Below are 57,136 nucleotides of genomic sequence, written 5' to 3'. Positions count from 1 at the left end.
ACTAAGTGACCAGATTGTCTTATCCAAGGTCACCTTGTCGTCCCATTTGATTTTTCCTGACTTAATGGCGTCGAGTACCAATTCGATACTCAGCATCTTAGTCATCGATGCAATCGGCAACACGCTATCGGCATTCTTGGCGTACAAAACTTTCCCGGTTGTGGGTTCAATAGCAACCGCTGCCTTGGCATCAACCACATTCGTATCGCTACTTTCCGCAGCAGCAACCGAGACCGCCGGAGCAGCACCACCAATCATTAACACCGCGACCATCGCGGCAATCAACCCACGCAACAACTTCTTCATTTTGACTTTCCTGCTTCCTCATTAGAATGTTTTGGTTTATCGGTCAATGAAGCACCGACTTTTAGTGGTAAATGAATCACAAAACTCGTCAACTCCGGACTGGAATCGGCATAAATATAACCGCCATGCAACGCAATAATGCTTTGGGCAATCGCAAGTCCCAATCCGGTTCCGCCGGTTTCCTGCGAACGACTTTCTTCAACTCGATAGAACCGGTCGAACAGCTGATTCAACGAGTCGTTAGGAATCTGGGCGCCATCATTGGAAACTTTCACAACCACTTCACTGCCAACGCGCTGTGCGTCCAGAAAAATGTGCCGTCCGCCTTGACCATACTTCAACGCATTGACAATCAGGTTGTTGAATACCCGGCCCAGTTTTTCGGTGTCGGCCTCCATCATTAACGGGTTCGGCTCACCGCTGACGAGAATCCGCATATGTTTCTTATGCGCCTCGAGCTCAAAACTGGCGGCGAGCTGTTCCAGCATGGCAATCATGTTGAAGCGAACCGGATTAAGCTTGGTGGTGGTGGATTTGACTTTCGTATATTCAAATAAGTCTTCAACCAGCACCTTCATTTGTTTGGCCTTCAAATAAGCGGTGTGCGTATATTTAAGCAACTCTTCGTCACTGCGGTACTGATGGTCTTCAATCAATCCCAGATAGCCGATAATGGACGTTAACGGCGTCCGAATATCGTGGCTAACGTTGGTGATCAGTTCATCCTTGCTTTGCTCGATACGCCGCTCTTCCGCCATCGAATTGACCGTCGAATCAACCAGTGCATTGATGCTGCTGACGACCTTTTGCAACTCGGTGTTCACTTCAAACTTAATCCGATGATCAAGATGCCCGTCTGCAATATAATGCAACTCGGCGATGACGTGGCGCATCTGCATTTGCCGATACCGCCGTGCCAACCGCCAATACACCACAATCACGTCAGCAATCGCCATCATGGTAAGAAACAGATTCGACCAGCTCCAGAGGTGAAAACCGCCGCGGCCAAAAGTCAAATTCGTTTTCACGCCCCAAATGGCATTTTCCAATCCAGGATTATGCGCGATCATCTGATTAATCAGCACCAGCAACGCGAAGTTCAGCATCAGTAGCAAAATCACCGTCACAATGCCTTCAATCCACAGCTCGGATTTTTCCTTTGCGGTGAGTTTGACTTTTTCACTCATGAATTAGGCCTCGACCTTGTAACCAACGCCCCAGACGGTTTCAATGACCTTCTCACCATCGGTTGCCTCTTCAATTTTATCGCGGAGGTGCGACACGTGGACCATGACGGTTTTCGCCGAAACAATGGATTCCTGTTGCCAAACCCGCTCAAAAATTTCGTCAGCCGAAAAAACTCGGTTGGGGTGGCTTGCAAGTAAATACAAAATACCGAATTCCAACGCGGTCAGCTGAATTTGTTTGCCGGTCAAAGTCGTCACTTCATGGCTGTCCTTTTTGATGGTTAACGGGCCAACCTCAAGCACATCCGGTTCCGGATTGGTGACTTCGTTTTGACTCCGACGCAACAGACTCTTGACGCGCGCCATCACTTCTAGCGGGTTAAACGGTTTGGTTACGTAATCGTCAGCGCCGGTGATCAGACCCTGAATCTTGTCCATATCCGCCGTTTTGGCTGACACAATGATGATCGGAATCTGCGAGTCTTTGCGGACTTCTTTCACCACGTCCATGCCCGACATATTCGGCATCATAATATCCAAAATCATCAAAGCAATATCCGGATTGGTCACGAGTTTGGTAATCGCTTCTTTTCCCGAGTATGCTTGAATCGGTTCATAGCCTTCGTTTTTAACGTAAATGCTTAGTAATTCAACGATTTCTTTATCATCGTCAACAATTAATATCTTCATGTTTTTAACTCCATTTATAGAACGATCGGTAAGGACTGTCACATCAATGTCCATTGTACCAAAATTGAAGCGGGAATTCTTTACGAAAAACCTAAGAAAATGCGGGTTGCAGCGTTATCCATTCTAAAAAGGAGGCGACATTTTTTGGAAAATTTAACCAATGTTGTGGCCGCCAGTCTGCCTCAAGACATGCGAATCGCCGGTATCAATATCGCGCATACCAGCGGCAGTACCTATTGGCTTTTGTACCAACAGTCAGACTGGTTAACGTTGCGGCTTGCCACGCACGTCCATTGGTTAAATGGCGTGCAGCAACTACAGGTTATTTGGCCTGATATGCCCGATGCTACTGGACTCAAACCAGTTTTGACCCGAGCATTGTTGAGTCCGGCAGCGCACCAAGCTGCATTTGAATTCAGGTCAATTGATATCGCCATTGCTAATATGCTGTTGTGGGCGGCAAACCGCAAACTGGTATTCATGCTGCGTCTGACACCGGCAATGGCCAGTGCCCACAAGCACCGCCAATTCGATTTGCATCAGGATCTTGAACCGTTGCCGCTTTTCCTGGGCGATCGGAATAACAGCAACGATTTGTTGTTACCGGTCGCTGATCAGCGGCTGAAGCAACACTTGATTCGGTTTTATAGTCGAAACCTGCTATTTACGCAATTTTCCGGTCACCACCTGATTAAGCTGTTACCAACCGCGCAATGGTTGCAGACGATGTTGGCGATCATGCCGCCGACACGTGCCTGGCCATTAGCAATGGCAACAACTTTTGGAACGCAGGTGCTTGAGGTCTTCCACCAGGCGCGATTGCAGCATCTTTAAACGGTAAATACAAAAGGAGCTTACAGACACCCCCTATATTGAGGACTTCTGTAAGCTCTTTTATATGGAAACTTAAATTATTGAACAGAATAGTTCGGTGCTTCACGCGTGATCTGAACGTCATGCGGATGGCTTTCGCGTAGGCCGGCTCCGGTAATCTGAATGAACTGGGCGTTGTCTTGCAGCTCTTTCAAGTTCGGTGCGCCGACATAGCCCATGCCGGATTCAATGCCACCAAGCATCTGGAAGATCACATCGCCGAGGCTACCTTTGTAAGCAACCCGGCCTTCAATGCCTTCAGGAACCAGCTTGTTGGCTTCGTTCACGCCACTTTGGAAGTAGCGATCGCTTGAACCGTGTGCCTGCGCCATCGCGCCCAATGAACCCATGCCGCGATAAGTCTTGAAGCGCCGGCCTTGATAAATTTCAAACTGGCCTGGTGCTTCGTCGGTTCCGGCCAAAAGTGAACCTAACATGACCGCGTTCCCGCCAGCCGCCAAAGCCTTCACGATATCGCCAGAGTACTTGATCCCACCATCGGCAATGATCGTTTTGCCACGTTTACGTGCCACACTAGCAGCATCATAAACCGCCGTCAGTTGAGGAACCCCGACACCGGCAACAATCCGGGTGGTACAAATCGATCCAGGACCGATCCCGACTTTAACAACATCAACGCCGGCATCATACAGCGCTTCCGTGGCTTCCGCCGTCGCAACATTACCGGCAATCAAGGTTGCCAGTGGAAAATGCTCGCGAATTTCCTTGATCTTGCGAATAACCCCGGCACTGTGACCATGGGCGGTATCAATGACAATTGCGTCAGCACCGGCATCTAACAAAGCCTGCGCCCGATCAAACGTATCGGAGGTCACACCGACAGCAGCAGCGACCAACAAGCGGCCATGTGCATCCTTAGCCGCATGCGGGAATTCAACCACCTTTTCAATATCTTTAATGGTAATCAATCCGCTGAGCCGGCCATTCTTATCAATCAATGGCAGTTTTTCAATCTTGCGAGCCTGCAAGATCGCTTCTGCATCCTTGATCGAAGTGCCTGCCGGAGCCGTCACTAAACCTTCTTTAGTCATGACAGTGTCAATCAGCACACTCTTGTCATCGACATACCGTAAATCACGGTTGGTAATAATACCGGTCAGCTTGCGGTCGGTTGTGTTGTTCACAATCGGCACACCACTGATGCGATATTTCTTCATCAATGCTTCTGCATCGCTAACCGGTTTATCGGCTGTAAGATAGAAGGGATCCACAATGACGCCATTTTCACTGCGTTTAACTTTGAGCACTTCGTCAGCCTGCGCGGCAATGCTCATATTCTTATGAATAACACCCAGACCGCCTTGGCGTGCCATGGCAATTGCCATCGCACTTTCGGTCACCGTATCCATCCCCGCCGAGATGATTGGGATATTCAACTTCAAGTTGTCCGCAAGTTGTACAGACAGATCGACATCGTGAGGCAAAACATGACTTTCTGCAGGTATCAACAACACATCATCAAATGTAAAACCACGCCGGGCAAACTTTGTATCCCAATGACTCATAGCGTAAATCCCTCTTTCAATTTTTAGTTGTTGACTAATGTACTACCGGAATGTGAACACGTCAAACGTGTCTGGTAATTTTTTTGAAAAGACCGGTATCATAGGCCTAAAAATGAAAGAAAGTCTCATAATTGTTCAGTCTAGTCCGAACAAAAAATTAGCGACGCTTGATATGAGAATTTAATGTTCGTATTTTAGTCATTGGGTTTGTGCCGTCATAGCTATCGTTCGGATTAATAGCTGCTGTCATTTTTAAACGGGAACCGATTAACGCTTCAGCGGCCGCTCTTAGCCTTGGCGACGCCACAACCAAGCGCCTAACGCCGAAAGCAGGGTTGCAAGCCCGGCCAAAAGTCCTGATTGACCAAGTGCTTCACCGGTTTTTGGCAATCCGTGAGTTGATCCACTTTCCGCGGACGAAGCCGCCTGCGACGTTTGTGCTGCTACCGACTCAACCGAGGCTTTTTGGGAAGCACTCGCTGATGAGGATGCACGCAGCGATGGCTGGCTCGACTGGGCGGACTGGTCGGTACTTGGCTTTTGTGATGGTGCTTGCGATGGCTTTTGCGACGCTTGCGAACTTGCCTGAGACGCCTGCGAACTTGAGGAAGCAACCGCAGGCATTTTCACTGAAACGACCGCTGCCTTATCGTCCGCCTTTTCGCCACCGATTAAGTTCCAGTTATAGCCCACCGTCACGTGCTTGTCCGGTAATTCAAAATGATAGAACACATTGCGCTTGAATTGCGGATCATCCGTTGAAAAAGTGACGCGGCCTTGAGCATCCGTTGTTTTGACAATTGCCGACTTAGCGCCATCAACGAGGTTAGGAATAGCGGCCACTTTCACGTTTGCCAATGGCTGCTTGGTCTGCTGGTCAACGAGTTGGAACGCCCGCTCGCCTTTTTGATAAGTATACTTGTCCATTTCAATTTTGGTTGTCTGCCCCGGTGTGTAAACAAAGCTGTCTGGCACGGCCTTCCAGCCTTGGTTACCGGAAGCTACAACCTGGAGTCGGTATGTGTGTCCTGTCTGTAGTCCGTCAGCGGCACCGATCTTTAACCCGCTGACGGATGCTGATGGTTCATCTTCATCAGTTGACGCTAACGTTTTGGTTGCGACCACCTGGCCGTTATCGGCCGCAACAATCTGCACCGTGATCGCCTGGTGATAATTCGCCGCAATCCCATTAAGTAATGCGAAAACCAGCGTTTGATCCTTAGCCGCAACTTGCTTGACAGCAGATGCCTGCTCAACTGCCTGACTAGCGGAACCGTTAGCAGTCGTTGCCGCCTGAGTCGGTTGGGCATTCACCAAGCCAAAGCCTGCCAATGCCACCGCCGCCAGAATAAATCCGCGTCCGTACTGCTGTTGATGCCCCTTATTCATCCAAAAAACCTCCCAAATTTTCTAAAGCGTAATCATTACGATTAAGCTCACATGAAGTTTACCGGATGAAAAACAGGGCGTCAACTTATTTTTTTTGAGCGCGAGCCAGCCCGGTTAGAAACCGGAGCATAAGTGGCCTCAAGTTAAAATGGCTGGTCTTTGGCCATTTTGGCTTGAGGTCCTTATGTGCAGGTTTCTGGGCTGGCGAGCGCGTTATGGTTGAACGCGAGCCAGCGCATTTGCACAAAAAAGCCACCCCACTATCGAGGTGACCATCATCAACAAAGCAACTTATTTTAATATTTTAAACCTCAACCCACTACCGCCGGAAAAAGCTCTTGAGATGATACCGCCGTTGCAAAAGCCAGTGGGAACCATACGCGACAACGGCGATGATTACGTCCACATACCACGGCATTGCCCGGGTGAATGGTGTGTCAAGCATCATGAGGGCGCCGCCGATAAAGGTGACCGCAAGAACCAACACAATCCCGCCACCAAGCACTAACCAGGCACTGCGGCGATTCTTCTTGTCCCGTTCCATCCAGTCGGCGTAATACACAAAGAAAAGACCGGCCATGAGGCTTAGCATGACAAGATAAGCAAAGCTATTGCTGGCGTTGTTCTGTGATTTCGGATTGATGTAAGTCATCACGGCGAAGACAGCCGCAAGAATGGCCATGAAAAACAGACCTTGATCGGCGACCAATAACCACAGTGGCTTTTTAGGTTCCGGTTTCGGGGTATGCAGAATTTCATTAGCCTTCACCGTGACCGGCCCATAAAGTTGCGTGGCCGGTTTGCCTTGTCGTTGGGCGGTAATCATTTCCGGCAGCATCGTTTTGAGCAGGGCTTCCTCATCTGCCTCACTCATACCGCCGTCTTTTAATTCACGCCGCAGCTTGAAGACATACTCGTTGTTCTTATTGGTCAGTCTTGCAATCATTTCCGGAACGGTTGTAGCTGGCCGCTCCTGCTTAACATGAGCATTCTTGCTTGCCACCGTTGCTGCCGACTGCTGCGTATCAGCCGCTGACGATGCCGCAGTCTGCTGTTGATCAACTGCAGCGCTGTCTGCTGTTTGACTCGTGTCCGTTTCTTGCTTCTTTGCCATGTGTAACTCCTATCTTAAAGTTATCGTCGTCGCGTGCGCGCTTTTGGCTTGCACGTCAAACATTGAACCGGAATTCAATGATATCCCCATCTTGCACTTGATATTCCTTACCTTCAGAGCGGTAACGTCCGGCTTCTTTGACTGCCTGCACGGAGCCATACTTATCCAGATCCGTAAAGGACATCGTCTCGGCCCGAATAAAGCCGCGCTCAAAGTCTGAATGAATGATACCAGCAACCTGAGGCGCCTTCATGCCCCGTTTAAACGTCCACGCGCGGGTTTCCTTGCCGCCCGCCGTAAAGAAGGTTGCTAAGCCCAACAAATGGTAGCTAGCCTTGATGAGTTTATCCAAACCGGATTCATCGACACCTTCTGCTGCCAGAAAGTCGGCTTTCTCGTCATCATCCAATTCGGCAATTTCCTCTTCGGTTTTGGCCGAAATAGCAATCACCTCGGCGCCTTCTTTGGCTGCTTCGGCTTTGATTTGTTTGACATAATCGACGGAATCCGGATCGGCCATGGCTTCTTCCGCAATATTGGCAACATAAAGCACCGGTTTACTCGTTAATAAGAACAAGCCCTTGACGATCTTCTGTTCATCTTTATCAAAGTCAATGCTGCGCACCATCCCGCCGTCTTCAAGAACCGGTTTGATCTTTTGCAGTACTTTAAACTCTGCCTGGGCTTCCTTGTCTTTGGTTTGGGTACGGGCAACCTTTTCAACTTTGGCATAGCGTTTATTGACCGAATCCAAATCGGCGATCGCCAGTTCCATGTTAATCGTAGCCATGTCTTCCAGCGGATCGACTTTGCCGGTCACACTGGTAATGTTGTCGTCATCGAATGCCCGAACAACGTGCACGATCGCATCTACCTGGCGAATGTTTTCCAGAAACTTGTTGCCAAGCCCCTCGCCTTTGGAAGCGCCTTTCACAATTCCGGCAATATCCGTGAACTCAAAAGTCGTATGAATGATTTTTTTAGCCGGAATTAATTCATCAATCCGCGCCAACCGTTTATCCGGCACCTCGACCATCCCCACATTGGGATCGATGGTCGCAAACGGATAATTGGCCATCTCGGCGCCTGCTTTTGTGATTGCGTTAAAAAGCGTGGACTTACCGACATTGGGTAGTCCGACAATACCTGCTGTTAAAGCCATTTGCTTATTTCACACTTTCTATGATTAATCTGTCTGTTCTGCTTGACCTAAAACTTTCTTGAGCCGCTTCTCAAAATCACGGCGCGACATCATAACAATATGGCCGCAACCGGTGCAACGAATTTTAATGTCGGCGCCTAGGCGAATGACTTCCCATTTATTCGTTCCACATGCATGCGGCTTCTTCATTTGAACCAGATCATGTAATTGGTACATTCGTCTACCTCCAGCGTGTTGGCTGGCTAATCGATATTGACGTCAAGCATCGCTAAGATCCGATTGAGATCTTGCTCGGATGTAAAATCAATTTCGATCTTGCCTTTGCCTTTACTGCCTTCATTAATATTGACTTTCGTGCCGAAGCGTTCGCCCAACTGATTTTCGGTTGCTCGAACATACGGTGATTTAGGCTTTTCCTTCGATGTCGAGCGACTTGTCCCGGCGTTCATCTGATTGATTAGCCGTTCAAGTTGGCGAACCGTTAAATTCTCACTAATGGTCTTCTTGGCAACACTGACCATCTTGGTCTTATCTTTGAGACTCAACAAAGTTCGCGCCTGCCCCATTGATAGCTGATTGGCACTGAGCATTTGCTTGACTTGCTGCGGCAATGTTAACAAGCGCAAATAGTTGGCAATATATGGCCGACTTTTGCCTAGCCGTGCGGAAACTTCCGCTTGCGTTAGGTTTAAGCGTTTGATCAACGTCTCATAAGCCTGCGCTTCGTCCAACGGAGTCAAATCCTCGCGCTGCAGGTTTTCCAGCACTGCGATTTCCATCATTTCCGGATCGTTGAAATCGCGGACAATCGCCGGAATGGTTTCCTTACCAGCCAGCTTAGACGCACGAAAACGCCGCTCACCGGTGATGATTTCATAACCGGAAACACTTTTGCGCACAATAATCGGCTGGAAAACGCCGGTTTGCTTGATGGAATCCGCCAGTTCTTTTAAGCCTTCTTGATCAAAGGTTTTTCGCGGTTGATACGGGTTCGGCCGGATATCGACCAGTGGCAGTTCCTCAACGGTATTGTTAGCACTCAGATCAGGACTTTCAAAATCTTTGAAAATGGCGTCAATGCCGCGGCCTAATCCCTTACTATTCTTATTCGCCATGAGCAGCCAGCACCTCCTTGGCTAAAGCCTCGTAAACTTCGGATCCGCGCGATTTTGGATCAAAATCCACGATTGGCAAACCGTAACTCGGCGCCTCAGCCAATCGGGTAATCCGCGGAATCACGGTTGCATATACTTTATCGCCAAAATACTTGCGCACTTCATCGATCACCTGCGCGCCAAGGTTCGTGCGGGCATCATACATGGTCAGCAGAACCCCTTCAATCGCCAGATTCGGATTGAAATGTTTTTGAACAAGCCGAACCGTGTTAAGCAACTGGCTCAGGCCTTCCAATGCATAATACTCACTTTGAACCGGAATCAGAATCGAATCACTCGCCGTAAACGCATTAATTGAAAGCTGCCCCAATGAAGGCGGGCAATCAATCAAAATGTAGTCGTACTGATCCTCGATCGGATGAAGCCCCAGTTTCAAGCGCATTTCCCGGGCCATCTGACTGGTTAACTCGATTTCAGCACCGGCCAACTGGATGGTCGCAGGAACAATGGCTAAATTTTTATGTTTGGTTGGCAAAATGGCTTCGGTAATCGGATCTTCGTTAACCAAAACATCGTAAATATCCTTTTCAACTTGGGCTTTTTGAACGCCCACCCCACTTGTGGCATTGCCTTGGGCATCAACGTCGACAATGAGGACTTTCTTCCCAAGGTTTGCCAGACAGGCCCCCAAATTAATGGTCGTTGTGGTCTTGCCAACCCCGCCTTTTTGATTGGCGACAGCGATGATATGTGTCATGAGCTCCCCCTATCTCTTCTCTTTTGGAATCTCGATAATCATGCGGTAAGCGTCATCGGTATCTTCTTCTTTGGCCGTGACGGTCATTCCGGTATCGCGAATCATTTTGACTGAACGTTTCAGTGTATTCCAGGCAACGCGGGTATCGTGGCTAACCGCTGACCGGCGTACTTTTGGCTTCGGCTTTTTTTCCGGCTTCTTAGGTCTTAGCCATTCATTAACCAAAGCCGATGTTTCCTTCACCGTCAATTTGTCGGCCACGATTTGGTGCAATGCCTGTGCCTGTTGATCATCACCAAGCTTCAGCAATTCCCGCCCATGCCGCTCGCTGATGAGGCCCTTCATAATGGCTTCTTGCACCGGTGCATCCAATTTCAGCAACCGGATCTTATTGGCGACAAACGCCTGACTCTTTCCCAGCTGCTGTGCCAACGCGCCTTGGGTTAACTGATTGAGCTTCATTAAAGCCACATACGCCTGGCCTTCTTCAATCGCACTCAAGCCTTCACGCTGCAGGTTTTCAACCAGTGCCATGGACGCACTTTCATCATCGTCCATCTTCTGGACAATCGCCGGGGCTTTTTCCCATCCCAACAACTGCATTGCGCGATAACGCCGCTCGCCGGCAATGATTTCATATTGGTCAGGCGCATATTCACGCACGATAATCGGCTGCAACAAGCCGTGTTCTTTAATCGTGGCCGCCAGTTCCTGAATCGAATCAGCGGAAAAAACCTTCCGCGGCTGAAATTGATTCGGCGTAATGGCGTTTAGCGGCAACTGTTGCACAACGGTCTCGTCGTTTGGCTTTTTATGGCCAAAAAATGATAATGCCACGCGTTATGCACCTCCCAATGGTTGTTTATTTGGCACTCCCGGCTTACGAGGGTATTTATTTGGTGTTGCCTTCACTTTTTCGATCACCAGCAAATGCCGAGTGTCCCCGGTTTCCGGTAAGGTTAGCGCCGCATCCTGAACTAACTTGCCGCCCAGCAAACCGATTGCCGGCTTGGCGGCGATGAGTTCCTCTGCGGTTGCGGCAGCCTTCATGGCCACAAATCGCCCTTGTGGCTTCACCAGTGGCAGGCACAGTTCAGCTAAAACATTGAGCGCCGCAACTGCCCGCGCCGTCACCAGGTCAAACTGGCCGCGATGCGATGATTTTTTAGCACCAAAAGTCTCGGCGCGATCATGGAATAACTGAACATCTGTCAGCTCCAGGCGCGTCGTTAACCGTTCTAAGAAGCCAATCCGTTTTTGCAAGGAGTCGACAATCGTGATTTTTAACTGCGGGAACGCAATTTTAAGCGGAATTGACGGAAATCCCGCACCGGCACCGACATCACAAAGCGATAACGGCTGGCTCTGTAATTCAGGCAGCACCAAGCCTAAGGTCAATGAGTCATAGAAGTGCTTGAGGTAGACGTCCCCTTCAGCTGTGATGCCCGTCAGATTCATTTTCTCATTCTCGCTGATCAGATATTGGTAATAAGCCGCGAACTGATCCTGCTGGCGGTCATCCAAGACGATGCCGTGATCAGCCAGAGCGTGGACAAAAGCTGTTGGATCCATGTCTGCCTCCGTTTTTTTAATTGATTTTGTGGAACAAACAAGGTTTCACGTACTCGTCAAGTGTAACGTAAAAGTGCCGTGTGCTCAACCGTATTCTTGGCGTAAAAACGGGTCAAAAATCTCGTTGAGTCGCCTTGTGCTTAGCCATGAAGTACGCACGGTCGCCGCAATTTTCAAGCGCTTCATTTTACCACAAATCAACTTGTCGATATGGTGTACTAGTTCACAAGCATAACTAATTCTACAATCAGGTTTTCGTGCTAATCTAAGACCATCCAAAAAGAGGGGCTTTGCGTCATCAGTCTGTCTTTTTGGTTTAGTCGTTTCACTTTTTTCGGTAAGTTCGTCAACACAAGGGGGAGAAAATTGTCCGCTCTAAGTCTGCCTGAATAGGGCGATGCTACGCGAGATTTTCTAAGTGTACGAATGGATTGGAGCCGCGCGTGATCGGTACAAAAAGGGGCACCGAAAAATGCGCTCACCATAACGCGTTCACCGGCGCAGGAGTCTGCGTACAAGGACCTTGGTCGGTCGCAATGGGCAAAACCCGACCATCGCGACCAAGGCCGCTTATACTCCGACTCCTAACCGCGCCAGTTCACGCTCATCCGAAAAGCGCGAAGGGGGTAGTCAGTATGTTTAAGCATTTTTCTAAGTTGGATTCGTGGGCCCTCGTTTTGTTCCTATTGATTGTCATTGGTGGCCCTATCCTCATTCTGTTCAGTATCAGTCATTCTTTTTTACCGTTTATTCATCACTTCGGCTTCGTGATTTTCTTGATTGTGATTAGTAGCAGCACCTGGGTTCTTTTGCTGACGATGTATTATGTGTTTATGATGCTATTTGGCTGGGGCAAGGCACGGCGGGATTATCCATTGGTAGCGCCTAAGAGCCGATTTCTGATTCTCATTCCGGCACACAATGAAGCGGCCGTTATCACGGCCACTTTGGAGCACCTTCATCAACTCGACTATCCGAAAGCGGCGTATCACATTGTGGTTGTCAGCGATCAGTCCACTGACCAAACAACGGCGCTTGCTGCGGCTCAAGGCGTTCAGGTGGTCGACACGTCGCGCCAGCGCTATCAGCGGGTCGGCGTCGGCAAACCGGCTGGCCTCCAATACGCACGCGATGAACTGACCGATTCGGGCACCCTGCAACAATACGACTTGGTAATGGTGCTGGATGCCGACAACTTCACCGATCCTAACCTTTTACGGGAATTGGACAGCCAATATCAGGCAAAGCACTTTACTGCCATTCAAGCCTATCTTGATAGCAAAAATGACAATACGCTGCTGACATTGGGTTACGCGATGAGTTACTGGACCATGAATCGCTTCTTTCAGCTCAGTAAATATCGGCTGGGTTTGGACAACAGCATCGGTGGAACCGGCTTTGTTGTTGAGCGTCAGTGGCTGGAAGCCAACCATGGTTTTCAATCGCACAGCTTAACCGAAGATCTTGAAATGGAAATTCGCATTGTAGAAAGCGGCGGCACGGTGGGCTGGAACCATTTTGCCCGCATTTATGATGAAAAGCCGGATCATTTGCGCGCCAGTATGACCCAACGTTTCCGTTGGAGCCGCGGGCATTGGTATACTGCCTTTCACAATTTGGTGCCGTTATTGCATCACTTTTTGAAAACCGGCGACTTGCGTGACTTGGATCAACTTAGCTATCTCTTTTCCATGCGCCAAAACTTTCAATATCTGCTCGCGTCTTTTTTTGGAATCGCGTGGGTCATCAGTCTTTTGATGCCAAGTCTTGGTCTGCATCCAATCTGGCTCATTGATGTCGATCACAGTTATTTCGTACCGATAACGATGATCAACTGGCTGATTTTGCTAGAGGGATTCATCCCCATGATTGCCGGATTCTTATATGACGCTAATTGGGAAGGCTCGAAGTGGCTGATCACGCCAAAAGCCGTCCTCGCCTTTTTCTGGTTCTCGCTCACTTATTTAATTGTTCAAATCGGCGGCTTGCTCACTTTTCCTAATCAAAAAGCCTGGGCGCATACCCAGCATGTCTTGACCGTCACGCATCACCTTTGATATGGCTGGTTTGGTAGCGGTAATGCTAGACTTTTTATCATGCATTTAAAGACCTCCAACTGCCTCAAGGTACTTGATGGCCTTGACGTTGCTAAAATTCCGATTGATGATGTAAAGGATCAGGTCACCTAACATGATCTTTATTATCAATTAGCATCATGGTCGGGAATCGTAAAAAGGTCTTAGTTTCGAACATTCTCACGATTAGCGCGTTACGATTCAGCTTGTTGCATATCGTAATGCGCATCACTTGAAAGGATCAAACAAAGGTTGTCGCATTTATGTGCCCAACCTGCTAAAAAGGCGAAAATTTAAAAAGGGAAGATTCGAGGAAACTTTAATTCTATGAATCATTGAGAATAAGCATTCCCATTCTGGCCAACGTCAATTTAGGACGTTGGCCTTTTTCATATTCTATGCGTTCTCTTTCACTTTTGACACGGCGATGATGACGTGTCAGAAGATCATTTCAATAAGCGCTTTTTGCGACCATTTGCTATCGTAGTCGGTAAAAGAATTTTTTGTGATCAGAATCCCATCATTTTTGATTTCATAGCTACAGTGCCAATCATCGTCTTTTTGGTGGCAATGTTTTGCCCATACATTTCCAGTCAATACCCGCAGCATTGGTGTTTGTTGATACTTTTGTTCCTTATTTGCAAGCAGTGACTGACATTGCTCCACCTATTTAACGGCCCTCAAAGTTTTTATTAATCCGATTTATACTTTTAATTTTAAACATCATTTTGCTTATAACTAGTCGTTAATAATACATGTAAAAAACGTTCGTTATCATTATTACAAGTTTTTATTGACACAATGATTAATTTACGATATCTTTATCGATATAGAAACCGCTTTCTATATTGTCACTAGTCGAGCTCATTTTGAAGGAGGAACGTTAATGTCCAATGCTATACGTCTGACAACCTTAGCAATCGTTTCAGCTCTAGTTACTACGCCACTAATTGAATCAGTGGTACCTGTCCAAGCAGCTGAAGTAGTTGAATCAACCACTGTTCAAAACACGCCAGAAGCTGGAAAGACAATCGTTGCAAGAACAGAAATCCAGCGTGATTTCTTGGCTATGCAGGATGAGATTACAAATCAGCTGGATGTTTTAAACGGAAAGTATGTATATGATTTCAACACTATTGAGAAAATTGTAGAGAAATTCGACTTTGCAACGTTAAACAAAGAAACTGGCTCTAATTTCTCTGCAAAAAACTTCTTGACTGTTGCTATTAACGACATCAATTCAACACGACTCCCAAGACGCACAAAACGCGGCAGATATTACAATTACAATGGAACTGCTGAAGGTTGGAACTACCGTAGAAGTTTCTACGATACATGGAAAAGTAAGGCAGTGGCACAACAACTTAACAATGCTGCAAGAGATTTTGGCTACTTTGGGCCTGGCATTGGAGGCGCACTTGCTCTTGCTGCTGGGCCTGTCGGTGCAGCTATGGGCGCTGCTTTTGCAGGAAGTTCCGCTTTCACTTCATGGTATGCTGGGGGGCTGGCCAGTTCAATTACCTACAACAATACTGGCGCTGGCGTTGTTGTTGACATAAATAAATACACACAAGCATACTCTGTTTTTGATCAGAAAAAATTCTAAGAACAAGTTCATTTTTAAGGGGGATGCGTATCCTTGCTTAATAAAAAAGCTGTGAAAAAATACATGTATTTTTCAATATTAGGCATAGGAATCTGGCTTATAAAATCCGAACCATATGATATGACTAAAATCGCATTAGCAATAAATATGGGATATATCCTCTTCTTTGCTGGAAGCCTATTATCAGTACCCTCTTTTTTTCTAATCAGTTCTTTTCTGCTCATTTATGGGAATTCCAGCTTTGAAAATCACTTTAACAGACGCATAGTCCAAAACTCTATCCGCCTTTTTGAAGTAACAATAATTATTGTTGCGTGCTTAGTCTTTGTTATTCTTGGCTCATTGAACAACTCGGTATGGTTAATTCCACTGGCTTTTCTTTGTATTAATGTCATTTTAGTTGGAACTAGCAAACAGCAAAAATAACATTTTACAAAGGAAAGTCTTTTTAAACCGCTTCTCGAAATGAAGTGGTTTTTTGCGTCTGATATATCTGATAGTAGTTACCAAACAGGTAATCGCAACATGCGACCACAATCCTTTACGCTATATTGGTTGCGGTTTATATTTCAAAATTATTTTATCAAGCCAAAATGTTCGGTTCTCATGCGCACCTGAATCTACTCACTTTGCGACAAAGAAAACGTGCACCAAGCATGATTAAAACATACCAGAATAACCCTGTCTTTTCCGTTTCTTCCCCATAGGCGATATAATAATAGTGGAAGTCAGTTTTCACTCAATGAACCTATACAAGGAGGGTGGTTGCGTGAGTATCGGGATTATTGGATCAGGTAATGTAGGCCGCGCGCTTGGCCAGCTTTTCAGTCATGTTGGTGAAAAGGTGATTTTGTCCCATCGCCATGGTGTGGCTTCGTTGGCGCCGATTATTGCCGAGATGCGGTCAACGGTCGAGGCAGGCACGGTCGCTGAGGCGGCTGGTCAGGATATTGTCGTGTTGGCAGTGCCGTTCAACGCCTTAGACGAGTTGCCGACAAAGGTAAAAGCCGATGCGGTTGTGATTGATGCGACTAACTATTTTCCCAGCCGTGATGGCGAGCGCCCGGCATTGACCGAGCATCACACCACTTCATCGGAGCTGGTAGCACAGCACTTCGGTACCAAGAAAGTGGTGAAAGCATTCAATACCATCGCCATGACGAAGATCCGCAGTCTGGCTAAGCCGAATCAGTCAAGCGACCGGATTGCGATTCCGATTGCCGGGGATGACGCCGCTGCCAAGCAAACCGTAACGAATTTGATTGAAAAAATCGGCTTTGATGTCGTGGATCTTGGTGACTTGGCGGATAGTTATCCGGCACAGGCAGATGGCCCGTTGTTCCTGTTTACGGGTGATGCCGATCAGGTGCGGGCGCAGGCAAACAAATAACGGAAAGCTGCTGTTCAGGCACGCGTCATTTCGGGCTCGGGCGTGAGGCAGCTTTCCGTTTTATTGATACGGCTAAAATTTAAAAGCGATCAAGGCCGAATCGCTCAGCGTCAGTCGCAGTGTTAGTGCGCAGGCTGTCCGATGCGGTCTTTGTGATTTTGCACGATCATTTTGGCAATGGCTTTGGCGATGTTCTGGTTTTTGAGAATGGGACCATGGGAATAGCTGCCGATGGTATTCTTGTAGCGCATGCCTTCAACCCCGTCTTCAGGATTGTTGCCATACCCTTCAATCATCTTTCCAAGAGGCTTAAGCTTTTTCTTGTCATCAAAATAGGTTCGGCCGCTATGGTTTTCAAACGCTTTGACGGTTCCGAATTCAGTTTGGTACTTGGTGTCACCAATCATGCGACTGTCCGGTTTGAACACCGTATGCAGCGGCAAAATGCCGAGGCCTTTGATGACGGTACCTTCGCTGGTTTTATAATAATCACCGAGCAATTGATAGCCGCCACAGATCGCCAGCATGGGTTTGCCGTTTTCGATATACCGGCCTAAAGTTTGGGCGTACCGAAGCAGATCCTTAGCGACCACGGTTTGTTCATAATCCTGACCGCCGCCGAAGAAGATGAAGTCATAGTCGTCGGCATTGAAGTCGTCGCCGAGGCTGATGTTATCGACCTGCACCTGGTAGCCTTGTTGATTCAACAAATAGCGCAAAATTTTGACATCGCCGCTGTCGCCATAGGTATTCATGAGATCTTCGTACAAGTAAGCGATTTTGATTGTATCCGCCATGAATCAAGTGCCTCCGTTTGGTTTGATTGGCAACAGCTTATCACAAAACTGGGACAAAAGAGAAGTGCTTGGATCATCAGACACTTCGGCATCAAAAAGAATGCGGTTAAAGATCGGTCATTGTAAATCCTGATCGGTTCTTTAACCGCATTGCCGTTTAAGCCACAAGGTTAGCCAAAATGCTAGCGCTTGTGAGCCTTAATCCAAGGCTGGGCCTTTTCTTCGATCGCCTTATAAATCGCATCCATATCCGGATAATCACTAATCTCAAATACGAATTCATCAGGCTGATCATGAAAAGTCGGTTTATTGTTTAAAATGATATTCAACTGATCGAACTGATTGTCACCGGTATCTTTGCGGATTTGATACGTGAAAAACGCCGCTTCATAGTTCTGAACGTTATCGGGTTCTTCATATAAGACTTCCATGAACTGATGCTCGGTTCGATAGTTATCTTTTTTTAATTTGTCCCACAAATCCTGATATTGCTGGTGCAAGTCAGTCAACTGTGCATCGGTCAGTTGTTCGTTTTCCTTGATTTCTTTGCCGTCTAATTCCATTTTTTTCGCCTCTGAGTTTAGTTACCACTTCATTATCGAACTGTCGTCAGAGATTGTCAAAATGATTCTTAATCACCGGTAAGATCCCCATGGTACAGGATAAAAAGCAGACAGAAAAAATTTGACACTTTCGCATGAGCACCTATCTTGCATCTTTGATAACTCACTCACCAGCGTGGAAGACGCTTCACCCTCAGTGAGTCTTGCCCTCAACCGTTTCCAAATCACCCTTACCATCGCGTTCAACAATGGCTTGAATCGCAGCTGTAATGCCCTTCACATCGTCATCAAGCGACAACGCTGGCGTTTCTGGCCGCGCCACGACTTGCTCCGGTAAAAATGGAATGTGCATAAAGCCGGCTTTGATGGTCGGGAACTCCTTGTCGCGCATGTATTGAACCTGATAAAAAATGTGGTTGCAAACATAAGTTCCCGCAGTGTTAGACACTGAAGCAGGAACGCCATCTTCACGAATGGCCTTTGCCATCGCCTTAATCGGTAACTGGGTAAAATAAGCAGTCTGGCCATCTTCGTGAATCGTATGGTTCAACGGCTGATAACCAGCGTTGTCTTTAATCCGGCCGTCATCCAGGTTAATGGCCACCCGTTCCGGCGTCAATTCAAAGCGACCGCCAGCCTGGCCAATACTGAGCACATAATCCGGCTTTTCTTTAACAATCGCATCATGCACCACATCCGCAGACACGTTAAACTTAGTCGGAATTTCCAGCTTCACAATCGTTGCGCCGCTGATTTCGTCCGGCAAGCGTTTAACCGCCTCAATCGCCGGATTAATTTTATCATCGCCAAAAGGGTCAAAACCCGTTACAAGAATCTTCATATTAATATCCTTTCTAAAATGCCAAGAAGTACATCAAACCGATTTGAATGACCAATAACAACACGGCAATCGGTGCCTGTTGCTTGATGACGCCCAATGGATCGTCCATTTCCAGCAACGCAACCGGCAGACTATTAAAGTTGGCCGCCATCGGTGTCAGCAAGGTCCCACAATACCCCGACGTCATGCCAATCGCCGCAACAATCGCCGGATTGGCACCTTGAGCAATGACAAATGGAATTCCGATCGCGGCGGTAATCACCGCGAAGGCTGCAAACGCGTTACCCATAATAATCGTGAACAGCGCCATCGCCACACAGTATAAGATGACCCCACCCAGATGGCTACCAGCCGGAAATAGACCGGCAATCAACTTAGCCGTCAGCGAGCCAACCCCGGCTGCAGTGAAAACCGCGCCTAAAGTGGCCAATAATTGCGGTAAAATGCCGGCAGCACCAACTGAGCGAACCATCCGCTGCGTATCATTATAAACCATTTTCCCGGAAGCTTTGGTCATGATGATCGCGACAACTAGGGAAGCTGCTGCGCCAATCCCGATGCCGACCTGACCGCCGAGCTTGGTGAACTGGGCAACGGCGATCGAAACGACTGCCAGCACGACACTCGGGACAAAGACCCAACCGCCGAGCCGCTTAGCTGCCTGGGCTGCATGTGCACCGTCAACCGGTTTGATTTTTCCGATTTGAATCTGCTTGAACAGCGCAAGTACGCCGATCACCACAACCAAAATACCCACAACCATCGCCGGCAATAACGTGCCAAAGGCGAAAATAACCGCCAGAATGAGCCAAAACAGGCCGGTACCGATACGGGCCGGATTATCTTTTGCACGAAAAGATTCAATTCCGGCTAGTGCCATCACGACGCCAATCAAGGCATAAAGCACTAGAAGCAACGTGTTCACCATCAGCGTTTGCCTCCTTTATCGGCCCGTGGGTCAGTCTCAAACTGCCGATCAAACCAGCGATTATAAATAGCCACAACGACTAATGTGATGATCGCAACCGGAATGGATGCCAACACGACCTGCATCGGTTCAACCGGATGCTTGAGGCCCTTCATCGTACTGGCGATCAATAAAACCCCGGCTGTTGCCACAAACAGATTTTGGGCAAAAAAGTTACCGAAATTATCTGTCGCGGCCGACCGCGCTTTGATGAGATCAATTTCCTTATCCGTCAATTTGCGTTTGGATTCAGCCGCCGCGGTGACCATTGGCGTAATCAATGGCCGAACAAACTGCACCTGGCCGGACAATGAAATCCCAAAAACACCGCCTAATTCACGGATCACTAAGTAAAGATTCAAAATACGACTGGGTGTGAGCTTCTTTAGTTTCTGAATGCCAGTCACTGCTACCTCTTTTAAGCCATGGCTTTCAACCAGGCCGATCATCGGCAGCGTCAAGAAGAAAAGCGACACCATGCGATTATCAACGAAACTCTGGCCCAATGTCGTCAATAAGTCCGGGATACTCATGCCGGAGAAGACAGCCGTGACAATAGCCGCCAGCACCACAACCGCTGTCGTATCCCACTTCAAAGCAAAGCCGACAACGATGATAACAATGCCGAGTAATTTCAAATATTCCAAATGCTGTTCCCCCTTATTGATAATGGTGAAAAGTTTAAAGGTTATTGGCAGGAAGGTCAATTAATTAAAGTGTGCAACTATTTATAACGGATACTATTTTATGGAAGACAATCTTCTGACTGTTGCACCGTTGAACGGACGCAATGAGAGTATCTAAAAAGGGATAGCCCCGTTGGCTGGGGTTATCCCTTTTGTATTGAAACGCGCCAGTTCACGCTCTTAGGCCGGTTGCATTTCCTTATCTTTGTCCTTGTCTTTATCCTTTGCCTCATTGCGGGCAATTTCTTCTCTTGTCAGCATATCCTTGACCGTCATTTTAACTTCAGTCACGTTCAAACCGGTCATTTGGCGGACGTTTTTGGCAATCGCCATGGTGACTTTGTTGAAAATTTCCGGTACGTTTTCACCGTAGCGAACCGTGGCGTCAAGTGAGACGGAAACATCCTGATCATCACTCAAATCAACGTTAACGCCTTTGGTCGGATCTTCATCTTTGCTGAACATGTCGGTGATGTTCGCCATCATGCCGCCTTCAAGCGAGTAAACGCCTTCGACTTCATTGCAGGTGATCCCCACGATTTTAGCAATCACCGCGTCGTCGAATTTCAATTCCTTATTGATGCCGCTTTGTTTCTTGTTGTCCATTTTAATCGCTCCTTTTTTTGAGGTCTTTTCGTAACTTAACGTTTTTGCCATTCGCGTTTCGTCAATACATCTTTAACGTGCATATTCAATTCAACTAGCTGCAGACCGGTCATGCGCTCGATTTGCGCGCTGATCTTGTCGCACAGTTGCTTGAAAATGGCCTGGGCATTGCTATCGAATTCCAGGAAAACATCCATATCGATCGCAACCTGCTTTTCACCGACTTCCGCCGAGATCCCCTTGGTTAGGTTTTCACCGCTGGAAAAAGTCTCCGTCAGATTGTCCATCATGGAGCCGTCCATCCCCAGAATGCCATCGACATTCTGGGCACAAATGGCGGCAATTTTCTCGATGACCTTATCTTCAAAAGTCACCCGACTATTGGCTATCAGTGTTTCGTGCTGATTCGCTTTTGGTGCCGGTGCGGTTTTTGGTGATGCTACTGCATCCATCGACTCACCTACTTTCCTTTACTAAATGCATCTTTGCCAGACGTTAGCCAGCTCATGAGGTTGCCCCAGTTAGGGACGAGATAGCGCTCAATGAGCCAGCCTAATCCGCCAAAAATCACGACAAGCATCATGCCCATAAACCCGAAGCGCATCCAGGCAAAGGCAAGAATGACGCCAATCACAGCTCCAATTGTTCCTTGCTGCATGCTGTTATCACCCTTTCGTAGCTGATGAACACTGCTGCCAACGGTGCTCTGGGACGCACCCGGTTTGACTGGCAATCAGCCTTCATCCATCCGCGACATCAAATGACCCGAGCAGTTTTGGCCTTCACTTTCGTTGCTGGAAGCAGTTGCACCCGCACATGCTTGACAGGAATGCCGAGACATTCCTGCAACTTCTGGCGCGCAGTTTCTTCAATCTGCTTGGCTTCCTGTTTCAGCTCCTTGCCGTTTCCGGAAAAGGCTGCGATCCGCATGCGGGCCACTTGCTTCTTCCGAATACTGACGTCCACGTCCACTGATTTGGTAAAATGCCGGGCCACGATCGCTTTTGCCACCGTGTTTTCAATGGCACTTTTATCAAGGGTCAAATCACCATCATCCCCTGCCAAAATCAATGCATTAGCCGTTGACCGCCGGAAAATAGCAACTAGCAGCATGATCAGAAAGACCAACAGCACCAATCCCGTTAAACCGATCATGAGCGGCCGTAACCACACGGCTTGCTGCAGATAGAACCGGGTAAATTCGCGATTGGGCCAAAGCAACAACCCAAAGCCCACACTCTGTAGCAATCCGCAAACGGCAACGAGGCCGAATAGTCCTTTCGTTATCGGTTTCATCTTTTACGGCCTCCTACGCCTTGCGCCGGGTCGATCCCAACAGCAAGGAAACGAGGAAAACAACAATGACTGCGCCGATAATTGCCGGAATCAACGCCATGCCAGCCAGTGACGGCCCCCAGTTACCGAGTAAAGCCGTGCCGAGCCACGCACCGATCAGCCCGCCGATAATATTCCCGAGCCAACCAAGCGGCATGTCCCGACCAACGATGAGCTGCCCAATGCAACCGATCACAGCACCGATAATCAGTGTCCAGATTAAATGCATCATGGTAATCATCCTTTCTTTTTGAGCGCGAGCCGGCGCGGTTAGGAGTCGGAGTGTAAGTGGCCTTGGGCGTGATGGCCCGGGCTTAGGCCATTGCGACCAAGGTCCTTACATGCAGACTCCTGCGCCGGCGAACGCGTTATGACTAACAACTTTCTGACTATCTTAAGCTTAACGAACCGAACTTATCATTCGCAATAAATATGCTAATAATAACAATTAGTATTTAATTGAAGGCACAAGAAAACCCGCCGTTATGCGGTTTACACAACGACGGGTTTATGAATCCGTTAATTAAAAAGATTAACGGATTAATCGAAAAACCATCAACTTATCCAAATGCCATTTACGGATTCGGTTCGCGATTAGCCTTCGATCAAATCGCCGGCATTCGGACCGGCATCCAGCTTGTAAATTCGATCAACATTGATAACAACAGCACTGATGGCTGCTGGCAAGTGACGTTCCTTGGCAAACGCCTGCGCATCTTCAAAGATCTTGTCATCATTATGAAATTCAACGGTGCCTTCAAACCGAAAGCCCTTCAAAGCCTTGTAATCAACTGAGGCAACGGCAGCCTTTTTGGAGTACTGCAAATTGTGCCACGCTTGTTTACCGGTTTCTTCGTTGTAAATCAAGTGATGATCATCCAAAACTCGCATGGTGCCTTTTGGGCCGACTTGCGGATTTCCGTTCTCATCGGCGGTTGCCAAGTAGTTAAGCTGTGCACCGATCATGTCTTTCATATCTTGCGTCAAAGTTGCCATCAACGATCAATCCCCTTTGCTTACTTTTTGTTACCAACGTCAGTGTAACACAAATTGATCGTGCACGTCAGTTCTTGCTTCTTTTTTAACCTTTCAGGTATTCCAACCCGCCAGCGACGGTTGGAAAAGATGGGCGCGATTTTATTCATTTGGCGGAACCTGTATTACACTAAGGGTAAGTAATGAATGGATTTTGTCGTAGGTTCGGTTTGACCTAAGGGAGGCAAATATTAATGCCACAGGTTTATGTTTCAGCAGCTTTGCCTAAATCCGCCAACGCGGCACTGCAAAAAGCCGGAGTGGATTTTGACGCGTACAACGGTAAAGGACTCATTACTGAAGATGAGCTCCAAAGTCATTTAGCTAACACCGAAGTTCTCATTACAGCACTTTCAACGCCAGTCACAGCAGCAACACTAGCGAAGGCGCCCCATTTGAAGCTCATCGCAAACTACGGCGCCGGCTTCAATAACATCGACGTCACCGCCGCCAAAGCGCAGGGTGTACTCGTGACAAACACGCCAAAAGTTTCAACCACATCAACAGCCGAGGTGACACTAGCCTTGATACTGGCAGTTTTGCATCGGGTCACAGAAGGCGATCGGTTAATGCGCGGTCCCGGCTTTTCCGGCTGGGCGCCGACGTTCTTCTTAGGCCATGAACTTGCCGGCAAAACCGTCGGCATCATCGGCATGGGGCAGATCGGGCAAGCCGTTGCCAAGCGCGTGCATGCATTTAATGCCAAAATTCTCTACACGCAACATCATCAACTGACACCTGAAGCCGAACAGGCACTGGGAGCAACGTTTACCGATCGGGCAACTTTATTGCAGCAAAGCGACATCGTCACCCTTCATTTGCCACTGGTGCCGGCCACACACCATTTGCTCGACGCCCACGCGCTGGCGACGATGAAGCCGACTGCCTACCTCATTAACGCAGCACGCGGTCCCTTAATTGATGAATCCGCCCTACTCAAGCAGCTAACCGACCATCGTCTGGCCGGCGCTGCCCTAGATGTTTACGAGGCTGAACCGCATGTCAGCTCAGGACTCAAGGCACTGGACAACGTTGTGCTCACGCCGCATATCGGCAATGCAACCGTTGAGGCACGTGACGCCATGGCCAAAATTGTCACCGACAATACGCTAGCTGTTTTAAACGGTAAACAGCCGCAATACGTTGTAAATGGCTAAGCAGCTACTATAACCCAATCAAAAACGCCAAACTACCTTCTCTGCCGCAATACCGGCTTCAGGTCATTTGGCGTTTTGTTTTGTACAAAAATCATGGTTTCAATAAGCTAGTGTTTCTGCGAATCATGTGGCTGCCAAAAGCTGGCTAAAAGCAGCGCGAGAACAACGCCCAAGGTTAAGCCAAGGCCGCCAACTAAAAAAGGATTCGCAATTTGATGCTGCTGCATGAAAAAATAGATAACGCCAATGAGAACAATGGCAATCGCCACCAATGCAACACGATACCAAGTGTTCTTAGTCATAGGTGAGCCAAGATCGTGTACTTTCCGACATTCTTATAATCACCTTTGGCCTTTGAATCAGGTGTGCCAGCGGCTTCATAGAAAACCGAGTACTTGCCATCTTTATCTTTTGCAACAACCAATCCCTCGTCAACGACGTGTTGGGCCTTGTAAATTTGCGCACTACGCCGGGCAGCAGCAAAGTCATAATCATTGGCAACTGCATCGCCGGGATTGAAGAAAACAATTTCCTCACTCATCAAGATCCCCTCACTTTCTGGTGAGCGTGAACTGGCGCGGTTAGAAGCTGGAGTGTAAGTGGCCTTGGGCGTGATGGCACGGGCTTAGGCCATCGCGACCAAGGTCCTTACACGCAAGCTTCTGCGCCAGTGAGCGCGTTAATGTGAGCGTGAACTGGCGCGTTTAGAAGTCGGAGTGTAAGTGGCCTTAGGCGTGATGGCCCGATCTTGGCCATTGCGCCTAAGGTCCTTACATGCAGACTTCTGCGCCGGCAAACTCTTTGTGACTTCAGTATACCACGCTACCTCAGGTTACTTCTCACTTTGAAGCGCTTCTGCTTGCTTGATCAGACTCTGCGTAAACGCCGCAAACTGAGGCATTTCTTCCTGTTTAACGTTCAACGCAATTTTGACCGGCTCCGCGCCCTGAACCGCTCCGCTCGCTCTCAAAACCGCTTCAAATAACTCCGGAGCTGTATTGTAATCCTTGCCGTAATAAGGATCGCCGGTGCCAAGCACGCCAAAAACCAGCGGCTTCGCAGAAAAGTCCAGCTTGCTCAAATCCTCATAGAAATCCTGTGTCTCTTCCGGAATCACGCCGCCGGTCCAGGTATATGTCGCCAAAACCAACACATCATAGTCTTTAATCTTACTTGGATCCGTCTGAATCATTTCGCCAAGCGTGACATCCCAACCGTAATGTTCAAAAAACTGTTGCTCAACCCGCGCCATTCCTTTGGCATTGCCTGTGATTGATGCGTATAAAATGATCGCCTTCATCGTCCTCACCTCATTAAGTTCAGTATACTGATAACTTCGAGGTTGTAAAAGCTTACATGACTGATGAGATGCGATGTTTGGCTGTGACCACTCAAAAAGTCGCAGTATCACTCACACTGCGACTCCGCAACTCATTCAACTGGCCGTTTCAACGGTGCCTTCACCTTGAAGGATGAAATGAACAGCATCGGCAAGTTCGTTTTCTTTAAAAAACTTGATTTCTTGATGACCCGAAAAATCATCCACTTCGATAATCGGCTCAAATCCGTTGAAGCGCCGCAATTCTTGACGCAACCAGGCATCCCAGACTTGGGTTGCCAAGCCTTGATGCTGGCTTTGGTTTCGCCGAATGATGATATTCTTATTGTCCCAAATCCGCACCCGCAAATCACGGTCACTTTGACTAGCGGCTAGGTCTTGCAAGTAAGCATAGTGTTCCATAAGCTCACCTTACCTTTCAAATCAAGGCAATACTTACAACATCGGGCGACTGGCAGTCTTGTCCAAACGCCGCCAAATCAACTGTTTTACCATCGGGATGTTGGCGGTTCTGACACTTTCTTTTAGTACATCTTCATTATACAAACATTTGTTCGCTCTTGCAATCTTTAAGTTCACCCCCTGACTATTTTTCGAATATCATCCTGCACTCCGTCTTTGTAACCTGACATTTTCGCTAATGAATCATGACAAAGTTACGATTGAATGTCATACGTGCGCACCTTGACAAAAATCGTTATACTGTTAGTAAAGGCTCACGAGGAGGAATCGTTTTGGCTGAAAAAGATCAAATCAGTGCATTTTCACGGGAAATCATCGACTTCCAGCGCAAAAATCATCTAACGGACACGGAGATGGCGCTTAACAGCCATGTATCAGTGGAACATATTCACAACATCAAATCTATGCGTGAGATGCCGGATTCTTCCGTCGTCGCCACGCTGAAGGATTACATGGAACACAAACCGAACGGTAAGTAAGTTTAAGTTGGTCGCATGAAAAGCCCCGTCATCAAATTCAGCATTTGATGACGGGGCTTTTGTATATTCATATAACTCAAAAATTAACTACCAAATGCTGTGGTTCAACCTCATGCAACTCTGTGCTTGTGGGCCGCGGAATATGTTCTGCCAAGATCCGCTCATTTCGTTGACGGGCTGCAACCGCTGATTCCGGATTTGGCCGGGGGATTGCTGCTAGTAAACGTTTTGTGTAAGGATGCACTGGGTTCGTAAAAATCTGCTCAGTTGTTCCAGTTTCGACAATGGTGCCTAAGTACATAACCAAAATGCGATCACTAATTTCCCGAACAACACCCAAGTCGTGCGTAATGAAAAGATAGGTTAGCTTCAGCTTCTCTTGTAACTGCTTTAGTAAGTCTAGCACCTGCGCCTGAATTGAAACATCTAATGCTGATACCGCTTCGTCACAGACAACCAAACTCGGATCAAGCGCCAATGCCCGGGCAATGCCGATCCGTTGCCGCTGACCACCGGAAAATTCGGATGGATACCGATTCGCACTGGCCTCATCAAGGTCAACCGCTTGTAAAAGTTGCAACATCCGATGGTGGCGTGCTTGCGCATTCATTTGGTGATGGATAGCCATCACTTCTTCAATCGCATCCCCAATTTTTTGACGTGGATCCAGTGAGCCAAACGGATCCTGAAAAATCATTTGCATCTTGGCGATTAATGCGGCTTGACGATGATTGAATGGTGGCAATTCCTTGCCTGCATAAACCATCTTGCCAGCAGTCTTCTGCTCCAATCCTAAAATTGTTCTGCCCAACGTCGACTTTCCTGAGCCAGACTCGCCTACTAATCCTAATGTTTCACCGGGGTAAATATGAAAGCTGACGTCATTAACCGCTTTTAGTCCGGCAGCACGTTTTCGAAATAGCTGTTTCTTATCCTGATACACTTTCGTCAGATGTTGAACGGCCAACAATGGCTGTTTGTCGGTTACCTGTGAATGTTGCGCGATGTGGGGAGCGTCAACATCAGGAACCGCGGCAAGCAATTTTTTAGTATAGGCATTTTGCGGATGTTCAAAAATTGTTTGTGCAGTGCCTCGCTCAACAATTCGCCCTTGCTTCATGACAACCACATAATCGGCGATTTGTGCCACCACGCCCATGTCATGGGTAATGAAAAGAACACCCATCTCTTCTTGATCTTTTAATTTATTAATCAGCTCAAGAATTTGCGCCTGAATCGTAACATCTAAGGCAGTTGTCGGCTCATCAGCAATCAACAACTGCGGCTTGCAAGCAATGGCCATGGCAATCATCACTCGTTGTCGTTGTCCGCCGCTTAACTCATGCGGATACATCTGCAATTTTTTGGCAGGCTCAGGCATCTCAACTTGCTTCAACAATGCCAACGCCTGATCAAAAGCAGTTTTACGATCTACTGCTTGGTGGGCTTTAATGACATCCGTCAGCTGTTTGCCAATGCGTAACACCGGATTTAACGCCGTCATTGGTTCTTGAAAAATCATCGATAGTTGATCTCCGCGAAGTCGTCGCATGGCCTTGTCGCCTAGCTTCAGCAGATCCTGCTTTTCAAAACGAATCGAGCCACTGGCAACATGTCCGTTTTGTGGCAGAAGACCCATCACCGAAAACGAGGTAACACTCTTCCCAGAACCGGATTCACCAACGAGGCAAACCGTCTCATGTGGATGAACGGCTAAACTGATGTCGTGTAAAATTTGTTTAGTACCTTGGTCTGTTTCAAAATCAACATTCAGGTTTTGAACTGCTAAGACTGGTTCCACCATGACTGTCACCCTCCAACTGGTTTCTCTAAGATAGACATATTCAGCTTAACGGACTTTAGACTAATTGAAGTAAGCTCCGCCCAAGTACCACATGCCTGTTGGTAAGACAGTCACGCCTTTGAGATCCTTAGCTTGCGCAACTGCAACGGAATTGTGATCCATTACGATCCACGGTAAGTCTTTCATGGCGATCTTATTCGCAGCGCTCAAAGCCTTTTTACGTTCAGAAGTATTTAAAGTCTCTCGTGATTTCTCAACTTCGGCGTCAAATTGTTTGTTGCTGTACTTCATGTAATTAGAACTGCCGATATTCTTTGAATCAAGGTTAGGATAAAACAGTTCGCTTGCATCGCCTGTGCTGTTCGCCCATCCGGAGAAGGTCATCTCAAACTTTCCTGATGCTAGCGTTGTCAGATAGGTTGCCCACTCTTGTTTTTCAATTTTGACTTTGATGCCGGCTTTTGCCAGTTGCTGTTGAACGACTTGCGCCATTTGCACATATGCAGGTTGGTTACCAACTAGAATGGTATAAGTTTTCTTGTTAAAGCCGTTTGCCTTAACCAGTTCCTTCGCCTTTTTCAGGTTATAGGTTGTCGCAACTTTCTTGTCGTTCTTGTTATAGCCAAATAGCTCAGGCCCAATCAGGCTAGGATTATAGGTTCCTAAACCGTTTAACTGGGCGACATATGTTTTGGCGTTAATTGCATAAGCGGCAGCTTGTCGGAACTTCTTATTCTTACCTGGATTAGACTGCATATTAAAGCCAAAATATCGCATTGGCGTTCCGACTTTGTTTGTCAGCTTTACATTTGTCAGTGACTTGATTCGCGATAAGTAATCTGATGTCACATTGTCCAGTAACTGAATTTTGCCAGTTTGTAACATCGAAACTGCAGTGGCATAATCTGGAACGGTTTTAAACGTTACGCCAGCCAACTTCGGCTTTTTGCCCCAATAATCTGTATTGCGTACTAACTTAACACTATCGCCGGTTGTCCAGCTCTTAAACTTGAATGGTCCAGTGCCAACCGGATGTGTATTCAGCTTTCCTTTTTTATCAGCAGTTGGACTGACAATCGAAGCATTGGGATGGCTTAGCATCGCCAAAAATGGACCATACGGATATTTGGTCTTAATTTCAACAGTGCTGTCATTAACGACAGTTGTCGACGCAATCGGCTCGAGTAACGAGGCGCGCGGGGCGGCACGTTTAGGATCTTTCATTTGGTCAAACGTGTACTTCACTGCGGCAGCATTAAATGGCGTACCATCTTGAAATTTAATCCCTGTGCGTAAATGAATAATCCAGTCAGTGGCACTTTTACGCTCATAAGACTTCGCTAACCACGGTTTAGCTTTTAACGTCTTGGCATCTTGTCGAAAAAGTGTTTCATAGACTTGCTGAATGACGTTTGATGAAACTGTATCTGCCGTGGACAACGGTGATAACCCCTTAGGATCAGCCGTTGATCCATACACCAACGTGCGCCCAGCTGCTGCCGTCACGTTGGTTGGACCAGTCCCAAATGCAATCAATGTCGTCAATAAAGCGGTCAATACAGAAACTAAAAGCCATTTGCTTGTTTTTTTCGTCATGCACATTCCCTCCAACTTAACGCTCATCATCTCGACTTAGCGAATTTTAGCGTTTGGATCTAAGGCATCTCTCAAGCCGTCACCAAAAACATTAAACGAAAAGATCACTAGCATAATCGCAATCCCGGGAACCACTGCCACTTGCGGCGCATCCCACATAATCGACTGGCCCTCAGCAATCATGGCACCCCATTCAGGTGACGGTGGCTGAGCTCCCAAACCAATGAAACTGAGTGCTGCTGTTGATAGAATCGCTGAGCCTAGGCGCATCGTTGCATTCACAATGATTGGTGCCATGCAATTAGGCAGAATATGTTTAAAGATAATGCGTGGCGCGCGGGCACCTTCCGATTTTAGTGCGGTGATATATTCTTCGTTTTTAACAGCTAGGACACTGCCACGGACAATACGAGCAAAAGTGGGGATGGCCCAGATGCTGATAGCGATAACGATGTTCCCAATACCAGTCCCTAAAATGGCGATGATCAATAATGCCAACAAAATTCCGGGGAATGCGAAAAGAACATCCATGCACCGCATAATGAGACCATCCAGCCACTGAAAATAACCGGCGATCAAACCAAGCACAACACCAATACTGAGACCAATCGCTACAGCCGAAAAACCAACTCCCAAGGAAATACGTGCTCCATAAATCACGCGGGATAAAAGATCGCGCCCATAGTTATCTGTCCCTAGCAAATGACCCGGCGCCCCGATACCAAGATTCTTTCCGGTAATCAGATCTTGTTTGTAAGGACTGTCTGGCGCCAGCACAGGAGCAAAGATTGCTACTAAAATCATTAACGTAATGACAATTAGCCCGAATACAGCAAGTTTGTTGTGCAGTAATCTTTTAACGCGCAAAAACCGTGTCTCGGATTCTCTAGTCGCATGGGCTTTACTTTCACTTGTTGTAGCGACTGATTCACTTGATGCAGCTGAGATATTTCGTTCCATGTTCTACCTCCCTTGCCTGTTTGCTAGTTCGTTGCATTTAAAGCCGGAAGTTTGCAATAAGGTCGCTGTTAAAATGGCCTAAAGCATTGACTCCCCAGCTTCTGAACGCGTCGCCCTATGTTCTAGTTCAATAGTTAATTCTCGGATCAACCTTGGCGTAGATAATATCGACGACTAGATTGACCAGAACGAATATTGTAGCAATGAACAATACGGTCCCTTGTACGACCGGGAAATCGCGAGCTGAGATGGCATTGATCATCAATCGACCGACACCGTTGATGGTAAAGACTTGTTCAGTCACAATCGTTCCACCTAATAATGTGCCAAAGTTGATACCGATAACGGTAATAATCGGAATCAAGGCGTTACGAAATTCGTGGGTTAAGATGATTTTCCAAGGCCGCAAACCTGCTGCTTTTGCTGTCCGCACATAATCTTGCTGCAGCACTTCAAGCATGGTAGCTCGTGTCGTGCGTGCGATTAAGGCAGCCGAGCCTGCACTCAGCGCAATCGCTGGTAATATTAATTCTTTTAGACCAGCGACCGTATACCAATGCATCGACATGCCGCCAATCGGCAACGCGTGCAACATCACGGCGAAAATCAAAATCAGCATTGTTCCTAACCAAAAATTAGGAATGGACACACCGAGCAGCGATAATGTCGTGCTTGTAAAATCAATCCATGTATTGTGTTTAATGGCGGCAACAATCCCCAGTGGAATGCCGATTATCAATGCCAGCACCATGCTGGCTGTTGCTAATTTAATCGTTGTTGGGAGGCGACTAAGAATAGCTTGGGTTACCGGCTGGGATGTTTGATATGACGTGCCGAGATTGCCGTGCAAGACTTTGCCAATCCAGTCAAGATATTGCACCACAATCGGCTTGTCTAACCCCAAACTCCTATGTAACGCAGCGATATCGCTTTTAGTTGCCGCCGGTCCGGCCATGATTCGCGCCGGATCGCCGGGCGCTAGGTGCATGCTGAAGAAAACAATGAACGATACACCGATTAATAACAGTACAAGTTGCAGCATCCGTTTCAAAATGAAGTGACCCATGCGCTTGCCTCCTCGTATAAAAATAATAATAGCTTTATTAAAATTGAATGTTAGAATTAGATTGTCTTAATGTCAATAACCAAAACAAAAAATGTTAAAAAGTGACCCGTGACTTGACACACCTTCATCACTGGTACAACAAGCATTTAACATTAGATTTAGATTGTGATATTCTGTGACCTATATTTCACATTACATATTCGACACAAACGAGGCGATTCGATGTCCTTTTTCACGAACCCTAACAATCCTTACCCGCGTTCGCGCAAGTCAGTCTATGCTAAGTACGGCATAGTGGGTACTAGCCAGCCGTTAGCTGCTCAAGCCGGTTTGCGAGTTCTGCAACAAGGCGGCAATGCGGTTGATGCAGCCATAGCGACCGCTGCCTGTCTGACCGTTGTCGAGCCCACCACCAATGGCATTGGCAGTGATGCGTTTGCGATTATCAGTATCAATGGCCAGCAATATGGGATCAATGGCAGCGGACCGGCGCCGCAAAGTCTCAAAGTTGCAGATCTTCAAGCTGCTGGTTTAACTGAAATGCCTAAATTTGGCTGGACCTCTATTGATGTTCCCGGTGCACCCGCAGCTTGGGCAGCGATGGTTGAACGGTTTGGCCAGCTTTCCCTGGCTGAGGACTTAGCGCCAGCCATCACTTATGCATGCGATGGCTATCCTGTGTCACAAACCATCGCTTATTTCTGGGAACGTGCCGCGCAAAATTATCGGCAAGCACAAAAAGAGGCAACTAATCCGGCGATTTTCGACGAATGGTTCAAAACCTTTTGTCCAAATGGTCATGCGCCGCGAACCGGGGAAGTTTGGCAATCTGCGGAACAGGCCGATACCCTGACACGCATTGGCCAAACACAGGCACGTGATTTCTATGAAGGAACGCTGGCCAAAAAAATCGTTGCGGCTGCGGCACAGAATGGTGGCTATTTAACGGCCGAAGATTTAGCGGCGTATCAGCCGGCTTGGGTGACGCCGCTAAAGCTCCACTATCATGGCTATGACGTGTTGGAACTGCCCCCTAACAGTCAAGGTGTGGTGGCGTTAGAAGCATTAGGATTATTGCAGGGTTGGCATTTTACCAACCGGGATTCATTTGACACCGTCCACCACCAGATTGAAGCGATTAAGTTAGCCTTTGCCGACTTCTTTAAGTTTGCTGGCGACCCGCAAGCCATGCAGCTTAATCCGAATCAGTTGCTTGCATCGGACTATCTCGCTAGTCGCAGCGCACTGATTGGTGAATCGGCCCGACCGCCTGAAGCTGGTGACCCGCAAAGTGGCGGGACCGTTTATCTGGCAACTGCCGATCGGGATGGTAATATGGTGTCCATGATTCAAAGCAACTACATGGGCTTCGGCTCAGGTGTCGTGGTTCCCGGCACAGGCATCGCCTTGAACAACCGTGGTAACAACTTTTCCTTCGATCCCGCGTCACCCAATGTCCTTGAAGGTGGTAAACGCCCGATCAACACCATCATCCCGGGCTTTTTAACCAAAAACGGGACCCCGATCGGACCTTTTGGCGTGATGGGTGGTTTCATGCAGCCACAAGGGCACCTGCAGGTTTTAATGAACACTATCGACTTTGGCCTTGACCCGCAAGCCGCGTTAGATGCCCCGCGCTGGCAATGGATGCACGATCAAACTGTCCAAGTCGAACGTGAAGTACCAGCTGTGACGGTAAATCGACTTGTTGCCGCCGGACATCATATTGTCGTTCAGTCTGAACCCAACGTTTTTGGCCGCGGGCAGGTCATCTGGCGCAATCCTGAAACCCAAACTTATGTTGGCGGGTCCGAATCGCGAACAGACGGCGCCATGGCAGTTTGGTAACGCAAAAAGAGGAACTCCGAATCACAGAAAACTATCTGTGATCGGGAATTCCTCTTTTTTATGTGAGCGTGAGCCAGCCCGGTTAGAAACCGGAGTATAAGCGGCCTCAGGCGTGATGGCACGGTCTTGGCCATTGCGTCTGAGGTCCTTACACGCAGGTTTCTGGGCTGGCGAACGTGTTATGGTGAACGCGTTATATCGCAACCTACTTAACGATTGCCCAAATACCCAATCGTCATCGCACCGATTAAGATAATCAGCACGGCAGTCGTAATCCATACATACAGGTGGTCATGCTCCACAGCAAACGCATAAATCGATACCACGACCCGCAAAACCGGGGTCAAAATAAGCAAGAAAATGCCTGTCATCAACACGGCGTAAGGCTTTAAGGCGAAGGTTCCGCCCAAAATAGCGCCAACCCGCGTCGGGTGAACGCCTGCCGGATACCCGGTCGACCCGGTCACAATAAGCAAAATCAGCCCCAAAACAATGACCACCGCCGACAAAATGACGCCAACTTGCATGACCTTGCCGATCATAATTTCGACATCATCAATTTCGGTTTTAAGTTTCTTATCCATCAAATCGACACCCCAAATCCTTTAAGCGCCATTTGAATGCCCATATAGCCAATAACCGGAATGAAGATCATGCGCAAAACCTTGGTCGGCAGAATCTGCATCACGCGGGAACCGACCGTCGCGCCAATGAGAATCCCGATGGCCAGTGGTGCAGCAATTTGCGGCTGCAGTTGCCCGCCAAAATAATAAACCGTCGCACTGGCCGCCGCGGTGACCCCCATCATGAGGTTGCTAGTCGCACTGGAAGGCTTCAACGGCATGTGCATAATCGTATCCATCGCGATCACCTTAAACGCGCCACTGCCGATCCCTAACAGACCGGAGGCAATTCCGGCGCCAAACATCATTGCAAAGCCGCCTGGCACGTTGGTCACCGTATAATTGACTTCTTTACCGGTGGCCTTGTCAAAATAAGCCCCGTTCAAGCGCAACTTGGTCGCAATCTCATCCGGTGTCGTCTGGCGCGCTTCGTCTTCTTTCATGCGCATTTTGCGAATCATATTGAACGCTGAAAAAATCAATAACGCGCCGAATAAAATGTACAGCACTTTGCCGTCCACAAGTCCGGTAACAATCGCGCCCAAAACCGCGCCGACCGTCGTGGCAATTTCCAAAAACATCGCCACGCGCAAGTTCAGCATTTCATCTTTAAGATACGCAATCGTCGCACCTGAACTCGTGGCAATGACGGAGACGATACTGGCACCGATCGCATACTGAATCGGTAACCCCATTAACATCGTCAGAATCGGCGTGATAATCATCCCACCGCCAATACCAAGCACTGCACCAAGAATGCCGCCAAGCAAACCGGTGCCCATTAACAATAGTAGTTGCTCCATTTATCTAGCCCCGTTTTCATGCGTTAACCAATGGCAGTTAAAACCACACACCATTTTGTTTGTATTTTCTAATGTTAGCCCACGTGATATGTGATTTTCAAGCTATTTTCAAAAAGCGGGTCGCCACACTTCACCGATTCATCAGTCACCAGCTGCCGCCAAAACCACCGCCGCCACTGGATCCGCCACCAAAACCGCTGCCGAAACTGTCGGATCCGCCACTTCCGCCACTACTGCTGGATCCAGAGCCAAAATCAGACATCACCCACAGCGGTAAGTCATCTTGATCTAAGTGCTGATCCTTGTCTGGATGACGGATATGGAAAAGTATGGCCGAAAACGTTGCTGCCAAAGTTTTATCCGAAAAATGATCCGTTGCTTTCACGTTTTCAAGAAACTTCGTCCATGTTGTGGCGGCTTCCTGACTGGAGATGCTTTTTTGCCCGCTGAGCCATGTTGCATATGCCGTTTCGTATGGCTTGCCTGTTACCAACCGATCCGTTAAGGCCGGATTCAGCAAATCAGCCAGTGCCGTTATCGTGGGCGCGTTGACGATTTCTTGATCTGACAATTCCCGGAGTGCCCCTTGAAGATTGTGGTAGTACCAATATGGATGCGGCGTCGTGAACCGAATCTCCTGCGCCCAGGATTCAAACCGTCGGCGCGTTAGCCCAGCCATTCCGATCACGCGTAATTGGTCATGCGCCCAAGCAAAGCGAAATAACGGCAAGGAAGCTGAATCTACCCGCAACTTAATGCCAGCAGCTGTCACCGCGGCATAAATCGGCAAAGCTGCCATCGCCCCGGGGTCGCTCATCGCGTCATGCAACCGCGCATTCATGGCAGCATGCACCAAAAAGAAAAGAACCATTAATCCGCCCAAAATCAGTGCGGCAATCATCAGTGCCTGCTTGATTGCCGCAGCACGCGCGCGTTTGGCCTTAATTTGAGTTGGCGTTGTAATCGCACTTTGATGAGCAACGACTCGCTTCCCGATATTCGTCAAAAACATCGCAATGGCGCGATCGTAATTTTCGGCCTTGAGCTGGTTTTTAACGCTGTCTGTCACAATCTCGTCGGCGCTGCCATCTGGTACGACGTCTTCTAGACCATATCCGACTTCCAGCCAATACTTGTGATCATTGCGGGACAGCACCAACAATAGCCCATTTTCCCAGTCTTTTTTGCCAACGCCGGCCTTCGCAAACTGGTCATTGGCATAATCTTCGATGTCATCATCATCCAGCGATGCCACTGTTATGACCGCTATTTGCGGATGCCCTTTAACCTTGGCAAACGTTTGGTCATTTAGCTGGTTTAAAACCCGGCGACTCTCAGGCCCCATCATCGCCCCTTGATCGCGATACCATTTACCTGAACTCGCCTGAACCGGTTGCAGTGTACCAGCGCAGAGTCCCAGCAATAACAATAGAGGTACCAACCACCAGCTGTGCCGATGCATCCCCTCGCCTCCTTCATTTAATCGGGTTGTGAATGGTTTCATCATACCATGTGCTGAATGCCGAACCTTTATTTAAACTGCACATTTTAGACGACTTTTAATCAGCCAATAAAGAGACAAAAAAATCGCTTAATACATCACTGTGCACTAAACGATTTTAAGTACGATATGGTAATGTGTCCGCCTTAATCCTCGACCGGATCAATCTCGACAAACGTATCATTGGGAACCCGCAGAATCGAGAACCGATCAGCAATATGGCCCACGTGCATGCCCAAGCCGTTCAGAAAGCCCGGTTGGTAGCGTGCCGTCACCGTCGCCACATAGGCCTGATCTGCAGTTTGATCAAGTCGCTTTAGATACTTTTTCGACCACGGATAAGCGGCAGCTCGCGGCGTTAAGGGTTGAGCGCCTGAGCTGACTTCCGCGTTATGACTATTGTTTTCATACTTCGCGCCTTCCGTCCAGTAAGTGTAGTAGAGGATCGGGTTTTTACCGTTACCAGTGTGGACACGAACGTAGAAGGAATGCTCGTCGCCTGTTTGTAAGATCAGCGGTTGCGCGCTATGGCTGATGGTGACGGCGTGACTGTCGCGGTAATCGATAGGCCGCAACCAGCTTGCCCATACCAACCCGGCCGTCGCCAGGAATAGCACGGCTACTTCCGCAAGATCAACCAGCACCACCGAAGCCGGCACTTGGCGACCGGATTTGACGATCGCTTTAATATGTCGCCGGCGAATGTGCCAGACGATGAAGATGAAGTAGGCAATTAAGATCACCCACGCTGACAGTCCGATAAGATTCCACGCGTTCATAATTTTCCCCCTACAACTTTGCGTTATCTGCCTGCATCACTGCTAACTGGCCTAATAAATTGAGATAATGCCATGGTTTATCATAATTCGGATTAAACAACATATCGACATAGGCCAGCTGATCAATCGTATTGCGATTTTGAATCATGACCGAAATCAGATTCGCCGCATTGGCAATGTCATATTGACTATAAAACTGCGCCCCTAGAATCCGGCGGTCACGAGTATCGTAAACCAGCACCATCGTAATCTTGACCGTATGCGGCATGAATGGCGGTCGAAAATCATCCGTCATGGTCACACTGACTGCCGGCAGATGATTGCGCTTGGCGTGGGCAAGTGTGAGTCCGGTAACCGCCAGACTATGATCATACAATTTTAACGCACTGGTCGCCTGTGTTCCCATATATTTGATATTCTGGCCAAAAATATTGGCACCGGCCATTTTCCCTTGGCGAACGGCATTCGTTGCCAACGGCGCATAAGCGTCTTTACCGGTCGGGTTAAAATGAACGGCAACAGCATCACCAGCAGCATAAATATCCGGATTGCTGGTTTGCATATAATCATTCACATGAATCGCACCATCCGGATTCATCTCAACTTGTCCGACCAGCAATTCGGTCATCGGACGAAAACCGACGCAGACCACCGCCAAATCGGCCTGAATCTCTCCTTGATCCGTCTGAATGAAGACATGCTTTTCATCACTGTCAAAATGTCTGGCAATCGTGTTGGTCTTGAGTTCAACGCCGCGTTTCGTCAACACCGAAGCAATTTCCTTACTGAGTGGCAAGTCAACATAGTGGCTCAACAACGGCGACACGCCATTTATCAAAATGACCTGTTTGTGGTTGCGGCTATAGGCCTCGGCCAATTCAACGCCGATATACCCACCGCCAACAATGGCAATTTTATCGGCATCTTTGGCGCTCTCTTTAATCTTGCGCGCATCATCATAACTTTTGCACATCAAGACGCGCGGAATACTGACACCGGAAATCGGTGGGATCACCGGGTAACTGCCCGTGGTCATAATGAGCTTGTCATACTGATAATGTTGCTGCTGGCCGGTCGCCAGATCCTCAGCCACGACCTGATGATCAACTGCATCGATCGATAAAACGTCATGCTTTAAATGAACGTGCACCTTGGGACCAAGTGCTTCAAGCGAAGCCGGAGTGGCATAAAACATATCTTCCAGTCGTCCAACTGTTCCTTCAAGGTACAAAGCAATGCCACAAGAAAGAAAGGAGATGTCTTCGCGACGTTCAAAAACATCCACTTCCGTTTCCGGGTGTCTCGTTAAAAGTTCGCGCACTGCCGCAGTTCCTGCATGCGTACAGCCCACAACGACAACTTTCATCAGCATCTGCCTTCCCTTCTAGATTATCAATACAAACATTATGACACGAAAAGGCCGAAACCTAAAGCAAGTCGCTAACGGCTTTGAGACGCTTCCAAGTATAATAGCTGTGTTGCTTCTTAATTGGTCAATTCATAAAAGGAGTCTAATATGCATATCACACTTATCGGTGCCGGACCGCGTGGCTTACTGCTTTTAAGTCGGCTGCTTAGTTGGCAACCGACCCGCTATCCCAAGCGCCGGCTTAATATCGTACTGGTCGACCCTTATCCAATTGGCGGCCGGGTATGGAAAATCAATCAGGATCCTGATTTAATTATGAACACCGCTGCTTCGCAAATTACCTTATTTACGGATCAGAGCGTCACTGACGTTGGACCATTTATCACCGGACCCGATCTAAGCACTTGGGCACTGACAGTCGCAGCTGGCTATCTGGATGCCCACCCTGAATTGGATAATCGGGCAATTTTGTTACGCCAAGCTGCCAGTCTTGGACCCAACAGCTACGCGTCCCGCGCGCTTTACGGCGTGTATCAGCAGTGGTTCTTCGACTTGCTACGCACCCAAGCCGGCCAAAATACGATCACCTACAAACAACAAACAGTAACCCGCTTAGATCAAAAAGATCCCGGATTCACCATCACAACCAACCAGGAAAGCTGGCAAACCGACCAAGTTGTCATGGCACTGGGAAATTTAAAAAACTCATTGACGCGTGATCAAAAGGCTTTACACGACTACGCCAAAACGCACAAACTATTTTATCTGGAACCGGGCTTTCCGGAAGAAGGCGACCTCAGCAACATCGAACCACAAGCTCCAGTCATCGTTCGGGGTCTCGGTTTGAGCTTTTTTGATTTAATGAGTCGATTAACAGAAGGCCGCGGCGGGCGGTTTCAGAAAACCGCAGACGGCTTGCTCGCCTATCATCCAAGTGGTCGCGAGCCGCACATCTTCGCTGGCTCGCGGCGCGGTTTTCCATATCGTGCTAAAGGCCACAATCAAAAAGGTCCAGGCGAAGAATGGCAGCCGCAATTTCTGACGCCTGAGCAAATCAATGCCTGGCAGGCCCGCGGTGAAGTGAGCGGCCAGACTTTCTGGGAAGGGTTAAAGCATGAAGCTGAGTTGATTTACTATCGTCTCCTTTTGCCGCAACGCTACCCTGACATTGACGAGACCGCGTTTGAACGTGATTTTCTCGCGGATCCGGTTGCGACTTTAGGCGCCTTACCGATCGCCGCCAAAGATCGCCTCGATTGGGATGTGCTCGCTGATCCGACCAAAGCCCATCCCAGTGGCCAGCCTTATCAAGACTTCATGCGGCATTATCTCCGGCAAGATGCCCGCGAGGCGATGCGCGGCACGAAAACCGGCCCGTTGACCAGTGCACTGGAGGTCTTACGCGACATGCGCGATCCCATTCGCCAATTTGTCGAACGCGGCCTCTTTAGTCAGGACCAGTATCTCGACTTCTTCTTGCGCTGGTTCAACTCACTGAACGATTTTCTGTCGATCGGACCACCGGCTCTGCGCATTGATCAACTGCAGGCCTTAATCGGCGCAGGTATCGTCACAATCTTACCGCCCGGCATGCAAATTAAAGGCATCGACGGTCAATTCCTTTTGAAAACACCAAGTGATCCAAAATTCTCCTTGCAAGCCAAAGCCTTGCTCGAAGCACGGGTTCCAGCCGTCAATGCTCCAACCGCACAAGATCCACTCGTTAAACAACTGCTGCATGACGGCTATGCGCATCCTTATGAGTTGCAACTCAATGCCGACAAACGTTTCCAGTCAGGCGCGATCGCCATCGACAGGCGGACCCAGCAATTGCTCGACGCCAATGAACAGCCCCAAGCCGGCCTCTTCTTCTGGGGTGTCCCAACGGAAGGCGTCCATTGGCTCACCACCGCCAGCCCACGCCCGCTCGTCAACGATGTGAGTTTGAAAACCGCGGAGCAGATTGTGAAGGCGATTTTTGCTGGTGCGGGTTCGTGACTATAGGCGAAAACGACTGTCACCAGTTCGAAAGGCAACTTTAAATAGCCATCCACAAACAACCGAAAGGCAAGTGAATTCCCGCACTTGGGGACTCACTTGCCTTTTTAATAAATCACGATAATGTTCCGCGTCTTTCCCGAAACAAACTCAAGCGTAACGCATTATTGCTCCGACCTTAGCCGGCAGTTGTTCCTCTGGCAATACCACGACCTGCCCGCCATGGCCTAACACGATATCGGCCAATGTGTTTAACAAGTTGGCATGCTGAGCAACTTTTGAGTCACGCTCGATTCGTTCACCATCAAGTCGGGCATGAATTCGAGCGCCCGCTTGAACAAACAGCATGGCAAGTTGTCCGCGCAATGCTGCCGTGACAATGGTTGTCAGCTCCTCAGTGTAGCTGTCATTGCTGCGGGCTTTTTCGATGATCGCTGCAAAGCGCTGACGTCGCCGATCGCGTAATGTTTCGCGGATCGGGGCCAGTAGATCATCCAATTCGACAAAATCAAGCGTTGCCGGACTTTTCATCACCGCAAGCTTTGGCAACAAATGATGGTTCTTGGAAATCTCCCGAAAAACCGCCACATTTTCGGCTAAGCCCATCAGGACAAGCGGCATTTTGTTCGGATTGCTATAATGCGCGAGCAAATATTGATCGACTGCCTGATAAAAGCGGCGTTGATCACTGGCCTTTTCGGCGGACTTGTCATTGTGGCCGTGGTACGTCACATGGCCGCCACCTTGAGGCACACTGTTTAACTCGCCGCCACGAATTTCGGTGCCCAGCGTCCCTGTCAACGTCTGGGGCGCATCATCTGGCAAGGACACCGGCCGCACCTGATGGCCGTGGTTATGATAAAGCTTGATGCTGTCGGCATTAAGCGCCAGAATATCGAAATCTGTCGCGGTCGCCTCATCCAGCATCAACGGCAGAATCTGTGGCAACTCGGTGACCATCGCCACATCATCAACGGTTTCATACATTGGGGTAACATACGTTTGCGCGCCGTTCGTCAACACCCCTATACCATTCGTCTCGCACGTCTGCCAAAACATCGGATCCTGTTCATACGGTTCAAGCTCAGCAGCGTATGGCGCGAAATCCGTCTTCGGATAGGTTTCGCCCATCACCGCTTTGACATGTTTCATCATATTCTTGAACCGAATCCGTAATTCCTCAACCGGTGTGTTGTCCGGCCAAGATAGATACAGTGATACATAAGGGCCTTGCTTCGTGTCTGCTAAAAACTGCTGCAACGTCGGTCTAGTCGTCATATCCATAAAAATGCAACTCCCTTCCGGCCTGTAGCCTACCTTTAGCGTATCAAGGTTAGCAGGTAAAGGCAAAGTAAGCACCTCTAATTAGACATTTTATAATTGATGCTGCTTGTAAAGCTGGCCGGTGAAGCTTGTGCCATAAGAAAAGTGACACTGTGTCACCCTTTGTGATGATCAACAAGATGCAAAAACATCTCACTAGGCCGCATAAATTCAGCCAAAGCATGCGGCCGCATTCGCCGAGACGCCTCTGAAAATGACAGCCATTGACCCTTCAAGCCTTCTTGCCAAACGATGGCTTCAGCCTGCGCTGACGACAATTCAAGTCGATGCACCAGTATTAACTGCTGATAAGTTTGCTCCGGTTGTTCCCAAAATGATTCAAGTACGCCCACCAGAAACGGCTGCACATCTTTCAGCCGCAGCTCCTCATAAACTTCGCGACCAGCAGCCTCTGCAGCTGTCTCGCCAAATTTCACGGCACCACCGGGGACAATCGCAAAACCGCTCGTCGCTTCAAGCGTCACCAAAACCTGATCGTCGTGAATTAATAAAACCGCAGCCCGGACATCAAACTTGGCATGGGGGTTTAGTTGAAACCGAAGATCATCCTTTTCTTGAACCAAAACATCGCCCTCCTCTATGACCATCAACGCAACAAACACAAACAAAACGTTCCTGTTCACGGCTATTAACCACAAACGGGAACGTTTTGATCAAAAATGTTGAAACTACTTCGCCATATACGCCCCAACAAAGTTATACATGTTGGCCGGACTGAAGGTTTCGCCTTTCAGTTTCGGATTGCGTAAATGTCCTTGAACGGTTTGATACAGGGTTGCGACTGGTGCTTCCTTGGAGAGCAGAACCTGTGCCTTCAGGAGATCATCATAGCGCTTGGTCTCATTGTTGGCATCGGCGTTCTTGGAAGCCTTGAGCAGATCATCGTATTCCTTGTTTGACCAGTGGCTGAAGTTATAGGTGTTGCCTGTTGAATAGAGATCCAGGAAGGAAATTGGATCCGGGAAGTCACCTTGCCAGCCGGAAAGGATGAACTGTGCGCTGCCATCCAATGACCGTTGGATCCGGGTCTTAAATGGTACGGAAGAAATCGATACCTTCATACCTGGCAATTGTTCCAAAGCTGATTGCAGATATTCGCCGGTCTTCTTGGCAACATCCGTGTCGTCTGTTGTCAGCGTAACTTGTTCGCCGGTTTTACCGACTTCTTTCAAGCCTTCAGCCCATAGCTTCTTGGCCTGTTTGAGGTCATACTTCTGAACGGTTTCGGATTCTTTGGCCGCATCCTTGGCAAAGTCTTCGCCAGTCTTAGGGTTGCTGCCTGAGTTTTCCGGTGTGATGGTTGGGATACCGAATGAGCCATCGCCGATAACCTTATCAGCAAGCTCTTTCCGGTTAATCGCCATGGAAACTGCCTGACGCAATTTCGTGTTCTTGAAATCAGGAACCTTGTCTTCGTTCATATCAAGGTAAGTGGTACGGCCCTGTTTGTCACCGACATAATCCTTGTCATTTTTATGCTGCTTGGCAATTTCACCGGTTAGAACAGCATCGTCAAGTTTCTTGGTTGAGTACAGATTCGCGGCTGTGTTAGAATCCTTGACCACCTGAACGTGGATCTTCTTTAACTTAACTTCCTTCGCGTTCCAGTAAGAATCGTTCTTCACTTCATCCCATGAGTTACCGGTACCATTCCAGTTAGTCAACTTAAATGGTCCATTAAAGACAAGGTACTTACTTTGCGTCCCGAACTTCTTGCCATACTTTTCAACTGTCTTTTGGTTCAGCGGGAAGAAGACCGGATTGACCATCATCGTGCCAAAGTAAGGTATTGGATGATCCAGGGTCACGACAAGTTTGTAATTGCCTTCAGCTTTGACACCCAGTGTTGAAGGTGCCTTTTTGCCCGCCGTGATGTCGTCAGCATTCTTAATGCCAGAGAACAGATAAGCATATTCTGACTTGGTCTTAGGATCGGTCGCGCGCCGCCAAGCAAACACGAAATCCTTGGCTGTCACGGGATCGCCGTTACTCCACTTGGTTTTACGTAAATTAAATGTATACGTCAAACCATTGTTAGTCGGCTTCACCACTTTGGTTGCGACCGCGGCCTGAAGTTTCTTACCCTTGTACCGGTATAAACCATCACCGGTATCGACTGCCGCCTGCCCACTGACAACGTCCGTAATATGGGCATTGTCCATCGTGGAGATGACATCTTTCTCCATTCGATTAAAAGTGTCTGAGCTGCTGCTCTTGCTGCCACACGCAGCCAAAAGAACGGTTGAAGCAAAGATCATGGCTCCTGCAACTAATCGTTTAACTTTCATTTACTCACCCTCAAAATGATATTGCATTAAGAGTATATTAGATTTCAGGGAAAGTAAAGTGATTTTTTACAGATATTACACAACTTCTTGCCATTTGTTTCACGGTTTTGTCACTTATCGCGTCAATTCGTAGCTGGCATAGTCGCATAAATGCTGATGCAGCGGAAATGTATGCGGTTACACATTTTTGTTGGATTAACGCCAACGTCTTGGTTTTCAAAATGGCGGAATTTTCACGTATATCCCAACCAAAAAAATCGACCTCCAGTTGCGGAGATCGATTTTCGTCATGTTCATCTGTTAATGTCAAACAACGCTTAGACCTGATTACTTAATCGGCTTCCAAGTCCATTCCTGCACTTCAGGGATATCTTCCCCGTTTGCACGGATGAAGTCATGGTGGTATTGCAACGTGTCATCCATCTTCTGAATGAAGGCTGCAGCCTTTTCAGCATATGCCGGCACATGCTGAATAACATCCTTGGCCAAGTGGAAGCGGTCAAGTTCGTTCAGAACCCGCATGTCAAATGGTGTCGTGATGTCGCCTTCTTCACGATAACCATGAATCAGCACATTGCGATTCTGGCGGGTGAAGAAGATATCGCGAATCAAGCCTTCAAAGCCATGATAAGCAAAGAGAATCGGCTTGTCGGTGGTGAAGTAGCTGTTGAATTCGGCATCACTTAAACCACGTGGATCGATTTCCGGACTACGCAACTTCAGAAGATCCAAAACATTAATGAAGCGAATCTTCAAATCCGGGAAGGCATCATGCAACAAGTTGATCGCTGCCAAGCTTTCCATGTTCGGCTCGGTACCCGCTGCAGCCATCACAACATCCGGTTCAACGCCGTCGTCATTGGAAGCCCAATCGATGCGTTTAAGCCCGGCATTGGCCAAAACGGTTGCTTCATCAATACTGTAGAACTGTGGCCGTGGCTGCTTGGAAGTAATCAGCACATTGACCGTGTTTTGTGAGCCAAACAGTTTTGGTGAGATCGCCAACAAGCTATTCGCATCCGCTGGCAGATATTCGCGGATATATTCAGGCTTCTTTTCCGCCATGTGGGTCAAAATGCCTGGATCCTGATGGGTGTAACCGTTGTGATCTTGCTGGAATGAGGTCGAAGTTGAGACCACATTCAGACTCGGGTAAGCCTTGTGCCATGGTTCTTCATGAGCCTTGCGAATCCACTTGAAGTGCTGGGTGAGCATGGAATCGACAACCCGCAAGAAGGCTTCGTAACTGGTGAACAAGCCATGACGGCCGGTCAGCGTGTAGCCTTCATTGAAGCCTTCTGACTGATGTTCGGACAGCTGTGAATCAATGATCCGACCAGCTGGTGCCAGGTATTGGTCAGCCGGTTCCTTGATTGGTTCCAGCCATTGCCGGTTGGTCACTTCAAACAAGCTATAAAGCCGGTTACTCATGGTTTCATCAGGGCCAAAAATGCGGAAGTTATGCGGATTCAATTTAATCAAATCACGCAGATAATCGGACCAGACAATCATGTCCTGCTTGATCTGCTTGCCATGCTCTTTGTTGTCCAGCGCATACTTGCGATAATCTGGCAGAACCAATGGCTTTGGATCAATGCCGCCATTGGTAATCGGGTTGGCGGCCATCCGTTGGTCACCCTTTGGCGGCAAGGCAGCCAATTCCGGAATCAACTTGCCATTTTCGTCAAACAGTTTGTCCGGATGATAGGACTTCAGCCAGCCTGCCAAAGAATCCGCATGCTCCATGTCTTCGGCATCAACCGGGATCGGAATCTGGTGCGCACGGAAGGAGCCTTCAATCGGTTCGCCATTCCAACTCTTAGGACCGGTCCAGCCTTTTGGTGAGCGGAAAATAATCACTGGCCAATGTGGCATGGTGGTGTCGCCGGTTTCACGGGCGTGCTTTTGAATTGCCTTAATTGTTTCAATCGCATCATCCATGACCTTGGCCATTTCCGGATTCAGCTTGGTTGGATCGTCGCCTTCAACAAAGTATGGCTTCCAGCCCATGCCCTCAAAGTACTTGGTCAGATCTTCATCCGACTTCCGGGAGAGGATCGTCGGGTTAGAAATTTTGAACCCGTTCATATGAACGATTGGCAAAATCGCGCCATCGCTAATCGGATTGATGAAGGTATTGCTAAACCATGAAGCTGCCAATGGGCCGGTTTCCGTTTCGCCATCGCCGGTCACAACCGCCGCAATGACATCAGGATTATCTAGAACCGCACCGGTTGCGTGACTCAACGCATAGCCTAACTCCCCGCCTTCATGAATCGAACCCGGCGTCTGGGCACTGGCGTGTGACGCCACGCCACCTGGCCATGAGAATTGCGTAAACAGGCGCTTCATGCCTTCTTTATCCTGTGAAATCCGCGGATAAATTTCCGAATATGACCCGTCCAGATAAGAATTGGAAACCATGACCTGACCACCATGACCCGGACCCTCAATGTAGAACATGTTGAGGTCGTACTTATTAATGACCCGGTTCAAATGGGTGTAAATGAAGTTTTGACCGGCAATCGTGCCCCAGTGACCGATCGGATGCGGCTTCACATCTTCACTTTTGAGTGGCCGTTCCAGCAACGGATTGTCCTTCAAATAGAGCTGGCCAACCGACACGTAATTAGCAGCTTGCCAGTATTCTGTCATTCGGTCGAAGTATTCCTTGGATGAGTAATCAACAGTCTTAACTTTTGTATCCATGCTCATACCTACTTTCGGTTTTAATGAGTTCAGTATAACACAGATTGACGAAAAAGCACTTATTTTGACTTAAATTCGCTTAAATTGCCTTAATCTTAATTTGGTTAATTTTTATGAACGCCAATCTGGCAAGCTGCTTCTCGATAATGACGCGTTTCAAGGCAAAGTGATGGTAAAATAAAGTTGGATTCAAGGTTTGACGATCTGGAGGCACGCGAAGGAGGAAGCCTATGAAAAACCATTTTTTGAAAACTTTTGTGGCCATCGCGGCAGTCGGTGTGGCAGCTTACTGCTTGAAGCGTTTCAGTGACGAGCTTGTTGTCTACGTCTCACCCGACAAAGACGCCGGTGACAAGGATGATTGGACAGACTTTTAAGGCTAATGCCTAGGGGGCGATTGTTTTGTCACTATCACAAATTGATTGGCTGCTGCTGTTCTTCGCGTTGGTTGGTGCGCTTAGTTTGATCCTATTTGATCAGGTTCTGGCAGCCGCCGTGATTATCATTTTAATGGCAGGTGCGATTGTGGTGGATCGTCACATGCCACGTCATCCACGACGGCCTGCATTGTAAAAAGTTAAGACGACCGTCCGCTAGAAAATGGTGGGCGGTCTTTTTATAGTAGTTGCTCAATTGAAGCAATGTGCACGACATCCCCCTTCCTCCGTTATCTAATACTAAAAGTCTTGACCCCAATTGGTACAATGTAAGTACTAAGGGGATGCAAACATGGCGACAACAACGAAACCTCAAGGCCGCGGCCTGGTGATGGCAGCGGTTTTTATTGCAACGTTTATGACTTCGGTTGAAGTGACGATTGTGACAACTGCTTTACCTGCAATTATTAGTGACTTGCATGGGCTGGCTTATCAAAGCTGGATCATGAGCGCTTACCTGCTGACGACAGCCATTACCACGCCGATTTACGGAAAATTGGCAGATGCGATCGGCCGCCGGGGGATTTTCCAGTGGGGCGTTGTGCTGTTCACAGTCGGCACCTTGCTGAGCGGCTTGGCACCGCATATTTTATTGCTTATTTTAGCCCGTGCTTTGCAGGGGATTGGCGCTGGGGCGGTGATGCCGCTGACGTTTACCATCATTGCCGACTACTATGATTTCGCTCACCGTGCGAACGTGATGGCGCTTAATAATACAGCATGGGGTCTGTCTGCTTTGGTTGGACCGCTTATTGGGGGCTTTTTGGTCGATCAGTTGTCATGGCACTGGGTTTTCTTCGTGAACGTGCCATTAGGTATGCTGGTCTTCTTCCTCATTCAGGTCGGGTACCGCGAACCCAGCCGCAAGCAAGTGTCATTAACGATTGACTGGCTAGGCATTGCTTGGCTAGCGGTTACGTTAATCGCCCTGCTGTTAGGTATTCAGGCACTTGATCAACAGCCCTGGCTAGCAGCACTTTTGTTAGTCCTGGCATGTGTGGGTGGGTATCTTCTGTTCCGGCAAGAACAACGGGCAACCGATCCGTTAATTGCACCGCAAATGTTTCAGAGCTTTACCTTCACCGTACAGATTTTGACAGCATTATTGCTTAGTGGTGTCTTAATCGGTTATCAGGTTTACTTCCCGATTTGGTTGCAATCGTTGTACCATTTAGGCGCAACTGCAGCCGGGCTGGTGGTGACATCTAGTTCCGTTTTATGGCTGGCATCATCTTTTCTAGTCGGTCCCTTGATTAAAAGATTTGTACCGCGAACCTTGTCGTTAATGCTCGTCTTCATTCTGACATGCGCCTATTTACTGCTCACGGTTGCTTCGCCGAATTTTCCGGTATGGGCTTTTTACGTGATTGCCATGGTTAATGGAACGGTGATGGGGATTATCATCAGCATGAACACTGTCCTTAGCCAACATCTTGTGCCAGATCGTTACGTCGGGTCGGCTACCAGTATTTTGACGCTAGGGCGCTCGCTGGGACAGACGGTGATGACTGGCGTATATGGAGCCGTGCTGACTTTGGTGATTCGGGCGAACCTGCATGGGCTTTCTTTCAAAACCGTCAATGCGGCAATCAGCGCCAAATCAACCACCTCAGTTCACAATCCGCAAGCAGCCGCCGCGATTCTCACGGGTCTGCATGGTGTTTTCATGATGGTCGTCGTGATGATGGTACTCGTCTTGATCATTAATTGGCGTGATCCTAATCGCGACATTATTCAGTAGCTAACGAAAATGCGCTAACGGATCCCAGCAATTGGCTGAAATCCGTTAGCGCTTTTGTCAGGCAGGAGTGCTGACTGCATGACATGCTTAATGTTTGAATTTATCAACCTTATCGGCAATCGTTAAGCCGGTATCCTCGGGAAAATAATTGATCTTGGCATACACCATTTGGGACGTGCCGCCAGCTTTAGCCGTGACCACGGGGATCTGCTTCAAAATAGCCATTAGCTGATCGTAATCGCCTTCCATGGTCGTTTCAAACGCGCTGACCTCGTAATTGACACCGGTTGATTGAATATAGGCAATCACCGCGTCAACAACCTCCAGCACTTTCTTTTGATCCGGATACATTGGCAAAACCTGTACCGCAATACTTGCATTCATGACCTTCGTCCTCCTATTCACTCGTTTGACGATTATTCAGCATGACGCCACTTACCACTGCCAGGGTCATCGTGCGGCGGTTCAACCTGAGTCGCTTCCGGTGGCCACTGATCTTCGGTTAGATTCGGTTGGAGTAAAAAGTGGTCGTCATAGGCATGCCGCACTTGCGTCTTCCCGTGCTCGTCGATCAGCGCATGCCATTCGCGCGCGTCATCCAGATTGATATCCGCCAGCAACGGTGCGAAATCGGCCTGCATTTTAGCGTAATTCGTGTACGGGCCAAACCCCAGCCGATTAAATAGCCGCATTGCATAAGTGTCCGCAACAAATGTCTTCTTGCCAAACGTGTACATTAGCATCACGTCAGCCGTTTCATTACCGATGCCGTTTAACGCCAGCAAGGTTTTTCGCAGCTGATCGGTCGGTTTTTTGGCAATTTCGGTAAAACTGCCGCCTTGGGCCACGAACCACACTAACAAATCATGAATGCGTTGCGCCTTTTGCCGATAAAAGCCCGCTGGCCGGACGAGTTCTTCAAGTTCGGCCTGCGACAATGCCAAAAGTCGCTCAACACTCATATATGGCCGCAAGTTATGAACAGCCTGTGCGACATTCTTGGAGCTCGTTCGTTGAATCAGAATCATCATCAGCCAATCTTCCAACGAATTTTGTTGCCACCAGTACTGTTTGCCATAATGTTGGCTCAAGTTATGCATGACAATCAGCCGTTTATCCATCTTTTCACCCCTAACCATTTATTAATATCGCACAATCGGCAAAAAATAAAGTAAACTGTACGTAACGGTTATTTTAATCAGACCATAATCGCTCACGCAGGAAGACGTTGAGGAGGCGATTGCGATGACCATGATTGTTGTTTCGGATATTCATGGCAACTTAAAGACAATGGATCGAGTCCGTTTGATGCAGGAAAAGTACCCGCATGTACTGACGGTCTATCTTGGTGACTACATAGATGGCTATCCTTATGGCGGCCGCGTCTTGGCTCAGATTCATGAACAGGTTCAGGATAGTCAGGCGATCGCAGTGCGGGGCAACCATGATCAGATGCTCTTAGACTACCTGGCTGATAAAGATAATCCTTGGTTTATCAATGGCGGTAAAGCAACGTTGCGCCAAATGGTCAAGGATTTTGCGCCGACTGTCAAAGGAATGAGTCTTCGTGAAGCGGTGCGCACACATATGGCACCGTTAATCTCATTTATCGCGGAGATGCCAACCGCCATTGCTTTTGATAAGCTTTTGCTCATTCACGCTGGCCTAGACTTTTCGCTGGCAGACCCGTTAAAGGAAACAACGCCGTTTAACCGGATGTGGGTACGTGAACCTTATATCTATGATATGAAGCAAACCCAAAGTCGTAAACACCCGATTTTTGCGCATAACCTGCTTAATAAAACCATGATTACGGGTCACACGCCGACCGCGCTGATTTATGGCGAATATGAGGATCAGGTTAAGCCGCCGATCGCCGAAACCACTTTTACCGGGGGTTATCCAAAGTGTCCTGTCAAGGTTATCCAATATCCAGGCGAATCGCCGCGTTACTTTATTGATGGCGGTAATCACATGGGCTTCAAAGCCAATTACGGTAATATCTGCGTTTTTGACGAAACAAAGGGCGTCATGATTGACTCGGATCAAGGGATTAATGCTGAATGAACTTGTTAGCTAGCAAACGCCACAGAAGTCTTGCTAACCCCAAGAGTATAAAAAAGATGCAAGCAGCAAATCAGCCGCCTGCATCTTTTTTTGTCTGACTCCACCCATCAGACCCAGTAAATTAATCAACCAACTTCTTCTTGTGCAAAGCACTGAAGACAAATGGGAAGGCAAAGATGATTAGTGCTGCGATCATAATCGGCCACTTGCCGACTTTGGCAATGAGTCCCAAGATAACGCCGATGGTATTGAAATCACTATCAGACCAATATGTTGTGGTGTAGCCCAAACCACCGTAAAGACTGGTGGCAATCAGTGGCAGGAAGCTCAAGATGATGCCACCGAGAAATGGACCAATCAAAGCGCCTTTTCGACCGCCAGTGGCATTGCCAAAGATGGCTGCAATGCCGCCGCAGAAGAAGTGCATGACGATCCCTGGGATGACAATGGTGGTGCCAATCAAAATCTGAACACCCATGGAAAGCAATCCACCAAGTAAGCTGACCAAGAAGCCTGCCAGTAATGCATTGGAAGTTCCCTTAAACAGAATCGCAAACGGATAACCCGGTACAGCACTTGGCACGATTTTTTCGCTGAATCCTTTGAAGGCGGGGGTGATTTCTGCCAGCAACATGTTAACCCCTTGGACCAGCACGATAATCCCGGCTGTGAATTGGGCGGCTTGCAACAGTGCCCAAACATATGGATTAAGGTCGGTCAGCTTACCGACATAAGCTGGACCGGCAACTGCGGTCACAACAAAGAACAGAATGGTCATAACGATGGTCACCGAAACATTGCTATCTTGTAAGAAAGCTAATGATTTCGGGAAATTAATGTCTTCAATGGACTTCGACTTTTTATTTTTATTGACCAGTGAACCGATTTTAGCAGACATCCAGTATTCCAGTGTGCCAAAATGGGCAAAACTCATGTCGTCGCGGCCGGTGATGATTTTCATCGTTGGATGGGCAATCGCCGGGAAGACGCAGAGGATGACGCCGAGGGTCATGGAACCAAAGACAATCGCTTCAAGCGTATTCAAGCCGCCTAAAAGCATCACCGGTGTCAAGCAACATGCCATGTAAAAAGCATGGTCGCTTGATAGAAAAATATATTTGAACTTGGTGATGCGGGCCAGCACAATATTCAACACAAGTCCGAAGACGAAGATAAAGGTGGCAACCGTGCCATATTTTGCGACGGTCACACCGATAGCAGCTTCGTTACTTGGAATCATGCCGTGCATGTTAAAGGCCTTGGTGAACAGCTTAGCGAAGTTATTCAAAGCGCCAACGATGATGTTGGTGCCAGCCAACATGACGACGAACCCGATAAATGCCCGCACCGTGCCGCCAATTACTTCGGTAAAAGGCTTACGCAGCGCAATCAGCCCTACGCAAACAACTATTCCGGCAATGATGGAAGGCTGGCTAAGCATATCGACCAGAAATTTCATGAAAAAAACCTCCTTGTGGTGAGTGTGAACGCTGAACTAAAGCGCTCACATTATTTTCCTGAAAGTAGGCGGATAGCAACATCGCTATCCGTCCACTTCTGGAATCAGTTAAGCCTTCCCTGCTGAACCGAAGACGCGCAGACGGCCGCGAATTTCTTTTTCAACCATTTCGGTTTCCCAGATGCTGGCATCTGAGATGAATAGCTGTTTGTCGCTATCATCCTGTTCCAACTTCTTCTGGACACCTAGAGCAACGCGGTGAACCATTTCAGAATAGTAATTGATCTTGCAAATGCCATTTTCAACGGACTTGCGATATTCTTCATCAGTCAACCCGGAAGCACCGTGAACCACTAATGGGAAGTTAACCAAATCGGAAATTTCCTTCAAACGACTGAAGCTCAGGTGTGGCTTTTGCGTATAAACACCATGAACCGTCCCGTACGCAACCGCCAGCATATCGATCCCGGACTCTTCAATGAACTGCTTAGCTTCTTGCGGGTTGGTGTAAGTCTTATCCAGATCCGCATAATCCACTTTCTTATCGCCGCTGCCTTCACGATTCATTGGCCCGAGTTCGGCTTCAACGGAGATATCCAGTGGCTTGCAGATCTTCACGATTTCTTTGGTCTGCGCCAGATTATCGGCAAAATTCTCCTGCGAAGCATCGACCATCACCGAGGTAAATCCAAGCCGAATCGCCCGCATGATGTTGTCAAAGGTTTCACCATGGTCAAAATGAACCGCAACCGGAACGCTTGCTTTGCGGGCAATATTCAGCATCACCGGCGCAATCACGTCTAGTGGCACATACTTATCATGCAACTCCGCAAACTGAATAATGACCGGTGAGTTTTCTTTCTCGGCAGCGCCAACAATCCCACGAATCATTTCGATGTCGGTCACGTTAAATGAACCAACCGCATAATGACCTTCCTTAGCCTTTTTAATCATTTCTTTTGTGTTAACTAAAACCATAATGATTTCCCCCTATAAGCTCCGTAACTTCTTACCAAATGCATACAGTTGCTGATACTTTTTATACTGGTGATTGTAAAAGGCAACATTCTCCGGAATCGGCTTGAAGACCTTATCGATCGAAACCAATTTCTTCATGGCGGTTTCAAAAGAATCAAACAGGCCAACCGCAACACCAGCCATGATGATGACGCCCATGGTTCCTGATTCCTTCATATGAACCCGGCCGACTTCGCGGTTAAAGACATCCGCTTTGATTTGCAGCCAGGTATCCGACCGTGATCCGCCGCCAGTCGCCCGCAAATGATTGACATGCATCCCGCCGGCTTCCATGTTGTCCAGATTCATGCGCATCTCAAAAGCCACGCCTTCCATCAACGCCCGGTAAATATCAGGTTTCCGCGTTGCGCCGGAGAGTCCGAGGATCATGCCGCGCGCATCTTCGTCAAAGTAAGGAACCGCTGCACCGGAAAAATGTGGCAGAACCAACAGATTCGTTGGCTTTTTCGGTACATATTTATCAAAGATGTTGTAGACGCTGACCCCTGATAACTCGGCCGCCTGAACTTCTTCAAAACCAAACGTGTCACGATACCATTTGAGCGATGTGCCGCCATCATACATGTAAGCGATGGTAGTATATTTGTTATCCAGATATGGCACCGTTGGATAATTCTTTTTGGCATTTTCCTTGAGGTGACTGGTATCCGTAAAAATCGGTGAAATATTATCGACCGAACCCATCCCGTCAGTAGCATCGCCAACATCGATGGTGCCAGCACCAATCGACACACAAATTTGGTCATGGGCGCCGGTAACAAGTTTCATGTCGGCGTTAATACCTAACTCAGATGCCAACTCCGGCTTGATCGTCCCAACCACGGTGCCTAGGCGGTAACACTTCGGCAAAAGCTTGCGATCAATGCCGGCTGCTGCCAAGATGTCCGGATCCCAGTCATTGGTCGAAACGTTAAATGCCAGCGACCGATCAGCCAGGGTGTAATCAATTGCATCAACATTACCAAGTTTGTATAGGATATAAGCGCCGTAAAGCAGGATACGATGAATCTTTCCATAAAGTTCCGGACGGTGTTTTTTGATCCACATGATCTTAGGTACCGCGAATGTCACCGCCGGATTCAACCCGGTTTTATTCCTGATGTCCTCAGCCGAAATCCGCGTCAGCAGGTCCTTTAATTCATCCTTGCCGCGGCTATCTGTCTGCAACATCGTGTTCATCAGCGGCTGCCCTTGATCATCAACCGCAACAAATGCTTCGCCGAACGATGAAACACTGACGGCTAGTACATCCTCTTTAACGAATTTCTTTGATTCCTGAATGACCTCTTTGGTTGCCGACCAGACGATACTTGGATCCAGCTCGTATTCACCTTCCCTGGGAACCGACGTCTCATATTCCCGGTAGGCAGCAGAGAGAATGTTGCCTTGGTTGTCTGTGATCGTGCTCTTTACCCCGGTCGTCCCGAGATCCAATCCCATAAGTGCCAATGTGAGAACCTCCTTTGCTTTCGTAAACCGCTTTCATAGAGTAGTATATGAGTTGTGGAAAATAATGACAACGTGTGACGAGTAACTCGATAATTTTTCATATTTTTTCAAATGTATGCTATAATTTTGCATAAAATCATTCAAATTAGGAAAGAAGGCGCTTTAATGGTTTCTTTTCAACGGCAAGAGCAAATTCTGAAAATTTTAAACACACAACAATTCGCTCGGTATAGTGACTTGGCTAAGCAACTTTTCGTCAGTCCCGCTACCGTCAGGCGTGACACACTGGATATGGAAAACCGCGGTTTGATCAAACGGGTTCTAAATGGCGTAACGCTAAGTGAGGAACCTGAAGACGTCCCTTATGATTATTCGGTGACTTTAAATTTGGATGCTAAGCGAACGGTCGCATCAAGGGCAGATCGGTTGATCAAAAGCGGCATGAGTCTTTTTATTGATTCGAGTACCACCGCTTTGGTGTTAATTCGCGAATTAAGTGCTATTGATGAGCTATACATCGTCACAAACGGGATTCTGGTTGCACTTGAAGCTTCCAAACATAACGGCTGGCACGTCAATCTTGTTGGTGGTGCGGTCAATAAAATGCTGGAAAACATTAGTGGCGACCGAGCGACGCGTGACATTGAAAATTACCAAGCCGATCTGGCAATCTTCTCGTGTCGCGGACTGATTGCTGCCGGTGCAACTGATGCTAACGACCAGGAAGCCAACATCAAGCGGGCGTTTGCGGCGCACGCAGACCAGGTCATGTTGCTGGTAGATCACACCAAAGTTGGCAAACATCAACTCTATATGAGTGCACCCATGAATACGCTGGATTACATTGCCACTGACAAGGCCATGCCTGAAGATATCGTCAGCACCGCGCGGGCGAACCATGTGCAGATTTTTGACTGAAGCTATGAAGCTTAAGTGAAGGCAAAAAAATAGACGCTAGATGACAAGCGATAAAGCTTGTTTCTAGCGTCTATTTTGGGTTTGTGTTGTTACAAACCCCTTTTCGTGATCGTTGCAATCTGTTCTGGATCCTTAGCTTAAGGCCATCACGTCGCGCACGATCATTAACTCTTCGTTCGTTGGTACCAGTAACGTCTTGACCGTTGAATCCGGCGTACTGAGATCGGTTTCGACACCATGTGACTTGTAATTGAGATCATTGTCAATCTTGGCGCCGAGGTAGCCCAGTGAGCGCATAATCTTGTCGCGG

General features: G+C 48.2%; 60 protein-coding genes (2 of these 60 cut by a window edge). 14 read left to right on the top strand and 46 right to left on the bottom strand.

Annotated elements, in window-relative coordinates; all coding sequences use genetic code 11:
- The 3 genes in view from LACSTY_RS01080 to croR are tightly spaced (at most 3 nt apart) and all read right to left on the bottom strand, a layout consistent with a single transcriptional unit that may run on beyond the window.
- Window positions 1-306: the 5' end (the start) of a D-alanyl-D-alanine carboxypeptidase family protein gene (locus LACSTY_RS01080; RefSeq protein WP_087911373.1), read on the bottom strand. Its footprint begins 1,005 nt before the window's first position; 306 of the gene's 1,311 nt are visible here — the first part of the coding sequence; it begins with the start codon at window positions 304-306; the stop codon falls past the left edge of the window.
- Window positions 303-1,493, bottom strand: a complete 1,191-nt coding sequence (locus LACSTY_RS01075; RefSeq protein ID WP_087911372.1) for a sensor histidine kinase — start codon at window positions 1,491-1,493, stop codon at window positions 303-305. Before LACSTY_RS01075 ends, LACSTY_RS01080 begins: the two co-directional genes overlap by 4 nt.
- Before the next feature lie 3 nt (window positions 1,494-1,496).
- Complete coding sequence (gene croR, locus LACSTY_RS01070; protein WP_010489824.1) at window positions 1,497-2,183, bottom strand: response regulator transcription factor CroR; 687 nt, start codon at window positions 2,181-2,183, stop codon at window positions 1,497-1,499.
- A 144-nt stretch (window positions 2,184-2,327) separates the two neighbouring features.
- On the opposite strand from croR, the gene LACSTY_RS01065 reads away from it, so the two are divergent.
- Window positions 2,328-3,017 carry a hypothetical protein gene (locus LACSTY_RS01065; RefSeq protein WP_087911371.1) on the top strand — a complete coding sequence of 230 codons (690 nt, stop codon included), beginning with the start codon at window positions 2,328-2,330 and terminating at the stop codon, window positions 3,015-3,017.
- A 77-nt stretch (window positions 3,018-3,094) separates the two neighbouring features.
- Here LACSTY_RS01065 and guaB read toward each other — a convergent pair whose 3' ends face one another.
- The 9 genes from guaB to rsmG form a co-directional block, all read right to left on the bottom strand.
- A complete protein-coding gene (gene guaB, locus LACSTY_RS01060) occupies window positions 3,095-4,582 on the bottom strand; it encodes an IMP dehydrogenase (RefSeq protein ID WP_025013236.1) in 1,488 nt (495 codons plus the stop codon).
- A 288-nt stretch (window positions 4,583-4,870) separates the two neighbouring features.
- A complete protein-coding gene (locus LACSTY_RS01055) occupies window positions 4,871-5,971 on the bottom strand; it encodes an LPXTG cell wall anchor domain-containing protein (protein WP_087911370.1) in 1,101 nt (366 codons plus the stop codon).
- 319 nt (window positions 5,972-6,290) lie between these two features.
- Window positions 6,291-7,085 (bottom strand): DUF1129 domain-containing protein, encoded by a 795-nt coding sequence (locus LACSTY_RS01050; protein WP_087911369.1) that lies wholly within the window; start codon window positions 7,083-7,085, stop codon window positions 6,291-6,293.
- 55 nt (window positions 7,086-7,140) lie between these two features.
- Window positions 7,141-8,247 (bottom strand): redox-regulated ATPase YchF, encoded by a 1,107-nt coding sequence (gene ychF, locus LACSTY_RS01045; RefSeq protein ID WP_025013233.1) that lies wholly within the window; start codon window positions 8,245-8,247, stop codon window positions 7,141-7,143.
- A 24-nt stretch (window positions 8,248-8,271) separates the two neighbouring features.
- Window positions 8,272-8,463 (bottom strand): DUF951 domain-containing protein, encoded by a 192-nt coding sequence (locus tag LACSTY_RS01040; RefSeq protein WP_010489835.1) that lies wholly within the window; start codon window positions 8,461-8,463, stop codon window positions 8,272-8,274.
- A 26-nt stretch (window positions 8,464-8,489) separates the two neighbouring features.
- Window positions 8,490-9,362 (bottom strand): ParB/RepB/Spo0J family partition protein, encoded by an 873-nt coding sequence (locus LACSTY_RS01035; RefSeq protein ID WP_010489838.1) that lies wholly within the window; start codon window positions 9,360-9,362, stop codon window positions 8,490-8,492.
- Window positions 9,352-10,119, bottom strand: coding sequence for a ParA family protein (locus tag LACSTY_RS01030; protein WP_010489840.1), 768 nt, complete (start codon window positions 10,117-10,119; stop codon window positions 9,352-9,354). The genes LACSTY_RS01035 and LACSTY_RS01030 overlap by 11 nt, the downstream gene beginning before the upstream one ends.
- Window positions 10,120-10,128: 9 nt before the next feature.
- On the bottom strand, window positions 10,129-10,956 hold the full coding sequence (gene noc / locus LACSTY_RS01025) for a nucleoid occlusion protein (protein ID WP_049170114.1): 828 nt from the start codon (window positions 10,954-10,956) through the stop codon (window positions 10,129-10,131).
- A 3-nt stretch (window positions 10,957-10,959) separates the two neighbouring features.
- Window positions 10,960-11,691: a 16S rRNA (guanine(527)-N(7))-methyltransferase RsmG gene (rsmG, locus tag LACSTY_RS01020; protein WP_087911368.1), complete on the bottom strand. Its 732-nt coding sequence runs from the start codon at window positions 11,689-11,691 to the stop codon at window positions 10,960-10,962.
- Between the two features lie 635 nt (window positions 11,692-12,326).
- On the opposite strand from rsmG, the gene LACSTY_RS01015 reads away from it, so the two are divergent.
- The 4 genes from LACSTY_RS01015 to LACSTY_RS01000 all read left to right on the top strand — a co-directional run bounded on the left by LACSTY_RS01015 (window position 12,327) and on the right by LACSTY_RS01000 (window position 16,762).
- Window positions 12,327-13,748 (top strand): glycosyltransferase family 2 protein, encoded by a 1,422-nt coding sequence (locus tag LACSTY_RS01015; RefSeq protein ID WP_161492234.1) that lies wholly within the window; start codon window positions 12,327-12,329, stop codon window positions 13,746-13,748.
- A 904-nt stretch (window positions 13,749-14,652) separates the two neighbouring features.
- Window positions 14,653-15,372, top strand: coding sequence for a hypothetical protein (locus LACSTY_RS01010; protein ID WP_049170107.1), 720 nt, complete (start codon window positions 14,653-14,655; stop codon window positions 15,370-15,372).
- Between the two features lie 33 nt (window positions 15,373-15,405).
- Window positions 15,406-15,798, top strand: a complete 393-nt coding sequence (locus tag LACSTY_RS01005; protein WP_087911365.1) for a hypothetical protein — start codon at window positions 15,406-15,408, stop codon at window positions 15,796-15,798.
- Window positions 15,799-16,141: 343 nt separating this feature from the next.
- A complete protein-coding gene (locus tag LACSTY_RS01000; RefSeq protein ID WP_087911364.1) occupies window positions 16,142-16,762 on the top strand; it encodes an NADPH-dependent F420 reductase in 621 nt (206 codons plus the stop codon).
- Window positions 16,763-16,884: 122 nt separating this feature from the next.
- On the opposite strand, the gene LACSTY_RS00995 is transcribed toward LACSTY_RS01000, so the two are convergent.
- From LACSTY_RS00995 to LACSTY_RS00945, 11 genes are all read right to left on the bottom strand, one after another.
- A complete protein-coding gene (locus LACSTY_RS00995) occupies window positions 16,885-17,559 on the bottom strand; it encodes a type 1 glutamine amidotransferase (RefSeq protein ID WP_049170103.1) in 675 nt (224 codons plus the stop codon).
- 182 nt (window positions 17,560-17,741) lie between these two features.
- On the bottom strand, window positions 17,742-18,122 hold the full coding sequence (locus LACSTY_RS00990) for a hypothetical protein (RefSeq protein ID WP_087911363.1): 381 nt from the start codon (window positions 18,120-18,122) through the stop codon (window positions 17,742-17,744).
- Between the two features lie 193 nt (window positions 18,123-18,315).
- Entirely contained in the window at window positions 18,316-18,963 is a 648-nt protein-coding gene (pcp, locus tag LACSTY_RS00985) for a pyroglutamyl-peptidase I (RefSeq protein WP_151466769.1), read from the bottom strand.
- A gap of 13 nt (window positions 18,964-18,976) precedes the next feature.
- A complete protein-coding gene (locus LACSTY_RS00980; protein ID WP_049170097.1) occupies window positions 18,977-19,891 on the bottom strand; it encodes a DUF979 domain-containing protein in 915 nt (304 codons plus the stop codon).
- Window positions 19,891-20,577: a DUF969 domain-containing protein gene (locus LACSTY_RS00975; RefSeq protein WP_087911361.1), complete on the bottom strand. Its 687-nt coding sequence runs from the start codon at window positions 20,575-20,577 to the stop codon at window positions 19,891-19,893. The genes LACSTY_RS00980 and LACSTY_RS00975 overlap by 1 nt, the downstream gene beginning before the upstream one ends.
- Window positions 20,578-20,796: 219 nt before the next feature.
- Window positions 20,797-21,222, bottom strand: a complete 426-nt coding sequence (locus LACSTY_RS00970; protein WP_025013488.1) for an Asp23/Gls24 family envelope stress response protein — start codon at window positions 21,220-21,222, stop codon at window positions 20,797-20,799.
- 35 nt (window positions 21,223-21,257) lie between these two features.
- Entirely contained in the window at window positions 21,258-21,674 is a 417-nt protein-coding gene (locus LACSTY_RS00965; RefSeq protein WP_087911360.1) for an Asp23/Gls24 family envelope stress response protein, read from the bottom strand.
- Window positions 21,675-21,682: 8 nt separating this feature from the next.
- Entirely contained in the window at window positions 21,683-21,880 is a 198-nt protein-coding gene (locus tag LACSTY_RS00960) for a hypothetical protein (RefSeq protein ID WP_010489875.1), read from the bottom strand.
- 98 nt (window positions 21,881-21,978) lie between these two features.
- A complete protein-coding gene (gene amaP, locus LACSTY_RS00955; RefSeq protein ID WP_087911359.1) occupies window positions 21,979-22,518 on the bottom strand; it encodes an alkaline shock response membrane anchor protein AmaP in 540 nt (179 codons plus the stop codon).
- Between the two features lie 13 nt (window positions 22,519-22,531).
- Window positions 22,532-22,789: a GlsB/YeaQ/YmgE family stress response membrane protein gene (locus LACSTY_RS00950; protein ID WP_025013491.1), complete on the bottom strand. Its 258-nt coding sequence runs from the start codon at window positions 22,787-22,789 to the stop codon at window positions 22,532-22,534.
- A 362-nt stretch (window positions 22,790-23,151) separates the two neighbouring features.
- Window positions 23,152-23,553 carry a pyridoxamine 5'-phosphate oxidase family protein gene (locus tag LACSTY_RS00945; RefSeq protein WP_010489882.1) on the bottom strand — a complete coding sequence of 134 codons (402 nt, stop codon included), beginning with the start codon at window positions 23,551-23,553 and terminating at the stop codon, window positions 23,152-23,154.
- 233 nt (window positions 23,554-23,786) lie between these two features.
- On the opposite strand from LACSTY_RS00945, the gene LACSTY_RS00940 reads away from it, so the two are divergent.
- Entirely contained in the window at window positions 23,787-24,749 is a 963-nt protein-coding gene (locus LACSTY_RS00940; protein WP_087911358.1) for a 2-hydroxyacid dehydrogenase family protein, read from the top strand.
- 107 nt (window positions 24,750-24,856) lie between these two features.
- Here the strand turns inward: LACSTY_RS00940 and LACSTY_RS00935 are convergent, their stop codons facing one another.
- From LACSTY_RS00935 to LACSTY_RS00920, 4 genes are all read right to left on the bottom strand, one after another.
- A complete protein-coding gene (locus LACSTY_RS00935) occupies window positions 24,857-25,051 on the bottom strand; it encodes a hypothetical protein (RefSeq protein ID WP_087911357.1) in 195 nt (64 codons plus the stop codon).
- On the bottom strand, window positions 25,048-25,290 hold the full coding sequence (locus LACSTY_RS00930) for a hypothetical protein (protein WP_010489886.1): 243 nt from the start codon (window positions 25,288-25,290) through the stop codon (window positions 25,048-25,050). The genes LACSTY_RS00935 and LACSTY_RS00930 overlap by 4 nt, the downstream gene beginning before the upstream one ends.
- 291 nt (window positions 25,291-25,581) lie before the next feature.
- Window positions 25,582-26,049 (bottom strand): flavodoxin domain-containing protein, encoded by a 468-nt coding sequence (locus tag LACSTY_RS00925; RefSeq protein WP_025013494.1) that lies wholly within the window; start codon window positions 26,047-26,049, stop codon window positions 25,582-25,584.
- Between the two features lie 135 nt (window positions 26,050-26,184).
- On the bottom strand, window positions 26,185-26,490 hold the full coding sequence (locus LACSTY_RS00920) for a hypothetical protein (RefSeq protein ID WP_025013495.1): 306 nt from the start codon (window positions 26,488-26,490) through the stop codon (window positions 26,185-26,187).
- Between the two features lie 332 nt (window positions 26,491-26,822).
- Between LACSTY_RS00920 and LACSTY_RS00915 the strand changes: the two genes are divergently transcribed.
- Window positions 26,823-27,029, top strand: a complete 207-nt coding sequence (locus tag LACSTY_RS00915; protein ID WP_010489894.1) for an LBP_cg2779 family protein — start codon at window positions 26,823-26,825, stop codon at window positions 27,027-27,029.
- A 76-nt stretch (window positions 27,030-27,105) separates the two neighbouring features.
- On the opposite strand, the gene LACSTY_RS00910 is transcribed toward LACSTY_RS00915, so the two are convergent.
- From LACSTY_RS00910 to nikB, 4 genes are all read right to left on the bottom strand, one after another.
- Complete coding sequence (locus tag LACSTY_RS00910; RefSeq protein WP_087911355.1) at window positions 27,106-28,833, bottom strand: ABC transporter ATP-binding protein; 1,728 nt, start codon at window positions 28,831-28,833, stop codon at window positions 27,106-27,108.
- A gap of 60 nt (window positions 28,834-28,893) precedes the next feature.
- On the bottom strand, window positions 28,894-30,429 hold the full coding sequence (locus LACSTY_RS00905) for an ABC transporter substrate-binding protein (protein WP_087911354.1): 1,536 nt from the start codon (window positions 30,427-30,429) through the stop codon (window positions 28,894-28,896).
- Window positions 30,430-30,465: 36 nt separating this feature from the next.
- Window positions 30,466-31,389: an ABC transporter permease gene (locus tag LACSTY_RS00900; RefSeq protein WP_087911353.1), complete on the bottom strand. Its 924-nt coding sequence runs from the start codon at window positions 31,387-31,389 to the stop codon at window positions 30,466-30,468.
- Between the two features lie 127 nt (window positions 31,390-31,516).
- Window positions 31,517-32,455 carry a nickel ABC transporter permease gene (nikB, locus tag LACSTY_RS00895; protein ID WP_087911352.1) on the bottom strand — a complete coding sequence of 313 codons (939 nt, stop codon included), beginning with the start codon at window positions 32,453-32,455 and terminating at the stop codon, window positions 31,517-31,519.
- A gap of 222 nt (window positions 32,456-32,677) precedes the next feature.
- Between nikB and LACSTY_RS00890 the strand changes: the two genes are divergently transcribed.
- Window positions 32,678-34,303, top strand: coding sequence for a gamma-glutamyltransferase family protein (locus tag LACSTY_RS00890; protein ID WP_087911351.1), 1,626 nt, complete (start codon window positions 32,678-32,680; stop codon window positions 34,301-34,303).
- 209 nt (window positions 34,304-34,512) lie between these two features.
- On the opposite strand, the gene LACSTY_RS00885 is transcribed toward LACSTY_RS00890, so the two are convergent.
- The 5 genes from LACSTY_RS00885 to LACSTY_RS00865 form a co-directional block, all read right to left on the bottom strand.
- On the bottom strand, window positions 34,513-34,887 hold the full coding sequence (locus LACSTY_RS00885; protein ID WP_087911349.1) for a DUF1634 domain-containing protein: 375 nt from the start codon (window positions 34,885-34,887) through the stop codon (window positions 34,513-34,515).
- Window positions 34,887-35,729, bottom strand: coding sequence for a sulfite exporter TauE/SafE family protein (locus LACSTY_RS00880; RefSeq protein WP_087911348.1), 843 nt, complete (start codon window positions 35,727-35,729; stop codon window positions 34,887-34,889). The genes LACSTY_RS00885 and LACSTY_RS00880 overlap by 1 nt, the downstream gene beginning before the upstream one ends.
- 145 nt (window positions 35,730-35,874) lie before the next feature.
- The gene (locus tag LACSTY_RS00875; protein WP_087911347.1) at window positions 35,875-37,191 is read right to left on the bottom strand and encodes a TPM domain-containing protein; all 1,317 of its coding nucleotides are present in this window, start codon (window positions 37,189-37,191) and stop codon (window positions 35,875-35,877) included.
- 185 nt (window positions 37,192-37,376) lie between these two features.
- Complete coding sequence (locus tag LACSTY_RS00870; RefSeq protein ID WP_049169060.1) at window positions 37,377-38,009, bottom strand: LVIS_2131 family protein; 633 nt, start codon at window positions 38,007-38,009, stop codon at window positions 37,377-37,379.
- Window positions 38,010-38,019: 10 nt separating this feature from the next.
- Window positions 38,020-39,381: an FAD-dependent oxidoreductase gene (locus LACSTY_RS00865; protein WP_162494848.1), complete on the bottom strand. Its 1,362-nt coding sequence runs from the start codon at window positions 39,379-39,381 to the stop codon at window positions 38,020-38,022.
- Window positions 39,382-39,525: 144 nt separating this feature from the next.
- Here LACSTY_RS00865 and LACSTY_RS00860 point away from each other — a divergent pair, with 144 nt between their 5' ends.
- The gene (locus LACSTY_RS00860; protein WP_087911346.1) at window positions 39,526-41,376 is read left to right on the top strand and encodes an FAD/NAD(P)-binding protein; all 1,851 of its coding nucleotides are present in this window, start codon (window positions 39,526-39,528) and stop codon (window positions 41,374-41,376) included.
- Between the two features lie 150 nt (window positions 41,377-41,526).
- On the opposite strand, the gene LACSTY_RS00855 is transcribed toward LACSTY_RS00860, so the two are convergent.
- From LACSTY_RS00855 to LACSTY_RS00840, 4 genes are all read right to left on the bottom strand, one after another.
- Complete coding sequence (locus LACSTY_RS00855; protein WP_087911345.1) at window positions 41,527-42,660, bottom strand: baeRF6 domain-containing protein; 1,134 nt, start codon at window positions 42,658-42,660, stop codon at window positions 41,527-41,529.
- A 155-nt stretch (window positions 42,661-42,815) separates the two neighbouring features.
- A complete protein-coding gene (locus tag LACSTY_RS00850) occupies window positions 42,816-43,307 on the bottom strand; it encodes an NUDIX domain-containing protein (RefSeq protein ID WP_191981864.1) in 492 nt (163 codons plus the stop codon).
- Window positions 43,308-43,388: 81 nt separating this feature from the next.
- Complete coding sequence (locus LACSTY_RS00845) at window positions 43,389-45,008, bottom strand: peptide ABC transporter substrate-binding protein (RefSeq protein ID WP_087911343.1); 1,620 nt, start codon at window positions 45,006-45,008, stop codon at window positions 43,389-43,391.
- A 327-nt stretch (window positions 45,009-45,335) separates the two neighbouring features.
- A complete protein-coding gene (locus LACSTY_RS00840; protein ID WP_049169053.1) occupies window positions 45,336-47,717 on the bottom strand; it encodes a phosphoketolase family protein in 2,382 nt (793 codons plus the stop codon).
- 230 nt (window positions 47,718-47,947) lie between these two features.
- On the opposite strand from LACSTY_RS00840, the gene LACSTY_RS00835 reads away from it, so the two are divergent.
- From LACSTY_RS00835 to LACSTY_RS00825, 3 genes are all read left to right on the top strand, one after another.
- Window positions 47,948-48,094, top strand: a complete 147-nt coding sequence (locus LACSTY_RS00835) for a hypothetical protein (protein ID WP_087911342.1) — start codon at window positions 47,948-47,950, stop codon at window positions 48,092-48,094.
- Window positions 48,095-48,119: 25 nt separating this feature from the next.
- Window positions 48,120-48,290, top strand: a complete 171-nt coding sequence (locus tag LACSTY_RS00830; RefSeq protein ID WP_164976626.1) for a hypothetical protein — start codon at window positions 48,120-48,122, stop codon at window positions 48,288-48,290.
- Between the two features lie 156 nt (window positions 48,291-48,446).
- Window positions 48,447-49,895, top strand: a complete 1,449-nt coding sequence (locus tag LACSTY_RS00825; RefSeq protein ID WP_087911341.1) for an MFS transporter — start codon at window positions 48,447-48,449, stop codon at window positions 49,893-49,895.
- 87 nt (window positions 49,896-49,982) lie between these two features.
- Here the strand turns inward: LACSTY_RS00825 and LACSTY_RS00820 are convergent, their stop codons facing one another.
- Window positions 49,983-50,279 (bottom strand): thiamine-binding protein, encoded by a 297-nt coding sequence (locus tag LACSTY_RS00820; protein WP_010489927.1) that lies wholly within the window; start codon window positions 50,277-50,279, stop codon window positions 49,983-49,985.
- A 32-nt stretch (window positions 50,280-50,311) separates the two neighbouring features.
- Entirely contained in the window at window positions 50,312-51,016 is a 705-nt protein-coding gene (locus LACSTY_RS00815; RefSeq protein WP_025013586.1) for an endonuclease III domain-containing protein, read from the bottom strand.
- Between the two features lie 124 nt (window positions 51,017-51,140).
- Here LACSTY_RS00815 and LACSTY_RS00810 point away from each other — a divergent pair, with 124 nt between their 5' ends.
- Window positions 51,141-51,962: a metallophosphoesterase family protein gene (locus LACSTY_RS00810; RefSeq protein WP_087911340.1), complete on the top strand. Its 822-nt coding sequence runs from the start codon at window positions 51,141-51,143 to the stop codon at window positions 51,960-51,962.
- A gap of 121 nt (window positions 51,963-52,083) precedes the next feature.
- Here LACSTY_RS00810 and ulaA read toward each other — a convergent pair whose 3' ends face one another.
- From ulaA to LACSTY_RS00795, 3 genes are all read right to left on the bottom strand, one after another.
- Window positions 52,084-53,421 (bottom strand): PTS ascorbate transporter subunit IIC, encoded by a 1,338-nt coding sequence (ulaA, locus tag LACSTY_RS00805; protein WP_087911339.1) that lies wholly within the window; start codon window positions 53,419-53,421, stop codon window positions 52,084-52,086.
- 108 nt (window positions 53,422-53,529) lie between these two features.
- A complete protein-coding gene (locus LACSTY_RS00800; RefSeq protein ID WP_087911338.1) occupies window positions 53,530-54,399 on the bottom strand; it encodes a class II fructose-bisphosphate aldolase in 870 nt (289 codons plus the stop codon).
- A 12-nt stretch (window positions 54,400-54,411) separates the two neighbouring features.
- Entirely contained in the window at window positions 54,412-55,908 is a 1,497-nt protein-coding gene (locus LACSTY_RS00795; protein ID WP_087911337.1) for an FGGY-family carbohydrate kinase, read from the bottom strand.
- A gap of 165 nt (window positions 55,909-56,073) precedes the next feature.
- Between LACSTY_RS00795 and LACSTY_RS00790 the strand changes: the two genes are divergently transcribed.
- Entirely contained in the window at window positions 56,074-56,826 is a 753-nt protein-coding gene (locus LACSTY_RS00790; RefSeq protein WP_049172926.1) for a DeoR/GlpR family DNA-binding transcription regulator, read from the top strand.
- Between the two features lie 132 nt (window positions 56,827-56,958).
- Here the strand turns inward: LACSTY_RS00790 and LACSTY_RS00785 are convergent, their stop codons facing one another.
- Window positions 56,959-57,136 carry the 3' portion of an acetate kinase gene (locus LACSTY_RS00785; RefSeq protein WP_070652291.1) on the bottom strand. Its footprint extends 1,013 nt past the window's final position, so the window shows 178 of its 1,191 coding nt (coding positions 1,014-1,191); its start codon lies beyond the right edge, outside the window; its stop codon occupies window positions 56,959-56,961.

Origin of the sequence: Lacticaseibacillus styriensis (assembly GCF_030770295.1) — a bacterium.
GTDB lineage: Bacteria > Bacillota > Bacilli > Lactobacillales > Lactobacillaceae > Lacticaseibacillus > Lacticaseibacillus casei.
Note: the sequence above shows the minus strand (reverse complement) of the source record. Positions and strands in the feature narration are given on the sequence as shown.

Coding starts and splice junctions, on each gene's coding strand:
- LACSTY_RS00970 (WP_025013488.1), bottom strand. CDS start 21,222: ATGGACAACAAGAAACAAAGCGGCATCAATAAGGAATTGAAATTCGAC.
- LACSTY_RS01030 (WP_010489840.1), bottom strand. CDS start 10,119: ATGACACATATCATCGCTGTCGCCAATCAAAAAGGCGGGGTTGGCAAG.
- LACSTY_RS01015 (WP_161492234.1), top strand. CDS start 12,327: ATGTTTAAGCATTTTTCTAAGTTGGATTCGTGGGCCCTCGTTTTGTTC.
- LACSTY_RS00825 (WP_087911341.1), top strand. CDS start 48,447: ATGGCGACAACAACGAAACCTCAAGGCCGCGGCCTGGTGATGGCAGCG.
- LACSTY_RS00925 (WP_025013494.1), bottom strand. CDS start 26,049: ATGAAGGCGATCATTTTATACGCATCAATCACAGGCAATGCCAAAGGA.
- rsmG (WP_087911368.1), bottom strand. CDS start 11,691: ATGGATCCAACAGCTTTTGTCCACGCTCTGGCTGATCACGGCATCGTC.
- LACSTY_RS01010 (WP_049170107.1), top strand. CDS start 14,653: ATGTCCAATGCTATACGTCTGACAACCTTAGCAATCGTTTCAGCTCTA.
- croR (WP_010489824.1), bottom strand. CDS start 2,183: ATGAAGATATTAATTGTTGACGATGATAAAGAAATCGTTGAATTACTA.
- LACSTY_RS00860 (WP_087911346.1), top strand. CDS start 39,526: ATGCATATCACACTTATCGGTGCCGGACCGCGTGGCTTACTGCTTTTA.
- LACSTY_RS00835 (WP_087911342.1), top strand. CDS start 47,948: ATGAAAAACCATTTTTTGAAAACTTTTGTGGCCATCGCGGCAGTCGGT.
- LACSTY_RS01050 (WP_087911369.1), bottom strand. CDS start 7,085: ATGGCAAAGAAGCAAGAAACGGACACGAGTCAAACAGCAGACAGCGCT.
- LACSTY_RS00905 (WP_087911354.1), bottom strand. CDS start 30,429: ATGACGAAAAAAACAAGCAAATGGCTTTTAGTTTCTGTATTGACCGCT.
- ulaA (WP_087911339.1), bottom strand. CDS start 53,421: ATGAAATTTCTGGTCGATATGCTTAGCCAGCCTTCCATCATTGCCGGA.
- amaP (WP_087911359.1), bottom strand. CDS start 22,518: ATGAAACCGATAACGAAAGGACTATTCGGCCTCGTTGCCGTTTGCGGA.
- LACSTY_RS00865 (WP_162494848.1), bottom strand. CDS start 39,381: ATGCTGATGAAAGTTGTCGTTGTGGGCTGTACGCATGCAGGAACTGCG.
- LACSTY_RS00910 (WP_087911355.1), bottom strand. CDS start 28,833: ATGGTGGAACCAGTCTTAGCAGTTCAAAACCTGAATGTTGATTTTGAA.
- LACSTY_RS00960 (WP_010489875.1), bottom strand. CDS start 21,880: ATGCAGCAAGGAACAATTGGAGCTGTGATTGGCGTCATTCTTGCCTTT.
- LACSTY_RS00840 (WP_049169053.1), bottom strand. CDS start 47,717: ATGGATACAAAAGTTAAGACTGTTGATTACTCATCCAAGGAATACTTC.
- LACSTY_RS01075 (WP_087911372.1), bottom strand. CDS start 1,493: ATGAGTGAAAAAGTCAAACTCACCGCAAAGGAAAAATCCGAGCTGTGG.
- LACSTY_RS00810 (WP_087911340.1), top strand. CDS start 51,141: ATGACCATGATTGTTGTTTCGGATATTCATGGCAACTTAAAGACAATG.
- LACSTY_RS00890 (WP_087911351.1), top strand. CDS start 32,678: ATGTCCTTTTTCACGAACCCTAACAATCCTTACCCGCGTTCGCGCAAG.
- LACSTY_RS00885 (WP_087911349.1), bottom strand. CDS start 34,887: ATGGATAAGAAACTTAAAACCGAAATTGATGATGTCGAAATTATGATC.
- LACSTY_RS01040 (WP_010489835.1), bottom strand. CDS start 8,463: ATGTACCAATTACATGATCTGGTTCAAATGAAGAAGCCGCATGCATGT.
- LACSTY_RS00930 (WP_010489886.1), bottom strand. CDS start 25,290: ATGAGTGAGGAAATTGTTTTCTTCAATCCCGGCGATGCAGTTGCCAAT.
- LACSTY_RS01035 (WP_010489838.1), bottom strand. CDS start 9,362: ATGGCGAATAAGAATAGTAAGGGATTAGGCCGCGGCATTGACGCCATT.
- LACSTY_RS00880 (WP_087911348.1), bottom strand. CDS start 35,729: ATGGAGCAACTACTATTGTTAATGGGCACCGGTTTGCTTGGCGGCATT.
- LACSTY_RS00845 (WP_087911343.1), bottom strand. CDS start 45,008: ATGAAAGTTAAACGATTAGTTGCAGGAGCCATGATCTTTGCTTCAACC.
- LACSTY_RS00900 (WP_087911353.1), bottom strand. CDS start 31,389: ATGGAACGAAATATCTCAGCTGCATCAAGTGAATCAGTCGCTACAACA.
- LACSTY_RS00980 (WP_049170097.1), bottom strand. CDS start 19,891: ATGGTGAACACGTTGCTTCTAGTGCTTTATGCCTTGATTGGCGTCGTG.
- guaB (WP_025013236.1), bottom strand. CDS start 4,582: ATGAGTCATTGGGATACAAAGTTTGCCCGGCGTGGTTTTACATTTGAT.
- LACSTY_RS00990 (WP_087911363.1), bottom strand. CDS start 18,122: ATGGAATTAGACGGCAAAGAAATCAAGGAAAACGAACAACTGACCGAT.
- LACSTY_RS01055 (WP_087911370.1), bottom strand. CDS start 5,971: ATGAATAAGGGGCATCAACAGCAGTACGGACGCGGATTTATTCTGGCG.
- nikB (WP_087911352.1), bottom strand. CDS start 32,455: ATGGGTCACTTCATTTTGAAACGGATGCTGCAACTTGTACTGTTATTA.
- LACSTY_RS00950 (WP_025013491.1), bottom strand. CDS start 22,789: ATGATGCATTTAATCTGGACACTGATTATCGGTGCTGTGATCGGTTGC.
- LACSTY_RS00820 (WP_010489927.1), bottom strand. CDS start 50,279: ATGAATGCAAGTATTGCGGTACAGGTTTTGCCAATGTATCCGGATCAA.
- LACSTY_RS00790 (WP_049172926.1), top strand. CDS start 56,074: ATGGTTTCTTTTCAACGGCAAGAGCAAATTCTGAAAATTTTAAACACA.
- ychF (WP_025013233.1), bottom strand. CDS start 8,247: ATGGCTTTAACAGCAGGTATTGTCGGACTACCCAATGTCGGTAAGTCC.
- LACSTY_RS00815 (WP_025013586.1), bottom strand. CDS start 51,016: ATGGATAAACGGCTGATTGTCATGCATAACTTGAGCCAACATTATGGC.
- LACSTY_RS00920 (WP_025013495.1), bottom strand. CDS start 26,490: ATGGAACACTATGCTTACTTGCAAGACCTAGCCGCTAGTCAAAGTGAC.
- LACSTY_RS00935 (WP_087911357.1), bottom strand. CDS start 25,051: ATGACTAAGAACACTTGGTATCGTGTTGCATTGGTGGCGATTGCCATT.
- LACSTY_RS00995 (WP_049170103.1), bottom strand. CDS start 17,559: ATGGCGGATACAATCAAAATCGCTTACTTGTACGAAGATCTCATGAAT.
- LACSTY_RS00940 (WP_087911358.1), top strand. CDS start 23,787: ATGCCACAGGTTTATGTTTCAGCAGCTTTGCCTAAATCCGCCAACGCG.
- LACSTY_RS00850 (WP_191981864.1), bottom strand. CDS start 43,307: ATGGTCATAGAGGAGGGCGATGTTTTGGTTCAAGAAAAGGATGATCTT.
- pcp (WP_151466769.1), bottom strand. CDS start 18,963: ATGAAGATTCTTGTAACGGGTTTTGACCCTTTTGGCGATGATAAAATT.
- LACSTY_RS00800 (WP_087911338.1), bottom strand. CDS start 54,399: ATGGTTTTAGTTAACACAAAAGAAATGATTAAAAAGGCTAAGGAAGGT.
- LACSTY_RS00875 (WP_087911347.1), bottom strand. CDS start 37,191: ATGCATCGGCACAGCTGGTGGTTGGTACCTCTATTGTTATTGCTGGGA.
- LACSTY_RS00945 (WP_010489882.1), bottom strand. CDS start 23,553: ATGGCAACTTTGACGCAAGATATGAAAGACATGATCGGTGCACAGCTT.
- LACSTY_RS00855 (WP_087911345.1), bottom strand. CDS start 42,660: ATGGATATGACGACTAGACCGACGTTGCAGCAGTTTTTAGCAGACACG.
- LACSTY_RS00870 (WP_049169060.1), bottom strand. CDS start 38,009: ATGAACGCGTGGAATCTTATCGGACTGTCAGCGTGGGTGATCTTAATT.
- LACSTY_RS00965 (WP_087911360.1), bottom strand. CDS start 21,674: ATGGATGCAGTAGCATCACCAAAAACCGCACCGGCACCAAAAGCGAAT.